General features: G+C 36.0%; 53 protein-coding genes and 2 pseudogenes. 13 read left to right on the forward strand and 42 right to left on the reverse strand.

Annotated features, from left to right (window positions below):
• Window positions 1-172: 172 nt before the first annotated feature.
• The 6 genes from V1L65_RS23875 to V1L65_RS23900 form a co-directional block, all read right to left on the reverse strand.
• Window positions 173-583 (reverse strand): hypothetical protein, encoded by a 411-nt coding sequence (locus V1L65_RS23875; RefSeq protein ID WP_331701774.1) that lies wholly within the window; start codon window positions 581-583, stop codon window positions 173-175.
• Window positions 584-625: 42 nt separating this feature from the next.
• Window positions 626-892, reverse strand: coding sequence for an NAD(P)H-binding protein (locus V1L65_RS23880; protein ID WP_331701775.1), 267 nt, complete (start codon window positions 890-892; stop codon window positions 626-628).
• 82 nt (window positions 893-974) lie between these two features.
• Complete coding sequence (locus tag V1L65_RS23885; protein ID WP_331701776.1) at window positions 975-1,220, reverse strand: hypothetical protein; 246 nt, start codon at window positions 1,218-1,220, stop codon at window positions 975-977.
• A gap of 42 nt (window positions 1,221-1,262) precedes the next feature.
• Complete coding sequence (locus V1L65_RS23890; RefSeq protein ID WP_331701777.1) at window positions 1,263-1,466, reverse strand: nitronate monooxygenase; 204 nt, start codon at window positions 1,464-1,466, stop codon at window positions 1,263-1,265.
• Window positions 1,467-1,554: 88 nt separating this feature from the next.
• Complete coding sequence (locus V1L65_RS23895; RefSeq protein WP_331701779.1) at window positions 1,555-3,414, reverse strand: ATP-dependent helicase; 1,860 nt, start codon at window positions 3,412-3,414, stop codon at window positions 1,555-1,557.
• 41 nt (window positions 3,415-3,455) lie between these two features.
• On the reverse strand, window positions 3,456-5,531 hold the full coding sequence (locus tag V1L65_RS23900) for an AAA family ATPase (protein ID WP_331701780.1): 2,076 nt from the start codon (window positions 5,529-5,531) through the stop codon (window positions 3,456-3,458).
• Between the two features lie 653 nt (window positions 5,532-6,184).
• Between V1L65_RS23900 and V1L65_RS23905 the strand changes: the two are divergent.
• Window positions 6,185-7,406 (forward strand): annotated as a pseudogene (locus tag V1L65_RS23905) (IS110 family transposase).
• Window positions 7,407-7,572: 166 nt separating this feature from the next.
• On the opposite strand, the gene V1L65_RS23910 reads toward V1L65_RS23905, so the two are convergent.
• From V1L65_RS23910 to V1L65_RS23930, 5 genes are all read right to left on the reverse strand, one after another.
• Entirely contained in the window at window positions 7,573-9,057 is a 1,485-nt protein-coding gene (locus V1L65_RS23910) for an amidase family protein (protein WP_331701781.1), read from the reverse strand.
• A gap of 479 nt (window positions 9,058-9,536) precedes the next feature.
• Window positions 9,537-9,878 carry a hypothetical protein gene (locus V1L65_RS23915; RefSeq protein WP_331701782.1) on the reverse strand — a complete coding sequence of 114 codons (342 nt, stop codon included), beginning with the start codon at window positions 9,876-9,878 and terminating at the stop codon, window positions 9,537-9,539.
• A 478-nt stretch (window positions 9,879-10,356) separates the two neighbouring features.
• A complete protein-coding gene (locus V1L65_RS23920; RefSeq protein WP_331701784.1) occupies window positions 10,357-11,643 on the reverse strand; it encodes an IS110 family transposase in 1,287 nt (428 codons plus the stop codon).
• A gap of 401 nt (window positions 11,644-12,044) precedes the next feature.
• On the reverse strand, window positions 12,045-12,746 hold the full coding sequence (locus tag V1L65_RS23925) for a hypothetical protein (RefSeq protein WP_331701785.1): 702 nt from the start codon (window positions 12,744-12,746) through the stop codon (window positions 12,045-12,047).
• Window positions 12,747-12,824: 78 nt separating this feature from the next.
• Window positions 12,825-13,199, reverse strand: coding sequence for a hypothetical protein (locus tag V1L65_RS23930; RefSeq protein WP_331701786.1), 375 nt, complete (start codon window positions 13,197-13,199; stop codon window positions 12,825-12,827).
• A gap of 70 nt (window positions 13,200-13,269) precedes the next feature.
• Between V1L65_RS23930 and V1L65_RS23935 the strand changes: the two genes are divergently transcribed.
• Window positions 13,270-13,392, forward strand: coding sequence for a hypothetical protein (locus V1L65_RS23935; protein ID WP_331701787.1), 123 nt, complete (start codon window positions 13,270-13,272; stop codon window positions 13,390-13,392).
• Between the two features lie 200 nt (window positions 13,393-13,592).
• Here the strand turns inward: V1L65_RS23935 and V1L65_RS23940 are convergent, their stop codons facing one another.
• A complete protein-coding gene (locus tag V1L65_RS23940; RefSeq protein WP_331701788.1) occupies window positions 13,593-14,081 on the reverse strand; it encodes a hypothetical protein in 489 nt (162 codons plus the stop codon).
• A 563-nt stretch (window positions 14,082-14,644) separates the two neighbouring features.
• Here V1L65_RS23940 and V1L65_RS23945 point away from each other — a divergent pair.
• Together V1L65_RS23945 and V1L65_RS23950 are read left to right on the forward strand one after the other, a co-directional pair.
• Window positions 14,645-16,255 (forward strand): hypothetical protein, encoded by a 1,611-nt coding sequence (locus V1L65_RS23945; RefSeq protein ID WP_331701789.1) that lies wholly within the window; start codon window positions 14,645-14,647, stop codon window positions 16,253-16,255.
• 560 nt (window positions 16,256-16,815) lie between these two features.
• Complete coding sequence (locus tag V1L65_RS23950; RefSeq protein ID WP_331701791.1) at window positions 16,816-17,463, forward strand: hypothetical protein; 648 nt, start codon at window positions 16,816-16,818, stop codon at window positions 17,461-17,463.
• Between the two features lie 687 nt (window positions 17,464-18,150).
• On the opposite strand, the gene V1L65_RS23955 is transcribed toward V1L65_RS23950, so the two are convergent.
• From V1L65_RS23955 to V1L65_RS23970, 4 genes are all read right to left on the reverse strand, one after another.
• Window positions 18,151-19,569: a HEPN domain-containing protein gene (locus V1L65_RS23955; RefSeq protein WP_331701793.1), complete on the reverse strand. Its 1,419-nt coding sequence runs from the start codon at window positions 19,567-19,569 to the stop codon at window positions 18,151-18,153.
• A gap of 651 nt (window positions 19,570-20,220) precedes the next feature.
• The gene (locus V1L65_RS23960; RefSeq protein ID WP_331701794.1) at window positions 20,221-21,579 is read right to left on the reverse strand and encodes a hypothetical protein; all 1,359 of its coding nucleotides are present in this window, start codon (window positions 21,577-21,579) and stop codon (window positions 20,221-20,223) included.
• Between the two features lie 45 nt (window positions 21,580-21,624).
• The gene (locus V1L65_RS23965; protein ID WP_331701795.1) at window positions 21,625-21,831 is read right to left on the reverse strand and encodes a hypothetical protein; all 207 of its coding nucleotides are present in this window, start codon (window positions 21,829-21,831) and stop codon (window positions 21,625-21,627) included.
• 420 nt (window positions 21,832-22,251) lie between these two features.
• Window positions 22,252-23,496 (reverse strand): hypothetical protein, encoded by a 1,245-nt coding sequence (locus V1L65_RS23970; RefSeq protein ID WP_331701796.1) that lies wholly within the window; start codon window positions 23,494-23,496, stop codon window positions 22,252-22,254.
• 266 nt (window positions 23,497-23,762) lie between these two features.
• Here V1L65_RS23970 and V1L65_RS23975 point away from each other — a divergent pair, with 266 nt between their 5' ends.
• The gene (locus tag V1L65_RS23975; protein ID WP_331701797.1) at window positions 23,763-24,584 is read left to right on the forward strand and encodes a hypothetical protein; all 822 of its coding nucleotides are present in this window, start codon (window positions 23,763-23,765) and stop codon (window positions 24,582-24,584) included.
• Between the two features lie 32 nt (window positions 24,585-24,616).
• Here the strand turns inward: V1L65_RS23975 and V1L65_RS23980 are convergent, their stop codons facing one another.
• The 9 genes and pseudogenes from V1L65_RS23980 to V1L65_RS24020 all read right to left on the reverse strand — a co-directional run bounded on the left by V1L65_RS23980 (window position 24,617) and on the right by V1L65_RS24020 (window position 33,112).
• Window positions 24,617-24,874 (reverse strand): hypothetical protein, encoded by a 258-nt coding sequence (locus V1L65_RS23980; RefSeq protein WP_331701799.1) that lies wholly within the window; start codon window positions 24,872-24,874, stop codon window positions 24,617-24,619.
• A 487-nt stretch (window positions 24,875-25,361) separates the two neighbouring features.
• Window positions 25,362-26,090, reverse strand: a complete 729-nt coding sequence (locus V1L65_RS23985; RefSeq protein ID WP_331701800.1) for an NPCBM/NEW2 domain-containing protein — start codon at window positions 26,088-26,090, stop codon at window positions 25,362-25,364.
• 193 nt (window positions 26,091-26,283) lie between these two features.
• Window positions 26,284-26,787: a single-stranded DNA-binding protein gene (ssb, locus tag V1L65_RS23990; RefSeq protein WP_331701801.1), complete on the reverse strand. Its 504-nt coding sequence runs from the start codon at window positions 26,785-26,787 to the stop codon at window positions 26,284-26,286.
• A gap of 14 nt (window positions 26,788-26,801) precedes the next feature.
• On the reverse strand, window positions 26,802-27,776 hold the full coding sequence (locus V1L65_RS23995; protein WP_331701802.1) for a Rad52/Rad22 family DNA repair protein: 975 nt from the start codon (window positions 27,774-27,776) through the stop codon (window positions 26,802-26,804).
• 1,019 nt (window positions 27,777-28,795) lie between these two features.
• Window positions 28,796-28,834, reverse strand: a pseudogene (locus V1L65_RS24000) (hypothetical protein).
• Window positions 28,835-29,730: 896 nt separating this feature from the next.
• Window positions 29,731-30,726, reverse strand: coding sequence for a DnaA N-terminal domain-containing protein (locus V1L65_RS24005; protein WP_331701803.1), 996 nt, complete (start codon window positions 30,724-30,726; stop codon window positions 29,731-29,733).
• Between the two features lie 181 nt (window positions 30,727-30,907).
• A complete protein-coding gene (locus V1L65_RS24010) occupies window positions 30,908-31,258 on the reverse strand; it encodes a helix-turn-helix transcriptional regulator (RefSeq protein ID WP_331701804.1) in 351 nt (116 codons plus the stop codon).
• A gap of 681 nt (window positions 31,259-31,939) precedes the next feature.
• Complete coding sequence (locus V1L65_RS24015) at window positions 31,940-32,662, reverse strand: hypothetical protein (protein ID WP_331701805.1); 723 nt, start codon at window positions 32,660-32,662, stop codon at window positions 31,940-31,942.
• 87 nt (window positions 32,663-32,749) lie between these two features.
• A complete protein-coding gene (locus tag V1L65_RS24020) occupies window positions 32,750-33,112 on the reverse strand; it encodes a hypothetical protein (RefSeq protein ID WP_331701806.1) in 363 nt (120 codons plus the stop codon).
• Between the two features lie 288 nt (window positions 33,113-33,400).
• On the opposite strand from V1L65_RS24020, the gene V1L65_RS24025 reads away from it, so the two are divergent.
• Genes V1L65_RS24025 through V1L65_RS24040 form a run of 4 tightly spaced genes read left to right on the forward strand, consistent with a single transcriptional unit; the run spans window position 33,401 to window position 35,530 of the window.
• Window positions 33,401-34,009 (forward strand): hypothetical protein, encoded by a 609-nt coding sequence (locus V1L65_RS24025; protein WP_331701807.1) that lies wholly within the window; start codon window positions 33,401-33,403, stop codon window positions 34,007-34,009.
• A 47-nt stretch (window positions 34,010-34,056) separates the two neighbouring features.
• Window positions 34,057-34,404, forward strand: coding sequence for a hypothetical protein (locus V1L65_RS24030; RefSeq protein ID WP_331701808.1), 348 nt, complete (start codon window positions 34,057-34,059; stop codon window positions 34,402-34,404).
• Window positions 34,405-34,420: 16 nt separating this feature from the next.
• Entirely contained in the window at window positions 34,421-34,819 is a 399-nt protein-coding gene (locus V1L65_RS24035; protein ID WP_331701809.1) for a PadR family transcriptional regulator, read from the forward strand.
• A gap of 39 nt (window positions 34,820-34,858) precedes the next feature.
• On the forward strand, window positions 34,859-35,530 hold the full coding sequence (locus V1L65_RS24040; RefSeq protein WP_331701810.1) for a Rad52/Rad22 family DNA repair protein: 672 nt from the start codon (window positions 34,859-34,861) through the stop codon (window positions 35,528-35,530).
• Here the strand turns inward: V1L65_RS24040 and V1L65_RS24045 are convergent.
• The 5 genes from V1L65_RS24045 to V1L65_RS24065 all read right to left on the reverse strand — a co-directional run bounded on the left by V1L65_RS24045 (window position 35,527) and on the right by V1L65_RS24065 (window position 38,155).
• Complete coding sequence (locus V1L65_RS24045) at window positions 35,527-35,670, reverse strand: hypothetical protein (RefSeq protein ID WP_331701812.1); 144 nt, start codon at window positions 35,668-35,670, stop codon at window positions 35,527-35,529. The two genes, V1L65_RS24040 and V1L65_RS24045, sit on opposite strands and share 4 nt — an antisense overlap.
• 57 nt (window positions 35,671-35,727) lie before the next feature.
• Window positions 35,728-36,639: a hypothetical protein gene (locus tag V1L65_RS24050; protein WP_331701813.1), complete on the reverse strand. Its 912-nt coding sequence runs from the start codon at window positions 36,637-36,639 to the stop codon at window positions 35,728-35,730.
• Between the two features lie 241 nt (window positions 36,640-36,880).
• Window positions 36,881-37,645, reverse strand: a complete 765-nt coding sequence (locus tag V1L65_RS24055) for an HD-GYP domain-containing protein (RefSeq protein ID WP_331701814.1) — start codon at window positions 37,643-37,645, stop codon at window positions 36,881-36,883.
• 35 nt (window positions 37,646-37,680) lie between these two features.
• On the reverse strand, window positions 37,681-37,911 hold the full coding sequence (locus V1L65_RS24060; RefSeq protein WP_331701815.1) for a hypothetical protein: 231 nt from the start codon (window positions 37,909-37,911) through the stop codon (window positions 37,681-37,683).
• A gap of 22 nt (window positions 37,912-37,933) precedes the next feature.
• Window positions 37,934-38,155: a hypothetical protein gene (locus V1L65_RS24065; protein WP_331701816.1), complete on the reverse strand. Its 222-nt coding sequence runs from the start codon at window positions 38,153-38,155 to the stop codon at window positions 37,934-37,936.
• 148 nt (window positions 38,156-38,303) lie between these two features.
• Here V1L65_RS24065 and V1L65_RS24070 point away from each other — a divergent pair, with 148 nt between their 5' ends.
• Window positions 38,304-38,876, forward strand: a complete 573-nt coding sequence (locus V1L65_RS24070; RefSeq protein WP_331701817.1) for a hypothetical protein — start codon at window positions 38,304-38,306, stop codon at window positions 38,874-38,876.
• Window positions 38,877-39,004: 128 nt separating this feature from the next.
• Here the strand turns inward: V1L65_RS24070 and V1L65_RS24075 are convergent, their stop codons facing one another.
• From V1L65_RS24075 to V1L65_RS24090, 4 genes are all read right to left on the reverse strand, one after another.
• Window positions 39,005-39,970 carry a hypothetical protein gene (locus V1L65_RS24075; protein WP_331701818.1) on the reverse strand — a complete coding sequence of 322 codons (966 nt, stop codon included), beginning with the start codon at window positions 39,968-39,970 and terminating at the stop codon, window positions 39,005-39,007.
• 17 nt (window positions 39,971-39,987) lie between these two features.
• Window positions 39,988-40,221, reverse strand: coding sequence for a hypothetical protein (locus V1L65_RS24080; RefSeq protein WP_331701819.1), 234 nt, complete (start codon window positions 40,219-40,221; stop codon window positions 39,988-39,990).
• Window positions 40,222-40,274: 53 nt separating this feature from the next.
• Window positions 40,275-40,790, reverse strand: a complete 516-nt coding sequence (locus tag V1L65_RS24085; RefSeq protein WP_331701820.1) for a hypothetical protein — start codon at window positions 40,788-40,790, stop codon at window positions 40,275-40,277.
• Between the two features lie 132 nt (window positions 40,791-40,922).
• Complete coding sequence (locus V1L65_RS24090) at window positions 40,923-41,219, reverse strand: type II toxin-antitoxin system RelE family toxin (protein ID WP_331701821.1); 297 nt, start codon at window positions 41,217-41,219, stop codon at window positions 40,923-40,925.
• Between the two features lie 200 nt (window positions 41,220-41,419).
• On the opposite strand from V1L65_RS24090, the gene V1L65_RS24095 reads away from it, so the two are divergent.
• Complete coding sequence (locus tag V1L65_RS24095; RefSeq protein ID WP_331701822.1) at window positions 41,420-42,487, forward strand: tyrosine-type recombinase/integrase; 1,068 nt, start codon at window positions 41,420-41,422, stop codon at window positions 42,485-42,487.
• A gap of 83 nt (window positions 42,488-42,570) precedes the next feature.
• On the forward strand, window positions 42,571-42,789 hold the full coding sequence (locus V1L65_RS24100; protein ID WP_331701823.1) for a hypothetical protein: 219 nt from the start codon (window positions 42,571-42,573) through the stop codon (window positions 42,787-42,789).
• On the opposite strand, the gene V1L65_RS24105 is transcribed toward V1L65_RS24100, so the two are convergent.
• The 4 genes from V1L65_RS24105 to V1L65_RS24120 form a co-directional block, all read right to left on the reverse strand.
• Window positions 42,786-43,628 (reverse strand): hypothetical protein, encoded by an 843-nt coding sequence (locus V1L65_RS24105; RefSeq protein ID WP_331701825.1) that lies wholly within the window; start codon window positions 43,626-43,628, stop codon window positions 42,786-42,788. The genes V1L65_RS24100 and V1L65_RS24105 overlap by 4 nt on opposite strands.
• A 197-nt stretch (window positions 43,629-43,825) precedes the next feature.
• Window positions 43,826-44,329, reverse strand: a complete 504-nt coding sequence (locus tag V1L65_RS24110; protein ID WP_331701826.1) for a hypothetical protein — start codon at window positions 44,327-44,329, stop codon at window positions 43,826-43,828.
• 4 nt (window positions 44,330-44,333) lie between these two features.
• The gene (locus tag V1L65_RS24115) at window positions 44,334-44,885 is read right to left on the reverse strand and encodes a hypothetical protein (RefSeq protein WP_331701827.1); all 552 of its coding nucleotides are present in this window, start codon (window positions 44,883-44,885) and stop codon (window positions 44,334-44,336) included.
• Window positions 44,882-45,271, reverse strand: a complete 390-nt coding sequence (locus V1L65_RS24120; RefSeq protein WP_331701829.1) for a hypothetical protein — start codon at window positions 45,269-45,271, stop codon at window positions 44,882-44,884. The genes V1L65_RS24115 and V1L65_RS24120 overlap by 4 nt, the downstream gene beginning before the upstream one ends.
• A gap of 193 nt (window positions 45,272-45,464) precedes the next feature.
• Here V1L65_RS24120 and V1L65_RS24125 point away from each other — a divergent pair, with 193 nt between their 5' ends.
• On the forward strand, window positions 45,465-45,653 hold the full coding sequence (locus V1L65_RS24125) for a helix-turn-helix domain-containing protein (protein ID WP_331701830.1): 189 nt from the start codon (window positions 45,465-45,467) through the stop codon (window positions 45,651-45,653).
• Window positions 45,654-45,887: 234 nt separating this feature from the next.
• Here the strand turns inward: V1L65_RS24125 and V1L65_RS24130 are convergent, their stop codons facing one another.
• The 4 genes from V1L65_RS24130 to V1L65_RS24145 all read right to left on the reverse strand — a co-directional run bounded on the left by V1L65_RS24130 (window position 45,888) and on the right by V1L65_RS24145 (window position 49,439).
• Window positions 45,888-46,487, reverse strand: a complete 600-nt coding sequence (locus tag V1L65_RS24130; RefSeq protein WP_331701831.1) for a response regulator transcription factor — start codon at window positions 46,485-46,487, stop codon at window positions 45,888-45,890.
• Window positions 46,488-46,515: 28 nt separating this feature from the next.
• The gene (locus tag V1L65_RS24135; protein ID WP_331701832.1) at window positions 46,516-47,535 is read right to left on the reverse strand and encodes a HAMP domain-containing sensor histidine kinase; all 1,020 of its coding nucleotides are present in this window, start codon (window positions 47,533-47,535) and stop codon (window positions 46,516-46,518) included.
• 355 nt (window positions 47,536-47,890) lie between these two features.
• A complete protein-coding gene (locus V1L65_RS24140; RefSeq protein ID WP_331701833.1) occupies window positions 47,891-48,730 on the reverse strand; it encodes a hypothetical protein in 840 nt (279 codons plus the stop codon).
• 154 nt (window positions 48,731-48,884) lie between these two features.
• A complete protein-coding gene (locus V1L65_RS24145) occupies window positions 48,885-49,439 on the reverse strand; it encodes a hypothetical protein (protein ID WP_331701834.1) in 555 nt (184 codons plus the stop codon).
• Between the last annotated feature and the right edge of the window lie 302 nt (window positions 49,440-49,741).

A 49,741-nucleotide genomic window follows, 5' to 3' on the forward strand; every position in this document is an offset into this window, starting at 1 on the left:
GCGGGACGCTCTTTTTTTGATAGTATACAATTTCACAAAACCAGGATTTTGTACATATGTCTGTAAATCGAATAAAGTCCTTGCTACCATTGATTTTTTTGTATGGTATTGGCTTGTGTCACAATCAATGATTTTGATTTTGGTCGTTACTTTTTCACTTCCCACTTTTCATTCAAAAAACTGTTGAACAGCTGAACTGAATGAAATGTACAGCAGAGCTTGCTTCCGATTCTCCGTTATTTCCTGCTATGGCATAATCCAGGTAGCTAGTAGCAAACATCAATCCCATTTTTGATATTCCAGTTTGCGCTATATTACGATCAAAATCACTCTTCGTAACCTCTTGAATATCGATGGCCTGATCCATAGCTGCTTCTGAGTATTCCCGTTTCAGAGCCCAGGAAACCTGTTCATCTCTGGAGTAATACCAGAATTTTTTCATCTTTACGGATGATGCTATAAACGGTGCTACAATCTGTAAATACCAGTTATTTCGCAGGAATGTATAAGGAAAACCAGAATTCTTTATCAGTTCTTCCGTCTGACGATGGTTGATCTCTAGTCCGAACTTGGGATACTCCAAACCGTAGAGGCTCGTATATGCGATATACTTGACTCCGTTAATTCATGCTGCCTCCACGACATTCTTCTGCACTCCCGGCACAGAAATTGAAACGAATAAGAGACGGTCGATTCCTTTTAGCGCATCTACCATAGAATCCAGATTCGTATAATCTCCAATGCGGATATTGATTCCTTTATCCTTTAAAGCTTCGCCTTTTTCCTCGCTGCGAATGAGAGCGTACATATTCGCTTCCGGTGCGAATTCTCTCAAATAATCCAAAGCGTAGCTTCCATAGCCACCGTTAGCGCCTGTCACCATAATATTCATAATCGTTTTCCTCGCTTACTCCCCTAGTTATTTCACTTCTTCGTTTCTCGTGGTTCAAAAACGGGTCTCGAATAATCAACTATCATTTTGTAGCCATTACATCTTCCATCAGTTCATCTACAATTTCTTTGCAAGTTTTAATCTCTTTAATAGGGTCGATTTCACTAGAAACAGTAACGATCCCCTCTTCAAGCTTTCCTTTCAACAATCCCAGTTTGTAGGTTTCTCCACTAATTGTCGCAGTGCTACCTTCCTCGACTTCTAACTTCTTTGCCTCCAACGCTAACGTATTAGGTGTGGTGCGCAGTAACGTACCATAAGTTGTCATAAGAAGAATTAGCTCTTCACTTCCATCTTTGATTATATCCTGCTAAGTCACTTCACTCGCTGGGGACTCTTTAGATGCGATAAATCTCGTACCCAGGTAGACTCCTTCTGCAACTGAAGCAAATGCAGCATTAACAGTACGTTTATCTACAATACGCCCTGTTGCCATAACAGGTATACTTACTGCATCAGATAAACTCAAGAAGGAAGAGCTAATCGAAGTGTTCTGTGGAGAGTTATTAACCAAAGATATTTCAGATGTTAGAAAAATAATGGATATAACATTATTAAAAGAGGCAAGTGAACATCCTCTCAGGATTCACCTGCCTCTTTTATTATTTGCTGATAGTAGACGAAGAATCTTTATTAAAATAGTTCTTGCTAGCATCTTCAAAATTCTTAAAAGTTATATGTTGCCCTACTCCTGATTCACACCATAAATCAAAAAAGGGTTTTACTTTTGAAACTGTATTTCCTTCGTCATTCCTTTTTACACACCTTGTTATGTACAGGTGTTCGATTGCTCTTGAAACAGCCACAAAGAAAGTGCAAAGTTCTTCATCCATGTTGCTTCCGAAAAATGCAGAATCCTCTAGTCCAATAAGAAATACTGCTTTGTATTCCAACCCTTTACTTTTATGTATAGACATAATCGGAATAGAGTGAGATCCTTTGAAGCTTTGTATAGACAATAGCCAATCATTGCAAATACAATATTCCTGCCACAACAAGTTTACAAATTCATTTTTTAAATTCTCTAAGTATCTTTGATCATAATTATTGTAAACTGCAATCAGCTTAGCAGGATCCAAGAAATCTACTACTAAGTTTACGGCTTGATCTAATTCTTCTTTCGAGGTTACACATTCTATATTTTTCTTAAGTAGTGATATAAAGTTTGTTAACTGGGTTTCTAAATCAATTAGCAACGAAGTTGAAGTTCTTGAATTAAAGCCAAACAAATGTTTTAAGATTCTAATCAAAAAAGTCCATTCATCAGGCGATTTGACAGGTGATACCAGATGAAAGAAAGCTTGAAATATTTGTATGAGATCTTCTTTTAATAATCTTTGGTATATTTCTTCTATCCTTGATTCAATATTATACCTGTTAAGTTCATCTGAAATTTTACTTGTATATTCTTTCGGTAATTTTCTTGTTAGAATACAGATCTCTGAAGCTTCTAACTTATGTTCATTAATAAGTTCGTTAATTTTTTTAGCTGCAACTATAGACTCTTCTACATCATTTCTAAAACTCCATAGCTCAGATACCCCTTCACTACCAGTCCACTTTTCATTATATTTAATATCAATATTTTGATTTGTCATTTTTTTAATCATCGGTTGTTGAAGCATTATAAGCCTCGGTGCCGAACGATGATTAAAAAGCATAGTTTCAGTATTACTATTGAAATCAGCAGTAAACTGATCAAATATATTTGATACAGCGCCGGCCCAAATCATAACACGTTGCTTACTATCTCCTACAGCGGTTAATACATTTTGAGGGCTAGAGAAAGTGCTTTTAATTAAGTCATAATGATGCTGTGGAGTATCTTGAAATTCATCTAAAAAAATATGTCCATATGTTAGTCGTAGAGAATTACGAACACTTGGGAAGGTTCTAACAATATACTCAGCAAGACGAGCAATCATAGGATAAGTGAGTTTAGGACCTAATTGTTCGTTACCTTGGACTAATAAAGGCCATACTTTCCTCGCTATGTCACCATATTCAGTCTCAGCAAATGGTAATTTATACTGCACTAGATATGTCTTTAAGTAGAAATTCCTCTTTTTTTGCATTACCTTTTGATATCCTGCCGCGGCATACGCAGCAGTTATATCACTATCAGTGGCGATTTGATAGTCATTTTTAGGTCTAAGGTCATCAGGCAAAAGATTACTGAATTGATCTAAGATGTTCTTAGCAAAGGCATCATATGTTTTAGAAACAAATCTTCTCGAGAAAGTATCGCCGCATCTATCAGTAACTCGTCTCGATAAGTTTTTTGCTGCATCTACTTTGTAACTCAAAGCTAGAATCTGTCTAGGGAAGACAAGTTTGTTAGTCTGGAGTAAATACGAGGCTTTCTGAGCTAACAATTCGGTTTTTCCAGCTCCGGGACCAGCAGAAACCATTGTATTTACTTCAGCTTTAATAATATTCAGTGTAGTGGGATCAAAAGACATTTGATCTGCAGGTCTCCACTCTCCACTCGATATGTATCGTATCATTTGTTATTATCCTTTATGTTTAATTTCTGCTTAATTATATTTCCAATATCTTTGAAAACTGTCGGCATATTGGCTATAAGCGTGTCATTCTCTGTTTCCGAAAGGATTCTCATATGTGTTGATGGCTTCCCTCGATATAAAAAGAAATATTTATACCAAACCATTAATCTTCTTTGCTGTTCTGAGTAGAGCTCACCTTTTTTGGAATCGTCTTTTAGAGTAGTCGCAACATCTGAATTAATACGTGCTAAAAATTCAGCACTTGCTTTTTCGGCATCGCTTAATTTCGAAATCTTCTTATTCTTTGTACCGATTTTTACTGCCGGACCTTCATTATCACTAATACCAGCTAAATAGTGATCTAAATAAGCTTCTAACATAAGAAAATCAATATCTAGCGGCGCACTAAAGAAAATATTATACGATTCCAGAAAATCTACCCAAGTTTGTAAATTTTCACTTTGGGGATCCCATGAATGCATACCTTCTAACTGTTTGTCACTAAGAGTCTCACCATCTGCAGTTTCAAGTAATACTGCTTTATCTATTCCGTTTTCAATTAACTGTACCAGGCAATACTTTACACGTCCCCAACCACCTCCATCTCGCTCAAGATCTAGGTCTAGGAGTGTAATGAATGGTATATCTAATTGATAAAGAAGTTTCCAAAAATGGTTTACATGTCTGCCTCCGAGTGGTACAACTGAAACTTCATGGAAATTAATTCTTAAATCAACTAAGTCCATAAAATGAGGAATAATAATCTCTTCACTATCACCTTCACCTAAGATAACCAGACTTGAGAAGTAAACTTCTGGGTAGGCTCTTATCGCTTCTTTTACATATTTATAAGCTTCTTCACTATCATTTGGGAGTAGTATAGAGCGAATTAGTGTTGATCTTTTAGTTTTGCATGTTCTGAAATGACGTATTTGAGAAGGGTCTATTCTCTTAATAATCGCTGGACTATGGGACGATAAGATTACCTGTGAGTTACTATTATTAGAAATTGTTTGGAGATTTTGAATGATTCTACCCAATAAATGTGGTGCAACATGATTTTCCGGTTCTTCTACGCATACAATGGTTAGACATGGAGGTATTATGCTAAACATTCTCTCATCTATCGATCTATCAGGATCTTCTAACATCTCTTTGAGTGTTATTTCTTCTGTTTTTAGTAATGAGGCGACCAATGATAAATAAAATAAAGATCGTAAACCATCGCCTAAAGAATCAACTGTATAACCATTTTCAATTTCTGTAGGAGAAAAGAAAGGATCTATCTTCCTTAATATACTTTCAATATCTTGAGTAATGAAATGTAAGTCAACGTCAGTGTATCTTGTATCAGCGTGATATTCATTCCATTGCTTACCAATAATCTCTTTAATCTGAGTAACACCTTGATGCTTATTTAATATTTCTTTAACCCCTTGCATTTTTTGACTAATTTCAAGTTTGAAAGAACTATCAAAGTTAATACGTTGAATAAGTCTCCAAAGCAAAGTTCCTGATACCATGCGAAGTTGAACAGAGGGATCTCTAAGTGCAGGGACATATATTATTTTTATTTGGGATATTTGTGTTTGAGAAATGGGTCTTTTTTCTTGGGGACTTAATGGAGTTGATTCAGGAGCAGTAACGAAATAAAGATTAGTTACTACTATCCCCTCCGGTTGATTACTCCTTTGCCAAGTCGCTTCTAATCGAATCCTGATATATGGGGGTCTACCTTCCCCTGGCTCAATAACGAAATTGTTAAAAAAGGGTGGGACAGTGTATTTTTCTATTCCATTTTCTTTTGTTACCTCGGGGAAATCAAATATTGATTCGATCCAAAGCTCACTTTGGATCAGACCGTCTGGGGTAGTACCCGCAGGTAGATGAAAGTCAGCTCGTGTTATTTCTCTATCCTTACTACTCTCTCCAAATAATTTAAGTAGAGCATTGAAAAATGTCGTTTTACCACTGCTATTACTTCCAATAATCGCGGATAAATCACTAAGTGTAATTACTTCTTCATCACTAAAAGATCGAAAATTCTGCAACTTTACTTTAGCGAGTCTCATATCTTAACTCCTTATATCGGATAGTAGTAAAATATTCCCACAAAATCTTTAAGAACTCTGTCTCTTAGTACATCTTTGACTATCTTTTTCACTATGAATGCAGACCCTACTGTGAAATACGGCCACTAACACACCCCTCTAATAGGAAATTATACCATAAATCTAATTGACTAAATAGCTTTAAAACGACGAAATAGGACAACGTTTCCGCTGCCCAAATAATGTATGTCACATTATCATGTTCATTTTCTGGAGATCCTCCTTGGACTAAGCCGAGAGGGTCAAACTTATTAACGATTATTCTTAGTTCCAGAAAGTCTTTTGTATACTCGTCAGATATTTTCTTTTTTAGGTCTTTATCTATGTCCCCTCAACCTCCAAATGATTGATCTATTGTACCCGTTAGCCACCCATGCCCCTCCTGAGGCACCACAAATTATGAAAATGGGTAGAACCCGTCAATACTGTTACTACGGCTGGGAGAGGAAGGTCGATCAACTATGGTGCGTTTAGAGCCCATCCGTTAGTCTGACTCCAACGACCACGGTGCACCACTGAATGTTGCTCCTTTAGGGAAGCACTCATAGTAGATTAATCCTACTCTGGTTATTGCACCAGCCCCAATTATGACAGCCGTAGAAAGGTTGAATGTCGTGGATGTAATTATTGAACGGGCGTGCGGTATGGATGTCCACAAGGACAATATTACTGCATGTGTCATGACACCTGGAGGAAAGGAGATTCAAACGTTTTCTACTAAAACTGTTTTCCCGCTCAAGTTAGTGGATTGGATTAAACAACATGGATGTACTCATGTGGCGATGGAGAGCACAAGTGTTTACTGGAAACCCATTGTTAATTTGCTTGAGGCTGAGGACATCGAATTTCTCGTTGTAAATGCCCAGCATATGAAAGCTGTTCCTGGACGCAAAACCGACGTTAAAGATTCAGAATGGATCTGCCAACTTCTTCGATACGGACTGATTAAGGCCAGTTTCATTCCAGATCGTGCTCAGCGTGAGTTAAGAGAGCTCGTTCGCTATCGTCGCAGTATTATCGAAGAACGTGCCAGGCAGCATAGTCGGATCCAAAAGGTTCTGGAAGGAGCCAATATCAAACTCGGCTCTGTTGTCACAGATATCATGGGTGTTTTAGCTAAAAACATGCTCATGCCATTGCTGAAGGTGCAGATGATCCACAAGAGTTAGCCAACATGGCCCAACGCACACTAAAGCGGAAAAAAGACGATCTTGAACTAGCCCTTCAAGGTTATGTAAGCACCCATCAACGACTCATGCTTATGACCATTCTAACCCACATCGATTTCCTTACGGAACAAATTAATATGCTGGATCAAGAAGTCGCACGGCGTGTAAGTTCTTATCAAGAAGATATCGAACGGCTTGATTCCATTCCTGGCATATCTACACGCACTGCCGAACAAATCCTAGCTGAAATCGGTACGGATATTAAAAACCAGTTTCCAAGTGCTGCCCATATGTGCTCTTGGGCGGGACTTGTTCCTGGACATAACGAAAGTGCAGGTAAAAGGAAATCGTCTAAGACCAAAACGGCAATAAATACTTAAGATCAGGATTAACAGAAGCGGCTCAATCAGTAAGAGGTTCTAAAAACTACCTTGGCGCACTGTATAGACGTATAGCTGCACGAAAAGGAAATAAACGAGCAGCAATTGTAGTCGCTCACGCCATGTTAAGAATCACCTATTACCTTCTTACTCGTAAAGAAATGTATGTAGACTTAGGCGAGGACTACTTTGATAAACAAAGACAACAATCAATTGTCCGGCATGCTCTCCGCAGACTTGAAGGACTAGGCTACTCCGTTACCATCACTGAACCTGGAGCCTCCTAATCTAAATAAAGCTACAATAAAAAGCAATTCTGGCGCTCTCTCCTTTAAAAAACGAACGAGCAGCGTCTTCTTTAGTGTTGCCTTCTTCCATACTTTGGTGCAATGAATTTTCATAGTAGTTTAATAAAATGCAAGTGTTTCTCAGTTCTTTGATTGAGTTCTCGACTTAAACCGGATCAGGCGGCGCAAACCGGTTATTGCTTGCTTGCTCGTAAGCGTAGGCAAGTCTGAATAGCGAAGGTTCACTGTATGCGGTTCCGACAAAGGTTATCCCCTGCGGCCCCTTGGTTGTATAGCCTCCATCTGCGATGATTCCTGTCTCTGCATATCCTCCCGGCACTGTAATGGCAGGATACCCCGCACGTGAAGACAAATCGAGCCCATCCTCGTTGCCAAGAAACAGAAGCGCGTCCAATCGATATTCGCAAATCGCGTAGTCGATCCCCTGGCCTCGGGCCACCTCTCGGTTCAGGCGTAAACTCTCGATGTACGCCGTTTCGGTTAACGTGCCACTCGTTTCGTTAGACCAGATTAGCGTATCTTGGCCGTATTTAAGCGCGGAGTCGCGATTCGTTTCGTTATAGGCTATGAGTTCATCTAACGTTCTAACCGAAGCGCCGGTCCCTGCTTTGGCGAGATAATCGTTCAGCCCTTTTTTGAACTCGAAGCGCATCACGTCCCAGTCCCACTTAGCACTCTCACAAGGCAACGATATCGGGTCGACGATAGTGGCCCCGCATTCCTTGCACAAGGCGATCGTCCGTTCGATAATCGCTAACCGGGCTTGGTCCAGTCCTCGATAATATTGACGCGGAATACCGATTCTCGCGGCACGCAAACCGTTAAGATCCAAAAACCGTGTATAGTCCTTGTGCGCTATTCGCTCTTTAGATAACATGGCTACATCTTCCGGGTCCGCCGCTGTCATGGCACCGAGTAAGATCGCAGCGTCCCTGACTGTCCGAGTCATTGGGCCGGCTGAATCTTGGCTTTGAGTAATCGGGATGATGCCCGAACGACTGACGAGCCCGATTGTGGGCTTCAGGCCGACGAGGTAGTTCTGCGAGGACGGGCTGATGATTGAACCGGAAGTTTCTGTTCCGATGGCAGCGGTACACAAATTCGCGGCAACCGCTACACCGGAGCCCGAGCTCGATCCACCTACGAACAATTCACCAGGACCATAAGGATTTAGTGTCAAGCCACCTCTGGAGCTATACCCTGCCCACATCGTAGGCGACATGAAATTCGCCCATTCCGTCATATTTGCCTTGCCCAAGAATACTGTTCCTGCAGCCCTTAATTGCACAGCTACAGACGAATCCTTCTGTGCAAAATGGTTCGCCAGCGCGACCGACCCAGCACTAGTGTGCATACGGTCACCTGTATCGATATTGTCCTTGAGTACGATAGGGATGCTGTGAAGCGGTCCGCGAGATCCGCCTTTCTGTCGTTCTTCGTCTAGCGACTCTGCGACAGAGATCACGTCCGGATTAACTTCCAGCACCGCTTTCAGAATTGGGTTAAATCGTTCAATCCGCTCCAAATACCAGCGAACGCAATCCACTGCCGTTAACGTACCTAATTCCATCGCCTCTTGTAACGAAGCAATGTCTGCCTCGAATAACCTTTCGTTTATCGTTCTATCCATCTTAGAGGCACTCCAATTCTACTTTGCTATATTTAGGAAATGTTTGATACCAACAGTATACAACCATCAGAAATCAATTTACTATGTATTATTTGTGTTTACACTAGCTGCTTAGAATCTGTTCACCTTACGCAAGTTGGCGTCTTCGCAGGATGACAAAGAAAACACGGAGTATCGGGATACGTTGCGCAAAAGGGCTTTGACCCGTTGAGACATGGGAGTGAAAATCGCTAAGGGCACCATGGAGAATACGTGTAGTAAATGGAATTAATTAGGTGAGGCTAATCCCCGCCTCTATTTATGCACGCCTTCTAACGCTTATCCTAGCAAACCTGGCTCTTATCATTCGTCAACCAAATATATTAGGGGATGAAATCCTGCGAATACACGAGCTTGCGTGAGAAAATCAAATCATATCCAGGGAGTTCAATTAGACAGAGGGGGAAAAATGTAGGTTTTTATTTTTATACTGATTGTACTTACATCCTAAGGTCATAGCCAATGATTTTATTTGCATCTGTGTCGATATAAATACCGATTGAACCTAATAAGGGATCAAAAGTAGTCTTAAATAAGACCCGAGCTATGCTTTTAGACTTTTCTTTGGCTGTTTTTACCCCAATGTCATCCCACTTAGCTAGGGTAACCTCGGCTTGTTTCCAGTCACCAATAACTGTTTTTCTCTCAGCTTCCTCCAATGAATTCCATGCGATCTCTCGCATCTTCATTTCATCTAATGACTTTGACTCTGTTGTTCCTTTACTGCAACCTATAAGCGTCATCATTAATAAGAAACACAGTAACATTAGTTTAATCTTCAAATATACACCTCCTGAGCTATCGCGTTTAATAGTTTGCTTGTATCTTCTACCATTTATTAGACGAAATAAAGATCTGTTTGTTCCACTATACTGCCCGTCCCTCGGTTTTAAGGGTTTATCTCACATATACTCACTCATTCGCAGGATTTCATCACCATGGATTAGATATGGAGGTGGAGAAAGCTGGGAGCGGATGCCGTTAGCCTAGTGACTGAGCATGCGGGAACAGAGGAATTGCTTCAGCTATTCCTTTCTACCTAACTCTACTGCACGCAAACTCCACAAGCGCCCTGGTGTTTACCATCCCATGGCTCGACGGGTCTATGCCCTTACATTCCATCGTCATACTTATCCAAGGTGTGGAGACCGATTGCGTTTAGCGGACGGGTCTAAGCCCTTTTTGGGCAGGAACTCGGTTCTCCGTGCTTTCTTTGTTAAAATCCTGCGAATGAGTCAATATACGTGGTGGGTCAATGCTCTACGCTGCTTGTAAAACGAGATGGCTTGCCTTTTCGGGAGTAAATGTTTCTGCTCGATGGACCATGCCGATTAAAACTCGTGCTACTTTGCCCACAAGTTTAAACACAGACTGTTGTTTTTTCATGTGCTTTACTTGAACATTGTGCTGATGTAATTCTTGAAAGACTGGATTTATTCCAATGAGCTGGATCGTCGCCAGATAAAGATATTTTCTTAACCTGGAGTCCCCTCGTTTGGAGACAACGATCTGGCCTTTCCTTTTCCCCGATGTGCTTTCGGCCAAATTTAGACCGGCTTTGCGTAGTAACTGACGTCCATGTGCGTACTGTCTGAGGTCACCTGCACCTGCTAAGATAGCCGCAACGAAGATAGGACCCATGCCTTTTATGGAACGCATCTGAACGGCCATGGGGATCTCCTCTAGCAATACGTGAAGCTGCTTTTCAATGTCCGCTAACATCTCCGTAATTCGTTCAAACTCCGCGATTAAACGTGCCAAATCTAGCTTTGCTTCAGCTAAAGCTGTAATGTCTCCCACACTTCGTTTAGCTTGGGCAATGAGCTCAGCTGCCTTTTGTATGCCTGTTGTACCGCCTGCCCTCTGCATGTGTTTTTTCCACATTGCTATGATTTCTGGTACGGTCTGATCTGTGAGATCCTGAGGTGTAGGGAACTCCTTCAATGTAGCCATTGAACGTTTGCATGTCCAATCCTTAAAAACCGAGCTATACTCCGGATAACGGATATCCAGCCACCGAATAATGCGATTTTGTAACCGTACACTATTGGCAACCCAAAATTCTCGATCGCTCATCAGCGTCCGCAGCCGCTCAAATACATGGGTCTGTTTCGTATGTTCATAGTAGTAGCCTCGACTTACTACATCTGCAATGACAAGCGCATCTTTAGGGTCACTTTTCGATTGACAGTTGTCACGGTTCTCTTTATTGCGTTTTGTCGTTGCTGGATTAACTAAAACGACTTGCAACTCTTTATTTGTAAGCCAATTAGCTAGGTTCCACCAATAATGGCCTGTCGGTTCCATGCCTATGATTGCATTGCTTAGATGGTGCTTTTGCTGGATACCTTCCATCCATCGCTGCAACTTTTCAAATCCCTCTATGGTGTTGCTAAATGATAGATGCCGATTCGTCAGTACGATCCCACGATAATTCGTAATCTGTGCCACATGAGTTTCCTTGGCCATGTCGATCCCTACAATTAAATGCGAGGTCGTAATTCGTTCGATACGTTGATTTTGTGCTTCCGATTGTTTAAACTTCATGATAAGAGTGCCTCCTTGATGGTGTTGGGTTATTTACCCTTGGACAAACCCATCATACCGAGGCGCTCCTTTTTTGACAAAGGCGATTTCTTAGCCTTAACAGGAATGTTTAGTTTAACAAAAATGGCATCTTTTCAACTTGCCTGCTGCCGATAAGATATTGGGAATATAACAAAGTTCTTGTCATCGTTTTTTGACAAAAACTTGATATCATAAAATAAAAAGCCGCATAATTAGCGGCTTCTAATTTTGTTGATTTATTCCATATGTATTATCCATTTCAGAAAGCCTGGACAAGTAAATAAAGTCCTCGACTGCCGCTTTGCTAATTCAACTAACGTTCCCCATTAGTGTGAACGAAGAGAGAAAGAATGAACATCCATCCGCATGGTCATCATTTTTTAATTAAATACTTCATCATTTATATGGTAATGATCCGCAAGTTTCATGATGTCTTGCCTGTCTATAGTTATTTCCACTGATTCACCGATTAATCTGGAATAATCTTTTTTCATTTGTTGGTGCATCTTTCGTGCTAAAGAATAAAACTCCATACTCCTCTTCCACATATCAATAAACAACTCGGCGTATTGATGTTCATACTGGGTTATGAAGATTGGGTTGTCTGGTATATGTGTATACTTATTTGGTTCTTCAGCAATCCTTTTCTTGGCCAACTCTCTAGTAGCAGAAAGAAATGACAAAGGTATATGCAAGTTCAAATTTCGCCAATTATTAAATTGATTAAGTGCTTTTCTGCTATCATCGGGCAATTTTGATAAATTTAAGTCTAACCCATTTGCTATTCTCTTATCGGCAATTTCGCGAAACTTATTATATGATAAGGATTGCTTTGATTTATCTCCGATAAGGTTTAATAATACCGTCTGTACGTGCCTTGTTTTATCAAAGAAATCTTCATAAGTTTGATTAGAAACCTTTTTTATTGGATCATTTTCTAAATCTTGTTCCATTATAAATTTCTTTAATTCCTCAATATATCTTTTATATCTAGTGAGATACCTTGCTGTTGTATCAATAATATCACGTAAGTAATAAATAAAATCATCTTTATTTACTAATGGAAAAACGTTCCTTGTCACTTAAGTTGACTCCCCTCAAGAACTTTTACACACTTACATATGGGCAGTTACTACTGTAACACTCGTGTCCACCCCGGCTTATTCAATGTAAAGACCATCAGAATACTCAGGCTTAAGCTTATCTAGTGTTTTATTTGTAGTGCATAATACGACCAGGTATGCATTATTGTCATCGGTTTCTTGCCATTGACTCATAAAGTCAACAAAAATCTTACCGTCTTCATCCCTCATTGTAATTTCATTTATAACTTCCTGTTCATTATCTGGACCATCCCAACCACATTGAATCCCCGCGACTAGAGCAGATCCATTAACAACTACACGAGGATAAATAGCACATTTGCTTTCAAGATTATAAGCATCAATCATTGCCAGTCCGTATACAATTCCATCACTATGATATAGCTTCCCGTAAGTAATGCCACCACGCATCATTACTTTAACACTCATCATGTCTAGTTGTAGATGAATAACCTCCATTAATAAGTTGGACAATGGCGAAGTATTTTCATGTGGATATGAAATGACAATTGAATCCGAAAAAACAGAAACCTCTATACCGGACTCCTTTAAAGACAGCACATCTCGTTATCTTCTTTTATTGCTGCAATTCGAGAAAGCGCTTGATGTATTCTCTTTGCAATAGCTGGATTATTAACTGTTTGACCAACAATAGAGCTGAACCCCAAAATGTCAATAAACGCTATAAATCGATCTTCATATATTGTTATTTTCTCAGTCATACTCTTAAGGCCTTACCTTCCCCTGCAAATTGCTTACAAATGCTCTTATCTAAAAGAGCAGATATTTGGTCCGCTTCACAACTTGCACATCGTGTTATATCTCTCAGCTCTTTCGCATTAATAAAGGCCCTAGAGACTTAGCAGTATCCGAAGTGTTCATAATCGCATCCAAAAGCAACTGTCTCTTCTCAGATAAATTTGAATCATCCTCGGATTGATCAATTAACATATCAACAATTACGTTAGCAGCCCATAAGCTGCCTTGCATAAGTTCTGACACAATAACCTGGAGTGTCTCAGTATTTGGAAGTGACAATTTTTTCGACTTATCGTGCTCCCGTTCCCCGAAAAGTGATATGTAATCATAAACAGGATGATCTTCGAACCTCACAATTTGTTCGATCTCTGATTCATGTATTGAATGAACTTCATCACCAAAAACATCGCTCTGCTTATAAAACTGCAGTTTCCCTAGATAGTCAGCTTCCTTATCTAGCTTATAATCCTTCAAGAATATCTTGTAACCATTAGGTTTAACTTTCACATAATTCACTTTCAACCAATCGACTTCTTTCAAGCTTTCCGAAAACATACAATAACCTCCTATATAAATATAATTGCATTCTGTTTAATACGATCCACACCAGCGATAGTATTAGAGCACTAATAACCTTGCAATTACCCATTGAGAGATTTCCCCTCTCTTAATACCATTTTGAATCAATTATAGAATTATTACAACCCAATTTCGGGCATTTTTTCCCACTATATTCCTATGAGTTCGAACTTCCACAATCCCTTTATTAATATGTTTCTTATCCAAGTCAAATCAAAAGAAAGTACATATATCCTTTTCAAATGCTCTTGTGGGTCATTTGTACTGCTCTCTTATTGTTATTCTGCTCATGTTATTTTAGGCGGACTGTAAACTGTTTCAGCATTGTCAAGAAGCTAACTAAGCGAACTCTTGATGCACGAGTATTTCGTTGGAGTTTCCCGCCATGAAAACGAACGCCGATTTTCAAACTAAATCTGTTCTGACTCGGCTAATACCCCACACAGAAGGGGTTTCGAGAAAGAATATAAATCACCATGTTCTAGATTAATAGAATATGCTACATTATATCTATTACTATGGGAATAGGTGGGCGTCAATTGACATTTACTAAGTACATAGGAGTTTATGCAACTTATAGCGACTTATTTGGTGAAAAATTCGATTTACCTAAACTACAGAAATTAATCGAAGACCTTCCATTTGGTCCGATAATAAATGCTCTTTCACAAATTAGCTCTATTCAAGGTATTGACAATAAAACTATAAGAACCAATTTTATTGAATATTTGAGATCATACGAAATCCCATACGTAGATTTAATTGAGCAAAAACTTGCAGCACGAGTTCTTTACAGTAAGCAAGGTTTACTTACTGTATGGAAATGGGTTTTAGCATTCGGTGACCAAACGAAGATCGATTCCGAAATAAATATTGGGCATGCTGCTAGTTTGATTGTTTACCTTCACCTAATTAGTTCAGATTATTTGTATGATGAGAGAATAGATGTCGGTCAAATAAAGTATGACTTATTCACAAATGTATTTTTCAATTCAGAGCAGCCTGTAAATGTAGCTCTAGCAAGAGCTGTTATTTTATTTAATGATATTGCACAAGAAGAGGATGATTTTAATAGAAAAGAATTTATCGATGTTAATGAAACTTTTATAAATAAGTATGGATACTCTATTAAGGAGTATTTAGCTTCAGTTTTTATGATTTTTGCAGGATTTATCAAAAAAGATTCCGAGCTCGTTTCGAATTGGACTCTTCCAGTCAGTTACTTTGAAAGAACTAATATTCCTGAGCAATCCCAAAAGGTATTAAAAGAGATTTCTATATCATTAGAAGAAGCACGTAAATGGTCAAAATCTACTATACACGAACCTTGGAATTACACAATTTTTCGGCAGAAACCGATATTATCATTGAATAACGGAAGTTTTATGCCCATAAATTTTATGTTTCTTTGCGAAACCGTCTTTAGTGAACTTTACTTTAAAATTCGTCATGCCTATCCAAATGAAAATACACAAATACTAAGCTTTTTTGGAAGATGTTTTGAGCGTTATGTTGAGTCAATTGCTATTCAAGCAGTTAATATATCAAATCTGCCTTATGAATATATAAAAGAGTTTCAATTTGGTGGTAAAAGATCACCTGATGCAATGATTCGTCTAGGTAATAAACTCTTAATAATTGAAGCAAAAGTTCGAAGATTAAGTATGGATTCATTAATTAATCCATCGCAGCAGGTTATCGATAAGGATATAAACAGAATGGTCGTCACTCCGTTAAAACAACTTCATAACTGCCTATTGGAACTTAAGAAAATTGGGCATCCTGTACTTGACGATGTAGACGACATCTATTTAATGTCGGTAACATATGGGAGCTTTCCGTCTCTCCCACCATTTGAAGAAGAAATAGATAACAACTTACAGAGTCATTTTAAAATTCCAATTAAAGGACATTATCATCTTGACATTGAGGAATTTGAGTTGTTAGCTGAAGTTATGAGTAGGAAACATGCGAAACCTGTTTTCAAATATCTTGATAACAAAAAGAAATTGATGAGCAAAATGTCTTTTAAGAACTTCTTATTTTCAAGTAATTTAAGACCAAGAATATTTGGGCCGATTAAAGAAAAGTTAGACGAAACGTTAAATGAAATTCAGGATATTGCTTTTGGTCCTAGGAATACACGTTAAGAACACTTTGTATTGAAAAAATTCATTTCTTACTGACACCGACGATGAGTATTACCTTCTCTCCACATTAAAATGCCCTTTCTGGTAGCCCCTTGACTGTACCGCTGTTCATTAACAACGTGTGCCAAGCGCCTTCAAAAACTGATTTTATAAAATGAGAGGTTCATTTTCCTTTACCTTGATTAGATCCATTGTTCCAAAGTCTCACCTATGATTAAGCGGAGGAGGCTTTTCACAGACCCATTTGGACAACCTGATATGGCCGTTAAATTATATCAAAGAAAGAGTGCGGATAAAAATGGCCGAAGTAGAATTAATAAAATTCCTGATTCTAAAAATCCGTCTAACATAATTGACTTATAAATGCGAAAGAAGGTGTTATTTTGACTCTATCCATTGCATGGGTCCGAAATGTACATAATTGCGAAGAACTAGTTATCGCATCAGACAGTCGTTTAAATGGCGGTGTACGTTGGGATGAATGTCCTAAGATTATCACATTACCTAGATCGGATAGCGCAATTTGCTTTGCTGGAAATTCACATTATACATATCCAATTATGATGCAATTAATTAACGCCATTTCAGCATATGGTCGATCAAGAGACAGGGCAATGGATCTTCACGATTTAAAGGGGTTTGCATTAAATGTTTTCAACTCATTACAATCTAGTGTCGTATTTGATAATTTTATTACCCGAGATAGTGAATTAAATGAGACTGAATTTATATTGGGAGGATATTCTTGGATACGCAAAAGCTTCTCAATTTTTCTTATTCAATACTCTCGTCATTATAAGAAATTTGTTGTGCGACCAGCTTTTAATCTTGGGAGATTAGGCAAAATTATTTTTGCCGGCGATTGGAAACACAAAGGGAAACATCGCTTAGTAGAACGCCTTAGAAAAAAATATGGGGTTAATTTAGCAGGCGATAATGTTCAAGGGTTTGATATGGAGCCTCTTGAAGCGTTAAGTGATCTTTTACTAGAAGCAGGTCGAGATGATACTATTGGAGGGCCGCCACAACTAGTAAAGGTTTACCAACACATGAATTGCAAACCGATTGGTGTATTATGGCCTCCAGGAGTCGAAACACCTGAAAGAACTGTTCTGGGAAGAAAATTATTCGAGTTTGAAGACAGTGATCATTGGTTTATCGATATTAAAACTTTACGAACTCAAAGAATTGAAAAACCACAAATATAAACTATTTCCTAAATAATTAATACTTCGGTTTATACTAACATCCGTGCCATGTTGAAGTGTTGGAGGGCGGGGCCCTTGTGCGAACTGTGCTTCGCTCCGTTGTGTACAATCCAACCACAACTACTGGTCATTTTTCGCATGGCACGGACCATGCTTCTTAAAAATCTTTTTATTGTCGGTAGATCAGCACGATAATCTGCTCGTGCCGTAAACGCGCCTAGTTTCGAACTAATTCAACAGATCCATTGGAATGGATAATATTTTAATTGGCCCCCCAAATGTTACATCTCTCCGATTGCAGCAATGATCAAATCCGAACGAAAAATAACAAATATATCCGGTGAGTATCGCCCTCTCCCAGGGTGTTTCTCTTTGGGCAATATAGTGCGGTATTTCTGCTCAAAATCATTTTCCCGCCTAGCATTATTTGAAAGCTAATCCTATTTACTAGCCTTATATCTAACTTGCCGTTGTAATTGTAACAGACTCGTTAATGATCTTTACATATCCGTATACATTCGAACCTTCAAGCACACCTTCATGCTTACCCTGTATCTAATTCCACGACTACAACCAAGCCTATATAATCAATATTCATAAGATCATTCCCTTGTAAGGTTGTTTTAAGCACAGGTTAGTGTGCAAAAAAAGAGATGACGTCGTGATGACACCAACTCTTGCTTTATTTTACCTAAATCTTCCACTATAAAAATCTAAGGTATCAAGCCAACGCCCACGATGAAGCATAGCACCGATTAAATTTTCGTCGCTTATGCCAATTTTACGAGAAATCATCCAAAAACATATCAATTTCAAGCTAAAATTCATAGCAATCATTTCGTAATCATTCAGAAGATTATCAGGTTTAGCAAAAAAGTGAGTATAATAATCCCTGTTTATTCTTACAACATCGGCATACTTAGATGGCTTCATCCCATAACAGACTCTCTTTTCGATATCCTGCGGCAATGCCTTCAACACATCTTTAATCCTCCTTTGAAATCCATATTCATTCGCATGTTTAAGACTTTCATTTACTTTGTTCCATAAATCGTTATTCATGTCTTCCTTAAATGAATTCATGATCTTAGTGATTATCTTATTGTATTCAATTGGATCAATAAACGTAGTTTTAACTCCGCTCTCTTGAAGACGATGCAAGCTTTCTATTACCCTTGCATAACCCAAAAACCTTTCTTGAATCGTTTTTCTATCGCTAGGAATGTTGCCAATATAGGTATACAGTATATCTTCGTGATCCAAGGCATACCATTTATTTAATATTTCAGTAATATTGTCAGACATGTTATTAATAGAAATAATAAAATCATTCCATCTGCTTCTAGTTTCTTTTTTGTAGTCTGGAAAAGGAACATTGCAAATCGAAATGTATTTAGATCGTTCGTGATTAATTCCTTGTAAAAACAGGATGTAGGTTAAGGAATCAGTATATATCGTTAAAAATTGCTTGAATTTATTAACTACATTTAAGTACCATTCTAATGATTGTGGTTCATCAGGTTCAAACAAAAGATAATAGGTGTATCTAATTCCAGCAGTTTCGTATTCTTCACTTACATCGTTTATGCTATATGCAGACTTTATTTTTAGACCATACTGCTCAATTCTTACATTGAAATCATAAACCGAATGTTCCTCAAGAGCTAATTTTTCAAAGACTTTGACTGTGACAGGTGCACGATCCATCCAATACTTTAAATTTGAAAATTCCACAATGAACTCGGGGAATTTTATATCTTCAATAGATTCGTAATGTTCTCCAAATATAACGAATTCAAAGACCATTGTAACAATCTTTTTTGCCGAACCTGAGGAAAGATCGTGTCTTACTCCGGACCATGATCCATTACAAAATAATAATGTGATGACGCCATTATAACCGTCACCTAACACAATTGGAAATTTTACATCAGCATTTGATTTCATAAGAGTGCTGTCACTAAGCAAATCCCCAGTAATCTCTAGCCTAATTTGTTTTTCTTTTGAACATTTGAGGACGCCGTAAACTTTCTTGTCTTCTTCCCCAACTACCCACCATTCGCCTATGTACTCTATTGCATCGTAAATTTTGACTTCTTTAGCCATTCAATAATCAATCCTTTTTTTAAGAATTTTGACGAAGTTATTCTAGATTATCCAATTTCCATTAGCCACGTGGTAGGAGTAATTTCTTTCTTTAATAATAGGTATGTTCTTAGTTTATCATGGGGCTTCTTATTCTTTCAAAATTGATAAGAATATTGAAAAGCCTTATATATATTTATCTAATAATATTAGTATCTAATAATAAAAACCTATTAGACAACGAAGAATTACTTATGACCCTAGAAGATTAAAGGGTTTATGAAGTAGTTGTGGATAATAAATAAGACTCAGTCTGTTCATAATGTCAAAAATTTAGTCATAATATTTTTTGGGTTATTTAATCAGAAAAACAGTGAATGATGCCATTCTAGGCCAGCTGATTCTCTACATATCCCACGTTATCCTTCACAATCCACAACTTCAGTCTGAAAAATTAACTAGAGTAAGGGATATTCTACTAATCAAAGTGACTTAATTTCTGAAAAAATAACAAATTACAATAAATTATTGGCAGTTGCCTGCTTAGTAACTGCAGAGACAACTGCCTAACTAATAGTGTACAGGTCAAAATAAGCATTTTTGCGATTACATTCATCATTTATAGAAATAAACAGCACGATAAACAGCCCCCCAAAATTGCAGGAGAGCAGGTTAAGAAACAAGGATACTGTTATCTATTTCCGCTTTTAGCTCGAGAAGGAAATCTTCAAGGTAGAAGGTTTCCTCAGGTATCGGCGATCCTGGCCGTAGCTTGCGAGATGAGTAGCGAGGATCACTTTGAATAACATGCTGACCAAACCGCTTACGAAGTAGCGGGACAGCTGCAAGACATATCGTTTTGAATTCGCTTACGGAGAATTTGTTATGTACTGCTTTAAAGAATTGCAATGGGCGTGCATCTGTATAATCTTCGCCTTTAACAATAAGGTAACGCTGGGCACCAGTTTCCTTCAAAATTTCAGAGAAAGTTAAAAATGTACGATCTTTCAATTCTGACTCCAAGGCACTAATAAGGTTATACGGTTGTCCTAAATTGTTTTGTAGCATCTCCTTGATACGGATCACTGCAAAACGCAGAGTCTTAATACTTGCTTTATTAAGGAGTTGAACTAGACCTAAAAAAACTAAGCCTTGATCAAAATGCTCCACTTCTCCAATTTTATGCTGATGCAACAGCATACGGAGACGAGTGACGGTTTTAGAGTATGGTATCTTCGCTTGCGGTACCATTCGATAATGTGCTCCTACTTCATGAGTGATGATATATGTAGGGTTAAGAATGCATCGAAGCGACCACTGGCCCAAAGTATTTTTCTCAATTGCGCTTTCAAATAAGAGAGGTTTTCCCGCTACTGGTTCTATTTTGGATAATGAATCCATGAGTTCTCGAACCTGTACAGGACGAGTCTTATGAGTGAGCGTATAGATCCAAGAATTGCTGTCCATGTTGATTTTGAACTCCCCCCCTTTTCGTTCACCGTTACGAGACACGATATACAAATATAGCTTTTGCGCAGCTAGTGGGAGGTCTGTGAAAGCTTTTGTAAAAACAAGTGGGGAGAACAATACAAAACGTCCTGTATCTCTTTTAAATGGTTCTAGTTTCCAAGCACTTATTATTCCATCTTGAAAAATAGAAAGTATGCCTAATTCCTTAAACTTATGAATCTCCGCGTAAAATTGTTCCTTAGAGCAAGGATCTTCGTACTCTTCAGCCATCAGGCTGTACAATTTGTGAATAGGACAACCTTTCAAAGTCCCTTCACTATTAAAGCGCCGAGAAATCGCCATCATGAGCTGGATGCTCGTCTTTGTTATATGATATTTACGGAGCGGGTGACTATTCTTACGAAACATAATGACCTTATCACTGGCATAGGATTTCTCAAGCTCAAATAAATCCGAAAAGAAGGTATAGTCTACCGATACGGGGTACGTTAAACCCTGGTTGTTGTTCAAGTGCATGTAGCGATGAGACTTTATATCGAGTTTACGCTTTGCTTCTCCCACGTCTATGAGACCTCCCTTCTTTTCTATAAAAATAATGGAAACACTTTACGGACCCACTAAATTCGTTTTATAATGAATATCAAACCAAACGAAGGCAAAATTTAAGTAGACCTTCAAATACGCATTTTTTTGCGATGAAGGCTTTGCTAATTGCTCTACTATCTGTTGGCGCGGAAAGTAGTTATTGGTTTGTCCTATTAGGGAAATAATAATTTGATGACCGGTTGGCGCCGGAACATCTACTCCAATCATTGACCTCCGTTGGCCCGGAGGTCTTTTGCCTTTTTCCCTTATTTTCGACAGTACCACCAAAATAAGAAAGACGCAAATCGGATTTAATGTAGAAAAATCCGTAGTTTAATGTAAGAAAATTCGTAGTCTAATGTATAAACCGTAGTTTAATGTATAAAAGTTCGTAGTTTAATGTGGAAATCGTAGTCTAATGTAGAGATCGTAGTCTAATGTAGAAAATCTCGTAGTTTAATGTATAAAAGTTCGTAGTCTAATGTAGAAAATCTCGTAGTTTGATGTAGGGAATGTGAAAATTCTTAAAAAAAATTTTGCGACATTAAGGAAATCTAACCATTATCGTAAGTATAAATTCACTTTTAAAATGCAAAAATAAACAACCCCCAGTTCAAAAGAATTGGGGGTTGCTATTTTCGTACTCAATTATTCTTTGCCTGCTGCAACCTCGTCGAAGAACAACAGTGTTTGTTTAATATCTTCTTTCTTACTACTTAGTTCAGTCAATGGATCAACGCCACGGCTTTTTGCTGCGTATTGTAGCTGGATAACATTAGGTTTTACATAGTACATCCAGTTTCCTGTTCCTATTTTAACATCTTCGAATTCACTGATAATTCCAGACGAATGCAATTCTTGGAATGCTTTTTTTATGGACTGGTTAGCACGATGGTCATTGCTGCGATCCACATCAATATGAGATCTTAGGATTTTAAATTCGAAATCATAAACTTCTTTCTCCTCTTTACTGTATTCATTAAGAATAAACTTATAAAGACTTCGAGCAGTATCCATCGTAAGGTCGTTCATAAGATACATATTTATGCTTAGAAAATCACCGTTAATTAATGCAGTATGTATGTAATCTTGAAATAACACCTTGAAACTAGAGAACTTTTTTCCTTTGGCAGAAAAGGCTTGAAATATACGGTGATATTCAAAAGAAGTATTTTCATCAAATTCCTTTGTATTTGAATCTTCAAATACGATGGAAGTATTATAAATATCCATCAAGCTGTCACGAACACTTTGATAGTCTCCTCCGCCAGGTGAAGGTATCTTCATTTCCTCTATGAGCTCACGGATCTCAACGTGCATTTCCTTAGGAAAACCCTGATCAAGGCATAGTTTACAAAGAGACGAGAATACCTTATGGTCATAGTCTGTAAGTAACATACCATTCTCATTTTTGAAATAAAGCTGACGGTATCCACCCTCTCGCTTTTCAATAATAATTCCATTGCTTTGTAATTTTTGGAGTGTTGCCCTTCTAGGGTTATCAACGCTAAATACAGGGTAATCAATATGTTTATGTAAGACAGGATGTTCGCCTTTTTTAGCTCGTGCTTCTTTTCTAGATAAAATAGCGGCATCTATAATCTGCATTTTTAGCTCGAGTATTGTTAAATCATAAATTTCATCTTCATCTAGATCTGATCCGGATTCCATTGCCTTTAATCTTTTTTCTTTGAGAGTGTTGATATTTCGACCAATGGCAATATAAGCTTTGTCTAAATCACCAGAAGTAAAATTAACGATTTTACTATACCTATTGTTAAGCATACGTTTAATCATGTCATATACAGAGTTTGACAAAGATTTATTCAAATTAATTACTTTATATATTTCGTTGGCGATTTCTTCTAATAGATTAAGAAGCTTCTTGCTCATAAATCTTTCCTCCCTCCATTAGGGGTTCCTCCTTTCATTCTATATGTTTGATAACAACAAAACAACTGAAAAAGAAACTAAAAAACAGCTAAGACATGGCCTGACTGTGATTCTATAATGCTATATGGAATCATGATTTTGTTATGAGCCATTTAGTCATTCTCTCCCATGGATTGAAAGATATTATAAGTGTAGTAGTTTTAAGATATTTCTTTCCTTGAAACTTGTATTAGGATTGTTCGTATGTAAAATAAAGGGGGGTTATTATGCCATCAATAATAATTGATGCTCTTAATCTGATTCTAGAAAAACCGCTTGCATTTTTGTTTTCAATCTTACTGTTTATTCTTATATGGATATATAAAGAGTTGCGTAATAAGTACTTAGAAAATCAAAAACAGGATGAAAAAAGAACTGACGAAGCCATTTCTTTATTTTCCGAGCTTGAGCTTGAAATTCATAAATATCTTGAGAAGAAAACTGAGGACTTTTTTTATTTTTGGGAAAAAGTAAGTAAAGTCAATTCTCATTTACCTAACAAGATGTATTTACTGGCTAAGAATTGTAAAAGTGAAACGAATGAAAAAAAACGTTATGAACTTTTAAACCAATTGAGAAAAGATCTGGTTGATGAAATAGACTCACTTAAAAATACCCAAATGAACACTTTTTCAAAGCGAAACGAATCTTTAAAAGATAAAACTGCACGGTTTACACACAGTACTCTCAAACCATTTATAGTTCCAATTATTGATCTTTACTTGATCTTTGTAATACTCTTGATTTTATATTTGGGATTGAGATTATTTTTTTCATTGGATTCGATCGATAAACAATTATTCATGATCTCACTCATTACTACGTTTATAATTTACGTAGTGAGTGTATATTTGGTGATTGTAGATATTATCAAAAAGAAAAAGTTGCCTTCAAATGCATATGATCGTGCAGGGTTTACCTTATTTTTGATAATACCACCATTTCTAACTGTTTTATTTCCTGTTTGGTATGTCGAGTTTATAGTAATTACAATGATAATTGGTTATATGGTATACCTAGCTAACAAAGTTCAAAAGATGAATCGATAGCATGTCGAATTAATTATGCATAGAATACTCGTTTACATAGACTTTACTATAATCATGGTAAAGTTATTTGAAGGACATTCATCATCAAGAATAGGATCAACTTTATCTACACGGAAAAATAGTTGATTTCTTAAACGTGGATATTGTTTATTAATGTTATTCAAAGTGTCCTCATCTAAAAGTAGAAAATCTCCTACTTTTACATCCCAATCAATATAAATGCAATCTAACTGCATCCATTCAATTAAAGTTTTGTCTTCGCTCTCCACTAAATAAATATCGCACTTCAATATACTTCCCCTCCAAAAAAAAGCACCTCTAAGTAGGCGCATATGCGCTTCTTAGAGGTGCTTCCTCGTTATTGTATTAAACATTATATCAGTAGAATGGAAATACTGCAACTGTATTAAAAAACCCCTTGCTATTTAGCAAAGGGTTAATATGTTAGGCGTATGCTACATTCTTGTTAAATATCTCATCACCCGTTCTTTTCAGATTACGAATATAATCATTTGTCCAATTCTTTGGAAGACTATTTTTTCGCTCAACCGAAACAATCTTCCTGGTTAATTTACAAATACGAATGAGGAAAAATGGACCATCATCTGAAAATTTTCGTAAAACCAATTGATGAGATGACTTAGCAAAGTAGTCTACAACCATATTACCACCCTTTCAAGGCGGTCTAGGGATTACCTATATTATAAAAAACACTTTATTAAATGTTTAGTCCAAATGTGCGATAGCTACTTCAATATTTTACCCCCGGCTCAAACATTACTTTAATAAAAACGGGTTGACGATATCGACTACACTGTAACCTACGTTTGCATTATTTTTTCTATCTCCAGGGACACTGATACTTATTTTTAAGCTCAATACCCCAGTTACATCAACGTTGAATTCAGATGGTTTCGAACCTGCCAATAAAGTGTAAGTTGCAAGTTCATTTCCGTCACCCAAAAAAGTAACAACTGTTGTATTTTTATTGCCAGAATCGTCCAGACCTACAATCCCACTAAATTTTTTATACTTAGAGTCCAGTGCATATTCTATATCAGTTGTTACCCGATTAAAAAAGATGCCATTTGTATAGAGCTGTCCACCTAACTTCATTGTAGGATTTACTACGATTTTGTCACCAGGATAAGGATAGCTGATCCCCGTTGGATTAAGATCAGATAGGTATACGCCATCGCCCTTGGTACTACCAACGTATACGGAACTCGTCTTACCGTCCCAATTAACTTCTTTGCCTAGCATTTCCGCGACCATTCGCATCGGGAGGTAATTCGTTCCTTTATACATAAAAGAAGCTGGAACCTCTGTTCCGTTATTATTGTACTTTCCACTTGGCACAGTCTTATTAACTCCATTAATCCAGAAGTTTACTTTATCAAACGAAACTTGGATTGTAGAGGATGTGGCAGCGAATGAAACCCCAGAGAAAAATACTGCTCCTGCAATAAAACCGATAGTTGCTGACTTCAAGTTAAAACGTTTCATCTTATGTTCCTCCTGCAATAATAAATAGATAGCACTTAGTCAGATAATTCGACATTTGGTTCATTTTTCCTGCAAAAGAGACTACTTGACCACATTAGACTAATGGCACACATTTGGCATAATCAGAAAATAAAAAGAACCCTTACAGAGTAAGGGTTTAGGGACTTTAGCACTTATTAAACTGAGTCACTCTTCAAAATGGTAAATCATCTTCAGATATATCGATTGGGCGACCATAGTCTTTAAATGGATCACTATCATAATTATTTCTTGAATTATGATCTGAATAATTTCTGCCACTGTTTTCATTACCTTTGTTGTAACTATTGGAAGAGCTATTGTAATTATTATTTTCTTTTGTAGCTCCATTCTCACGATTAGATTCTAGAAATCTTACGTTATCAGCAATAACTTCTGTTACATAAACACGCTTACCTTCGTTATTTTCGTAATTTCGTACTTGTATACGGCCTTCAATAGCAGTTAATCGGCCCTTTCGCAAATAATTCGCACAAGTTTCAGCCAGCTGCCGCCAAGTAATTATAGGAATAAAATCTGCTTCTTTTTTTCCTTCTTGTCCTGTAGTAAAGGGACGATCTACAGCTAAAACAAAATTTGTTACCGCTATACCTGCAGGTGTGTATTGAAGATCCGGATCTCTAGTTAATCTTCCAATTAATATAACCCTATTCAACATATTTACGCCTCCGATTATGATACAGTTTTAAGCAAATGCTTAAGTATTAGTTTTCCATTGTTTCCTTCAATGGTTTTTATTTTAAACTTGTTCCCTACACGTGGATTTATCTTATCAATAAAATCCATAACGTTTTGATCAATCGCAAACAAATCAATTTCTTCTCCCCTATTTAAAAATGTTAATTTAAAATAAGGTTGTTGAGTTTCAGGATGGGCGCCCGCGATCATATCAACATATTCATATAATTGTTGGGCTAAAGGATCTGTATTCCGATTGTTTTTTTCTTTTGAAGAGGTACTTGTACTTTGTTGATTTGAATTTTCCGTACGTATAGCATTTTGTATTTGTGTCGATTTACCTACTGGAGATGATGATTTTTTTTGCCTCCACCATTCTAGAGCAATTTTCTTATCATTTTCAAAAATTCCAGTCATATTATGTTTTTCGTAATAGCCCCTATAATCTTCGGGTAGGATGGTTATTCCATGTTCAAAACGACTGTCATATTGATAATTAAGTTGAAAAAAATGAGCAAGCGCTAAATATAATTCACTATATTCTCCAATACCTTTGGTTCGACCTGATTTTACAGATTTTATTCGTCCTTTATAAACATCACTTGCTACACCAAATAGTGCTGCACATTTTTTCAGTGAATCGGAAACGGCAGCTTTTTTAGCATCAAGAAATGCTTGTGCTTTTGGACGTTCTGCAGTACTGGCCATAACAATTTTTTTATCACCAAATTGCGTTCGAGTAACCCATTCGCCTGAATGAGGATCTCGAATTTTTAAAAGTCCCCTTACTGAAACAGTAAATTCGTTATAATCCTCCTGGAACTCTAAAATATCATGAGACCAATTAAAGATCGTAAAAACTTCATTTAAGCGGTCTGCAACACTTTGTGGTCCTACTGCAACATAACCTTCATAATTAACTTTGTATTCATCATACTTAAAAGGTGCATTTAATTCTTGCATGGGCATCTTAGTTTCCTCCTTTTTAATTAGTAATCATCTTGATATATAAAAAAGCCGGCTATTGTAATCCTCATAGAGAATGTTACAATTTACGGCTTGTTGTAAGAGAAACATAAAAAGCCCTATGGACGCATATCTTCAAAATGAAGATGCTACCCATAGGGCTTAAAACTCGTAAAAAGGCCATTGGCAAAAATAATTTCTTAGTAGCTTTACTATATCATAAGTAAGTTTTGAAAGGAACTGTATGGTTTGAATTATTTTGTGATGATGATATTCTTTAATAATTTAATTGTAGTATTAAAGATTGTATTTATTCGGCATAAGTTTTTTATGGAGGGGGGCATATATTTCTTACGGTTAAAGGTTAACCATAAAAAATATATGGCCTACCCATAAAAAAAATATGGGTAGGCAGATTTGTGAGTAAGTACCCGTAAAAATTTTATGGGTACATATTATTGTTGATAAAATACCCATAAAAATTTTATGGCTACCGAGTCATAGAAAATTTATGCCTCACCCATAAATATTTTATGGGTATAGATGCTCTGTTAATAATATTCGAATTGATATGTTAAATTTGATGAATTTGTAAAAAAGAAAGCGGCAGTCACAGGACGCCGAAACATCCGTATCTGCCGCTGCTCAATTCAATTAAGGTAAAGTCTATGATAATATATTATTTCAATTTATTGGCTTCAAAAATTCTTTGTCTACGTATTTATAAGAATCGTAAAGACCTTGCGATCCGTATGGAAATATTATTTCGTTCTTATCTAGATAAATATTTGACTGGCCATAGGTAGCGAGCTCCATTCGAAAAGGGTTAATCTTTTTCACGTTTTCTACATGAGTATAAGAGAACACCCATACATTTAAATTAATTAAACCATCCCCTGCTGCGATAATAAGCTCTGCTATCCCATCATTATCAAAATCATATTGGGCACCCTGAAGAACGTAATTTTCTTCTAATTCTCCGGAATTTTCAAATACAGATGATCCGTCATAAATGGACATATCTAGTTGCCAGGCAAATGAATCCTCCGGAAAATAGACATGGATTTTAGTACCATTTGGATGATCTAGCCCAAATATCAATTCTGCTTTGTCTTTACCGAATTCTAGTGGCAGTGTGACATCAGGCCCATACGGTTTCCATTCAAGATGGACAAGGGATTCAGAAGGGTTCTTACGAATTAATGCATAGTCCACATCTCTTACTGCAAGCGTAGGAGATACAGAGGGTTTAGGAGATGGCGTACTGCTCTCTTGTGCCGGCTGAGATGCAGTAGTGGTTATAGGATCAGGACTTCCCGCTCCTTTGGTTCCAGAAGAGCAGGCGCTGACTAATCCGGATAGGATGATAATTAAAAAAACAGATCTAAAGGAAATCATTCATATCACCTTTCAATTTAAATTCATATTTTGTGCATTATAGTTCAAAATCATTTAGCAGAATGGGATAGCGTACCGACAACCCCTTCTTTTCTGATTGGTGGACCCTGCTGTTTAGTCTAACTTCTTCTCATTCTTTTTGTTAAAATTCTTATAATCGATACAATGAAAACCGCGCTAAAAGCATACGCCCACTTTATGTACAGTGAAGTAATTTCGTCAGGAGTCGTAGGTTTATCGAAAAATATAAAGTAACTCACATATAAAACAAACACAATTGTACATATCGTAATAATATCAACGATAACTTTTATAATTTTTTTTGCCACACACAATCGCCTCAGTTTCCACTAATAATTTAATAGCTATCACTATTTTCTGTACAATGTTGCTGCAGCCTTCGATCCTCCCTAGACCATGTTATGATAATAAACAACCGCCCTCCCGGGACAGTCCCATATTTCTCGTTTAGTGAGTTTTGCTATATCATGACGCGCTTTGTCAGCATTAATTTTCTGCAAAAAAGAAGCTGCGAATATTATAAACGCAGCTTCTTGAATTATAAACGATCTTGCACAACTAAGATCTTAATTTCTGTAGGTTTGTTTCCTTGTAGCTCTTCATAAGCTTTTTCAATTAATTCTATGTATCGATTCTCAATCCATTCTGCTACAAATTTTGTTGGCGTATAGATTAGAAGTGTATCAGCTTCAACAATACAAAAGTTGTTTTTAAACCAAGTTTGTAGTGATGGTGAAGATATTTTATCTTTCAAGGAACCGAGCATCAATTCCCAAGTCTCTTTATCAGCTGCCGTTACCTTATTCCTCAATTGTTCCTCTCGAATTTTATGGTATTCCTCAATTTCTTCTAAAGTCATTTTTCTAGTTGCTTGAGCTTTACCATCTTCAAGAATTTGTTTAAACTCTTCACTATAGTCATAACTAGATGCAATCTCTACACTTGCATTATATTTGCCCATTATTTGATTTAGGAATCGCTCATGTTGCTTTTGAAGCTTTGGCGATAATTTAACAAGATGCTCTTCGCTTAAATAAGGTATAGATGTTCTTAGCTTATAAAGTATAGAGTCATCAGTATGATGATTCTCCGGATTAGAGCGCCAAAAGCGATATATAAAATAATGTTCTTCTAACACATCTAAATACTTTTTAATAGTGGGTACTGTTTTCCCGGATTTTTCTGCAATTGTTTCTAACTGTGGGAAAGAGTAATCCTTTTTATTGCCATCTGCATCAAAACCATAACAGTGCCTCATTAACAGTATAAATGTATAAACAGCGTCTCCTCCCATAATAGGAGACCAAAAATCTAAAAGATAATTCTCTACGACAGTATAATTTTGGATTTTATTATGAAGCGGTAGGCCGTATCGATCTAATGAAAATGATTTTACGTATTCCTCATCGTAAAATACTTTTTGAACTTCGGCTTCCAGGTACTTTTGCTCTTTTCCACCACGCATACGAGTACGTGGAATCGAATTACCTGTACGTACATACCTATAGTATAAAGGCTTATTATTTTCTTCCAATGGTTACCCTCCCTGATGTTGTAATTGCATCCAGGAAGAGAATTCGTTATAATAAAAATAAGTATATGAGGATTCCTTAATGCGAATTCTCTTCCTCGGGAACCTTTCTTAAGTCCGCCAAGACAAATGAAGAAAGGTTCTTTTATTTTGCAGACCACTTTTTTATAGCTTTGTAAAAGAATCAATAATTTACTTTTACAGCTTCCTGCAGCAGCCCAATAGATCTGTTTAATTCTTCTTTCATATTTTCTCTATATATACGGGCCATTTCGCGACCAGCAGTGGAAAATCGATAATAAATGACTTCTTGAAACTCAGTAACCTTTTCTTTCTCCTGTATCAAATAGCCATCGTGTACTAATTCATGTAGCGTTCGATACACATGTTCATGTTTAATACGATAATGATGTTTCTCATATAATCCCTGGAGCTCTTTAAGGATCTGCAAACCATAAAGACGGTCTTTTTCGATAATAGTTAGAAGATTAAGCTTTAGGAATGCAGTTTGCGGTGGAAGGTAATTTCTAATCATTACTCAAGCACCTCCTTTAGTTAATATAAAAATGAACTATGTACAAAAAGTCCAACGTTTACTGTATTCGACATGAAATCTTGTTTTCCTTCCATAACATGGACAAAAATTCGACGAAATTCCAGAAACAATCTGAATAGAGATATGTTCGCTTTTCAACATGCTATCAGCTATCCGTCCCGCTCCGGCGCAATCTAATTCTGCAACTTCGCATATTCAATGTTACTTTTACTCGGTAGTTCGATTACGGTACTTAATTCCAGGCTGCAATGCTGCAGCTGCTTAACATTTCTAGTATCAATTATAATGATTGTTTTTTCTTCTACACTTCCTTATAGAAATCCCGTTTCCGCCATGTTTTCGCGCAACGCGCGCGCAGCCCCCCTCCCATCCATATTTAGTTACTTGATATGGATAGAGTTGAAGATAATATGTTAAGGTTCTGAGTACGTAGAAAACATAGGATAAGTACGTATCAAGTTGAAGAATTGTAAAGAGTAACAAAACTGGAATCTAGGTGCGAGAAAAATGGCAGGAACGGATAACTGATATAGAGATAGATATAGGAGTAGCAGAATATAGGTTCAGGCGGTTGAAAAGCGAACATATCTCATTTCAACTTATAGGGGTAAATAAACGGTACCAGTGTAGCTATTGGTACCGATCAGATTGTCATATTTTTTAATTTCTATGTGATATAAGAGTTAGGTTTACTAAGTATGGGAGTTTATTTGTTTCTGGCTCCTCGGGATAGTATACTCTAGCTCTCTGATATATATCAGCATTATTTTCCGGATTTACTAAAGAGACTTGGAATTCAAATAAGTGTTTTTTATTATTTGAGTCACTAATATATATAGTTACAATATCATTTATGTATACCTTTCTCGCATCTTTCGAATCTGATTCCATACCTATAAATATTGGTTCTTTTTTAGTGAATCTTATGTTTTTTATATCAATATTTTCGCTAATGTTCTTGTAGTATAGTGGAAAAATGGAACGAAGTTCTTCTAGCTTTTGTTCACTTAATTCAATATCATTATTTGAGTTTCTTGGTAATAAATATTTAAAAGAACTGTTTTTGTAATCTTTCGCTTCAAGTGTTGTGAAAAAGTTCACCATAATATTTTTCAAATCATCATTATTAGGTACCAAATTAATTGGAGCATATCTAGCGCTAAAATCCACCATTTGCCCACCAGCAGGTCTATCAATATCTGTTGAAACTCTTGCTACATATTTACCAATATGATTGGTATTCCAAATCGATTTTGATAATGGTGTTCCAAAAATATCTATTGCTCCAGGTTCAAAATCAGCTGTCTCTCCTTTACTACCGCTATTGCTACAACCAAATAACAGAAACGTCATACAAATTAATAATAAAACTTTCTTATTCAAAACATTCCAGCTCCTCTGAGTTATCTTTTTCAATGTATTCTTACCTCTATTAGTTCATAATACAGGATAGGACTACTGATTTTTATGTTATATGCGTTTTCCGGTAAACGGATATACTAGCACTTCTTTATATCTGCAAAGCTTTTTGCTTGGTTCCTCTTTGAAAAACCAAAATTTGTTTTCTGAATCCCATTTAGCTCCGGCAGATTTTAGTTCTGCTTTAATCTTGTAAGTGTCTCTAGTTGTAACTATAAAAAAAGTTGGTGGATCTATTTGACTAATTTCGCCGTTTTCAACAAGCTGATCAAACTCTTCTCTTTTGAATTCATTAGGTAAATCAAGATCTAGGCCTGGTATATAATGTCCCATGACCTGTCTAACACGTACCTCATTCTCATCTTCATGCACGATTACATACATATACGAACTGTCTTTAATACTGTAGTACACGCGTTCCCCCCCTTAGATAATTTTCCACAGAATAGTATTTGATTAAACAAAATTACAGCCATCACCGACTGCTGCTGAGCGAATTTCAATGCTTAGCGCTAGGAGATTATACTGAGGCCACTCATTCAAGCTTATCAAGCAATTCATTGTACAACATAATTTTTATTTAATCTGTTATATATCGGTAAGACAGTATAGAAAAGTAATGCTTTGTTGAAAAAAGAACATATTGTATGCGAACGTAGTGGGTAGTATAATATATACATTCATAGTTTCTTAGGAGGAGTTATGATGCACAGGTCTACATTCTTAAAACGAAGAGAAAGTCAAATTGCCGAGTATGTTAATGGGCATTTAACTGTTACATCTTTTCAATCAAATTATAGTGCTAAGCGATATTTAAAAAAGAAATCTGATTATACACGCAATGAATATGGCTGGAGTCTCTTAGCTCAGTCCGGCGAAGGATATGATCATGTTAACTTCATTTTATCCGATCATGATCTCCTAACCCTCCAACTACGCCCCATCTACATAGTTAAAATATCTAACTCCAAAGAATATGTATCCTTTACTCTAGAGGAATTGAACCAAGTTCAAACCGCTTTTAAACTAAATAAACTGAAGGGGCTTCAGGAAGTTGTGCTAAGAGGTAAAAATGACGAACATAGCTTTTATGACGCTCTTTCCCTACTCAAACAAGCTAGTAGCCTCATAACTGTTTTGGATAATTCCACAATGTCAAAAATAAAACCTTATGTGATATTAAATCAAATGATTCTTGAACTCTGTTCAAATACTCTTGAGACAAACTATATTAAAGCGAATGCTGTCGTTGCTAGTTTTTTGAATCGAGCTCGTCAATTCTTAATGCAGCTGCAGATCTTTTTTCATTAAGTCAATATCCGGATAAGCAACTTAAGAACCTGGATGCTTCAGCATATATGTTTTCAATAAACTTTGATGAATTTACGTGCTTTAAAAAGAGAACTGGAACTTGCTCACTTCTTTTAACTGAAGTGGAATTTAAAGAATATGATCTAATTGATAACAGCTCCAACGATCGCAATACGGTACATTACTGCCCTAATATACTTAAAATAATGCTAAAGAAAGGAACTGCGCCAATAGATGCTCATCTAAATTTAGCGTGTGGGCATATAGGAATGATTGATGGACAGCATCGATCATGTATTTCTAAGATTAAACAAATGCAGCTGCCGGCAAAAATGCGCGATTACAATACTTATTGTTCTGTTTGTGATAATGATGCTAGATTCTATTTAATTTAATATAGAGGTGAAAAAGATGGCCAGAAATCAATCCCCAATCGAAAAGGAAGATTCTTTAGGCAACATCGTAAAGGTTCAACAAGTTATAGATTTTTTTGTTCTCTCTGAGTTGCAAAAATACGGTCGACGTTATCAGGGACAACTAGAAGAATCCATAATAAAAAATCTTAGCAATGTAGGTGTGGCCAAGGGCTATTTAACCAAACGCCTTCAGAAACTATCTTCTGAAGGATTTGTTATTCGTGAGTGGGAAGATGATGATCGTTATAACCGGTTTTATGAAATATCAGAAACTGGTATCATTTATTTTAAGAACATGATGCGTGATTTACCGGAGCGGGTTCGCCTGGCTCAGAAGGTGTATTTGCAGTTTGAAAAATATATAAGTCAGTATGATAAGTTGAATATAAAATAATCTACATTTGATGATTTAGGCGGATCGGAGGTCTACAAAATGGATATCGATCGTTATCATGAAGTTACTAACCGTTTAAAAGAAAAATTCCCGCCAGGAACCGTTAGAAAAAGAGACGATCAATCTCGTGCATACATTCCCAATCAAGTCTATACAGATAGACTGGAGCGAGTATTGCAAGGGGAATGGAGTAAAGAGATTAAAGAGCTCGAAATAAATGTACCTAATCAATATGTAAAAGCGATTGTGAGGGTCTATATTGGTCCTTACTACCGTGATGGGTCAGCTGTAGCAAGTATTACTAAACAAGGTATTGAAAACGCTGAGGCACGCGCTAAAAGCGCCGCTTTTGTAGATGCACTCGACACATGGGAATTAGGATGGACTGATCTAGCACCATATAATGAAGATTGGGGCAAGAATCCAGCTCTTGCCTACCTGTTAGATTATGAACCTAATGTTGAAGTACCTTCTTTTTCTTCTATGAGTACAACAACAGATCATCGTTGCATATTTTGCCAGAGGTTTTTAACTGAGGATGATATAAACATATTAAAACAAATTCCGAACTTCAACATCCAAAAAATGAAGTACTGTGCAGACGATCTTCCAGATGCATTTGTTCGAAAATTGGAACCAGTCGCAAACGCTCTACCTGAAAATTATAAAAAACGACTTCTTGAAGCACTAGATAAAAAGAGAAAAGTTTAAGCGAATTCAAAGCTGCAGCCATGGACAAGAAAATAAAGGCCATGGCTGCCGTTCTGTGTTCGTGCTCCCCTCTCCGTTTCCCTTAGAGCACTCAATGCCGGTGACGTATTTACTTGACCTCCACCTATCCGTCCAATCATTCCTCATAAGCCTCCCTGATCCGCATTTCATAATGCTCTTAGTACTGAAGGTATCTCCTAGAATAAATTGTTAATTTTATTCTCGATAACTGAGCTATCAAAATTAGTAGTAGCTAAATAATGTTCCGTTATAAGAGTATTCCCAAGAAAAAAATACTGATCTTTGTTTAAAGGTGTTTTTGACTCGAATTGTCTAAGTAAATCCCGGATTTTTGTAATAAAATCTATGTATTTTTGATTATCTGTTTCGATTAATTTTGCTTGTTCGGTTGATACATTTACAAAAGCAGCCCTGGTTGCTATTTCGTAAAACATTTCGTTTATTAGGTCAAAGCTCCAATTTTTATCGAGTCCTAAATTTCCAACTGGTGATTTAATAATGGAATCAATACTTCGTTGTCGTCCTATTAATTCAAAAGAGTCATATTTTTGAGCTACGACTTTACAAGCCAAATACTCTTCGAAACCGAAAAAACCAATCTTGGCGATTATGTCTGTTTTAATTAATTCAAATTCTTGGATGCCATAACTTGTTACGATATTCGACATACTTTGTGCGTGCACCAGTTCATGGGCAAGTGTCTCTATAAAATAATTTCTAGTAAAATCATTATAATTCCCTATTATTCGGCTCCCCTTCATAGATTGACTGATTGAAATATTTATTTCCAGTTTATTATTAACTATACTTGGAGCACAACGACCATCTTCACCAAATACTCCAACAGTTATTCTCTTAATATGTTTTCGTACATCTTCATCAACTGTTTGGTATAAGTCCTCCGCTGCCCTGGTAAATAGTTCGTTTTCAGGATGTGCTGTTTGATATACAACGATATCGGCAAACTGAAGTCTTTTATTTTCGCTACTTAATAATGGTTCTTCTTTAACAGCAGCAATAACATCATTAGTCACTATTGAGTTTTCTTGATTTTTTCTCTTGAATATTTTTCCCCATATAGATGTCAATTATATTAAACCCCTTTGCTATGAATTTGCCCATCTTTTTCCATGGCTACATACAACGATCATAAACGATTCATGACACGTTAGGGCATCTGTTATGCGACATCGAAGCGCTTTTTTGCAGTTTCAGTAACGATACCTCTAACGTTCTAGGAGAAGCTCTACGCGCTTTCAATCGATCAGAATGTTAATGTTTATGTAGCTTCCATTCTGTCCTGCAGATAGACATTTTATGTTCTATATTCTATGAAGTTACTTTTATATTCTCTAATATAAATACTTTATTTAATAGTTGTACAATTTCTTGATCATAACTTCCTGTTTCTTGCATTAATGATTTAACAATACTACTTTTCTCTATAGTATAGGGGCGATACAATCTAGGCAAACTCATAGCTCCAAATACATCTGATACAGCTGCTATCCTACCAATTAGCGGTATTTCTGAGTCTTGAACATTAGACGGATAACCAGAACCATTCAATCTCTCATGATGAAACATACAAAATTGAATAACGTCATCTCCAAATTTTAGCGCTTTGAGAAATTTTACCCCTTCATTTACATGCAACTCTAAAACTGAACGTATTTCTTCTTTTGATAGTGTTTCATTGGACTTTAATACAGAATCCTGCATATTAATCTTACCGACATCATGTAATAAACCACCTAAAAAGTATCTATCGGCAATCTTTAAATTTTTTGTTAGCTCTTTAGAAATTAAATGAGCTGCATACGCGACTACAAGAGAATGATTAACGGTTTCAATATCCCGTAATTTCATACATTCTATTATCACATTTGCTTGAATCCATTCTTTATCAGAGTGATATTGTACATTTAGTTTATTAAATAATTGTTTCGCATCAGATAACATACTCATCATTCCCCCCCTTATAATGAAAAAGACACATAATAATCTCCCAATATTATTGGGAGTTACCATGCGTCTTCCGCTATAGATATTTATATTTGCTTGTATAATACTTTCAGTTTTGCTACTTGTCATTCATCCACAGCTTCTAAATAATGTATGCATCAGCGTTACTTAATCCAATTTTCCTTAACTATCTTATTCATTCGAACAATCTCTTTAATGTGCCTTTTTGTTTCTCTCCAGTTTTCATCTTGTGACAAGGCCCACTCAATTCTCGTAATTGCATATTCATCGGCTTTACTACGAATTTGATGTTCATTTAAACCTTCTTCTACCCACATACTAAATTCATCAAGATAACAGCTTGATACATGATCCCTGGTGGACTGATCGGTCATTAAATAAACACTCCCTATTCAATTAGTATCTTGGCTCAAGCAATGTTGTTTCGTCAGTGTATTCAATAATGTAAAATTCACAACCGTTTACTTCGCAAATGACGATTCCACGAGTATCATCTTCGAGGTCATTTATTTCCGAGCCGGTGCTTGTCGTCTCGCTGCAACAGGGACACTTTACGTCTTTAATACCTTTAGCCAGTTCTTTTATTTTCAACTCTAGAGCTTTCTTAATATCGCTCATGACAAAACACCTTCCCCTATTCCTTTTGGTCCATAGTTTCGTCGTACTGTTCAGCAACAATTAAAGTTACTTAAATTTCATTGACAACTTAAATACATATAAATATTATTATAATTAAAGTTACTTAAAATACTGAGGAGATGAGAGCGTGAATCCAATCGACAAAAGGAATGTAGGTGCTCGTGAACCATTAAAGAGGGGGCGCCCAAGTGTTGGAATTACTAAGAAGGTCTCTTTGACACTAACAAAAGAAGAATGGGCTCGCATCGAAGATTCCAAGTTAACCGTTGCCGCCTTTCTCAAAGAGTTACTGTCAACATCCCCTATTGAATCAGAGTCAGAAAACAAAATCACATCCACAGAAACATTTAGCGCAGAGACGTACCAATTCACCAAAAGTAGCGTTGATTCACGCGTCGACATGACTGTTAAATTCAATCTGCCGAAGGATCATCCATATACCACTGAAATGATCGATAATGTAAGAACAACGATTGATAGGTCACTGTTTAATAATTCTAATGTAGTATCAGTTGAAACTAAACCCCAATATATCTGCCCGTTCACAGGAAAACGATTCGGAAGTATCGACAAGCTAGTCGAAGCTGCTGTCCTTAAACTACTTGAATGGGAACTTGCACGTAGCATTCGCATTCGTGAAAAACAAATGGAACATGTAAGAGAGCGGCAAGCCGCACCAAAATATCTTGATCAAATTTAAGTTACTTAATTGACATAGGAGCGAAAACTCCTATGTTTTTAGTTATACATTCTGATGCGCATAATCTGTCTACACCAATATCGTTCAATCCAATTTTTTTGTAGTAGTCCTGCCGGTTAACGGGGTCTTTAATTGACAGTTTTGAATTGGCTATTCGATAATTCTTCTTTATTTTCATTTAGTATTTTGGATAATGCTTCATCAAAACTAATTTTATGTAAGTTAGAAATATCTTTTATCATGCGAAAGTCACTGTCATTGAAAGTCACATATCGAGAATGAATATTTGGAAGGAACTGAATAGTGTCTTTTACCAACTCAATCCTTCCAGAGATTAAGTTTCTTTCTAGTATTTCAAAAGCTTCGTTTTGCATATTGGTAACACCACTTCTGCAGCGTACAAAGTAATCTCCATTTTCCGTTTCAAAAATTTGAACGTTAACCGGTCCTAATCCTTCTATTATGTCATGCAAGATTCTATACACTGGATGATTAGAATGGCGTGGAATAGGAAATTTAAAATCAATAAATCCTTTTTTTACTTGGTATGCTTTATTAGGCCACGGCTGCATATCTAACTCTGCACTTACCTGGATGTAGCCCTCATCGCATAAAATACGGATGGGATTAGTATCAACAATCAAACCGTTGATGCTCTCATTTTCAAAATGTGTAAACAGTCTAGCTCCTCTATTATAAGCCGAAATTCTTGTCCCAAATTTATTAGATTTCTTATTATTTATCGAAGTTAATGAACTTTTTAGCTTTAGGCAATCCTCTTTTGTGTAAAATCTTTGTTCACGGTTCCCTACAAGTCGTAACTCACTATTTATTTGCCTGTTCAAAGCCAGATCGTTTAAATACTGAGGTGTGATACCAATTATTTTAGCGGCTTCACTAGATGACAAACCCATGAATAACTTTTCTAAACGTTCAACTTCCATTTGGCTAAATACATAACCGCCATCTCTTCTGTGAGTATCAGTATTACTTGGAAAAGCTCTACCTATAGCTACCCAATGCTGTAACGTCCTTATGCTTCTGTTTAATTTCTGAGATAATTCCTGTATTGTAGTAAACTGTTCTTGAGCCATCACTTATACTCCATCCTTTAGAATCGCTCATTTAAATAACCATTTGCAATAATATGTTCATTAAAATCAAGCTCATTATAAGCATGTTTTATTCTATCGATCTCTTTAACTTGTAATGCCTTAAACTTCTCTAAATTCTCTTTCATTATATTATATATTTTTGGCATTTCTTTATCTAACTCATGTTCTTTCAAAAAAGCAATATCCTTTTCAATATCATCAATCATATCCTGCATAGGTTTAATTTCCAATACAATCCCCTTTATTTCGATTTTTCTAGTACGTATTCCTACGCATTTTGAGTTTAAAAAATTTTTAATATTGAATGGGCATCGTGATGTGCAACTTCAATTGAAAAACCTTTCGCCTTCACAGTCTCTATAAAACTATGTATTATCTTTGATTCCATTATTACCTCTTGTATCAATTTATTCCTGGATGCAATTACGCCAAAATTTATGTTCTGCAGATATTTCTCTAGATTCTTTGGAGCATTTTTCTTGAAATTGTTACGTCTAAGAAATTGGTTTATATTAATATCGAATAGAGATTTAGAGTAATAGTCATTAATCAATTTTGTCATTGTAATACATACATCATGATATCCTGTGACATCCCATTCATTCAAAGCAATAACTAATGTAAAGGGAGTACTATCGCCGGCCATTGATTTCTTTATTGACACATCTAAGATCTCATTAAGTATCGTTGAAAATTCAGATTCTAACACATTACATATGATATTCTTGATTTCTTGTCTCTCTAGAATTAATTCTTTATTTAATTCTTCTTTACTTCTTAAAACCCATTCGACCGACAAACATGACCATTCCTTTCTATTAGAATTACATTGTTTGGAATCCGATGCATACAAAAAACACTGCAGCTATCCAGCCAATAATTTGAATAGTCCAAAATATATTCTTTCTAGTCAAACATAACTCCCCCTTTCTTAAGCTGAAAACCAATCCATTGGATCTGCGTTATATAAGTTCGAATCCCTATTTTCAATTTTCCCGATAATAATTACTTTTTTATCTTCATCAATTTTGTAAAATACCCTTAATCTTTTATGCTTGACTCTCTTTACATCGCTATTACGATTAAGGTGACCATAATGATATATCATTGGACGAGGATCTTTACTAAGCAAAGTAAAAATCTCTTGAATCATCTCTTGGTTTTTATTGTCAACTTTCTTAATTTCTTTCTGTACACGTTTTGATACCAATTTTATTTTGTATTCCACAAAACCGCCTCCTCTTCTTTTCCTAATATTAACATGCCATTTCACAAACTGCATTCTCATAATATTATATCTAATTATTTTATATTATTAGTCTTCATTTAAAGCAGACTAATTGTTAGTTTTTCTATATTTATCGAAGTTAAATAATATAGTGTGATATAATGAGTTTATAATATTGCACTTCAAAGGAGGATGTTCAATTGTCATTTTCTATAGATTCAATATCTACTATGGATATAACTGTAACGAATGATATTTTAGATACCTCCCTTTTTTCCTACATTGCATCAGAAGGATTTTCAAATACCGATTGGAATAAGATTCCGGATACACTTCTGGTTTACTTATTCCTCCATGACGAACCTACTATTGGAAAAAGAAGAAAACTCAGCACAAAAAAAGAGTATTTACGTGATCTACAAAATTTCTTTCAATTTTATAAATATTCAATAAGAGAAGTTAAAACTGCAGATTTACTGGCTTACCAACTTTATCTTGAAGAACGAAACATAGCACCGACAAGTTTAAGAAGAGCAAGTAGCGTGATAAAGCAGTTCTTTTCTTATTTGTATAAACAAGGTGTAATAGAGAACCAGGTCACCCTTAAAATGAAGCGAGTAGCACAACCTCTAGATCAATTAGTTAATCGAGATATATACAATGATGAAGTACAGCAGCTGCTTGATTATTTTCAAAACAACGATTGGTTTGCCTATACACTCTTAGTATTACTATCAAGTACTGGATTAAGAATTGACGAGTTAGCTAGTGCAAAATGGGCCAACTTATTTTCTTTTAAACATAAAGGGAAAGAGTTCTACTTTTTAAAGGTAATAGGTAAAGGGGATAAACCACGAGATGCCCTAATATATCATGATGTTCTCGATGTTTTAATCGAACTCCGGAAGAGAAGATCCCAAACAATTCAAATTGACCCTTTAGATACAAGTGCCTTTTTTTGCAAAAGCAATGGAAAACACTATAGTTCTTCCTATCTAAGTTCTGAATTTACAAAACTGATCTACAATACTAATTTCCCCTTTGTAATATCTCGTAAAGATAAAATTACTCCGCATACATTACGACATTATCGCGTCGCCGTTCTAAGCGATGAAGGAATTGACATTAGATCGATTCAAGATGCTATGGGTCATGCATCAATTCAAACTACAGAAAAATATCTTTTACGGAAGCGAAAACTTGAAACTCATGCAGGAATAGCATTTGGTAATAACTACTTTAATAAATCGAAGGATCAGTTAATATGATCCTTCTTTTTTTTAATAGGGTAATGTAAAATGTATACTGACGTACCCATTTCCGATTTCTAGAAAATCCCAGGGAGGAAATTATGACAAAGAATATTATTGATCTGAATGAGCACGGGAATGTGCACATGGCAATTCGTCGTTACTCTGATAATGGTGCGTTTTATCTATTTCGAATTTGCAAATTATCTGGCGATATACTTGGTATTGAAAAGCTAAATGCATTACCGGACAATTGGCCCGAGGAATACATTACAGAACTGTTTAAAAACGGTAAGGTTTTGAAGTCGTCTATTTTTTAATTCCTTCGTTTTATCTTTTCAATGTACTTATTAGACTTAATTAACATCTCCGTTTTTTTCATTTCATTATGTTCATTTTTCTTTAACATCCCATAAGCTATCACCTCATAATTTATAAGATCCTCATCCTTGTAGGTAAAATGTTTGAAGTATTTTTCAAATACTACAAGAGTAAATGTTTTTTCATTCACAGGTTCAAAATCTATATATATGACCTTCTCAAGTCGTTTAATTTTGCTAATAGTGCCGAATACAAAATATCCAATATTAAAAGTTTGATCTGACCAGAGCATATTATGCGCGATATCTTGACTTACTATTATTGATGACAAAGGTACTTTTCTTCCTCCGCCAACGTTTATTATTATTGAAGCTAACATATCGGGATCATATGATGTCATCAATTTTGTAATCGTTTTCACTGAGGAAATGTTTGAGGGCTGCGGATTTGTTTCTTTCGTTTTTACTTCTTGTTCCGATTCTTCATCTTTTGGATTCTTTTCTATTGTGCGTGCCGAATAATCAGGATCTAATCTATTCATATTTAAACGAATGATTGTTTCTTTTATCCCCTTACTAAGAAAGTCTTCTTGATATTCCGATACTTTTTTTATAGCCTGTAACACAGATAAAGGTTCGTAAAATCCACATTGGGTTGAATGCTTTGAGTCTATTTTTCCAGTCGTTTTAAAGTGTGCACTTCTTGTTTCTGTCTTTGGCACATAAATAAGTGGTACGTTACAGTTTTTATCCATACAGAGTAATCGATGTCCGTGCAGCTCACTAGAATATTCTTCTGCCCTAACTACATCACCATTTGCAAGAATAGCGGTGTTCATGATATTTCCTCCTCCAATTTAAAATAAAGCAGTTGCGATGGCGGCAGCTTATATCAAAACAATAAGTCCAGGATTCAGCTATTGATTTCCAGAAATTAAAGTTTTAAAGAAGGATTATATATATGCCCATAAGAACATGTGTCGAAAAACAAAAAGACACAAAGACCTGTTGTCTTTGCGTCCTACGCTATTGACTATTACAAATATCCATAAATTTTATTATGATCTTGCCAGTTTTCTGGTTCAGCGATTGGTATCCATAATTCACCGCTACTTTTTATTACAGCATATTGCCCGTAACCATCCTTATTGACATACCAGACTATTCTATTTCTAAGTTCTGTTGAGTCAATCCTTACCGGTTCCATTGGAGGGGCTACAGTATATCGTACAAACGGACTCCAACCAAAAAGTATTTCCTTATGTCGTGCTATAGGTTGTGGCGAATGATTTATAACCCATACCCCAAAATTATCACTTTCATTTACATACCACACCATATCACCACGAATGGGTACCTCTGATGGGGCTTTAAAGGGATAACCTTCGTACAATGTCTCGCTCTTTTTTTCTCTTCGCCAAATCTCGGCTTGCTCGATGTAAGTTACATAATGCTGGTACTCCTCTGCGGAAAATAGGTCCTTGATAGATCTTGGAGTTTTTGGTATCTTTTCTGGAAACTTATATATCTTTGCTGCCATAATCCTATCCCCCTTCTAAATAATTCAGTACAAAGCCTGGTAAAAAATAAAAAACGATAGCCAACAAAACGGCCCCATATACAAAAAAGTGGTATTTACGCTTCAAACGAAGGTTATTTCGAATCCTGGCAGTATAGGCAAAAATACTACCAATTGCAATAATATAAGCACACATCAACAATTGCCACGATTTTAAATAATACAATACACTCTCAAGAGTTGATCTAGATGATTCATCGTTCGGTAAATCAGGGATATTAGTATTATTATACTCAGATAAAACGAAATAAGGCAAAAAAGCAAGTACTACTCCTATAAAGGCAAAACCGTACGAAAAGAACTTAAAAGTTCTAACAAATTTAGGATTTTTCTTAGCTTCAGCTAAAAGGGAGCCTAACATCGCTGCCATTACAAGAATAACACAGATAAGTACTCCCCATTTTTGAAGATATGAAATGAAATAGACCATAAAATCTTCTACTTGGTCATTAGATGGAAAGAACTGTGACCCACCGTCATTTAGCTTTGGCAGCTCCTGATTTAAAGTAGCCATCATTCACTACAGTCCTCATAAATTAAGCTGCCAGAAGCAGAGATATTCGTGATAATACCATCATTGAACATAAATTCTACTTTGCCGGAAAATACTTTCCGATTAGGATTAATGTATTGAAAGAGTGTATATTCAATAACTTCCATTGCCATTTCACGATTATCAGAGTCGAAATCTCGTGAAAACAAATTGTTTGTTACAATTTGATTATCTATGTACGATATTTTAAAATCTCTTTCCCAAGTTACACGCGGGTCCCCTTGTGGCCTAAAATGTATGGAAAGAATACCGATCGTACCACTTCTTGTTAAAAATGGACACTCTGTTGCTAGACCTTGATTTACAGTAACCATTGCTCTCCTAACTAATTCTTTAGCCTTTTGACTCATATATGTCCCTCCTATAATAATAAATATAAATCTTTTATTCTCTTTCTATTTAGGTAATTTGCACTAAACGATAAATCACCCATCTTACTGATAATTACCATAGTAATTTGTTACCTTACATCTTTCCACGTGTTAACCTGATATATAATAGAAATATGCATCGATTATAGATATAAGGGATGGTATTTGCCATATGGCATCAGTTATGACATCAGTAGGCAAAAAGTTAAAAAAGTTTAGAATCGCTGCTGATCTTAGTATGGAAGAACTATCTTCCCTTTCCGGGGTAGGACAATCAACTATTAGTTCCATTGAAAGAGACGCACAGTCACCTCGTATTGAAACACTGGCTTTACTCTGTGTACCATTAAAAAAAAATTAGATTACTTGACTTACTTGATGATACAGAGATTAATACGTTACTACCAGACATATTAAAGCTACTTATGTTAAGCAGACAGCTTAAGAAAAATGAACTTAAGTCGATCATTCATTTATTAGAAACATGTTTAGAGAGATAATAATATTTGGTTCCTAATCAATATACAAAAATATAAAATTAGTCTTTAAGAACCATTTTACCCCAACTTTAGTCATGAGTGGAGGGTTAAGTTTCTTAACCTCCCCTCTCCCTCATTTTTTTTCGGATACTCTTAAACTGCGATTTGATTGTTTCAAGTGATTTGTGCAATCTTGTGGCCATTTCACCTTTTGTCATTCCATCCTCTTCTAATTCATATAGCAATCGCTCTGCTGATGTTAAAACTTGTAGCTTTACTTCTCTTCTTTCCCTTTTAAATCCTTTCCTAAGCACGGCTGCTACATCAGCGTGAATCGATGATTTATCACAATAGGCATCCCTAATTGCACTAATTATTTCATGACTACTTGATTTAGCTAAAAAATTCACGGCACCATAATCAAAAGCATCCCATATTACCTCATCTTCCATCACTGATGACAGCATTATGGTTCTTGTAATATTACTTGCTTCTTTAGCCACTTCAATACCATCAAGATTATTCTCCGTTAGATTTATATCTAATACCATTACATCAGGCGTGTACTTCAAAGCAGTCTTGATTGCCTCTTCTTTTGTTATGGCCACATCAACTAAATACATATCCTCTTGCTGCTTAATGGAATCAGATAATTGTTCAATCCAAAACGGATCATCTTCTACTAATAAAACATTAATTTTAGTAGATTCATGCATTGGCACAGACCTCTTTCTAAGAGTAATTTTATTTTGACTTGGTCCGTATTAATTTCTTTTTAAATATTAGACTGACCACGGTTCCTCTTCCTTCAATGCTTTTAATCTTCATCTTAATTCCATGTAAATCAAATATATTTTGACAATAACTTAGTCCAAGACCAAAATTTGCTCCCCCTTTCTTTGACGTAAAAAAAGGCTCCCTTATATTACTTAGCATCTTATGGGGAATTCCTTTCCCATTATCAGCAATAGAAAGTACTGCCCTACCATTGACCTCCTTTAAACTTATTCTTATTTTAGGCTGTCGTTTTATATCTTTAAAAGATTCTTGTGAATTAATGATAATATTCTTTAGTGCCTCCTTTAGGTGTAAACGATCAAGTTGCATTACGAAATCTGTTTCTACAAACAATGAAATTTTTACTGGATTGGCTTTTGCTTGATTTATGGTTATAGACTCGTCATAAATTGATCTGACTACCGTAGAAAGCTTCGTTAATTCCCTACTCAATCTAATATCATGAGTCAATCGTTTAATTCTTTTATTGATTTGTGTCAAATGGATAGATGACTCACGTATTGAGACTATCCATTTTTTAAGTAATTGGTTTTTTGTTTGCTCTAATTCCTCCTCAATTTTCGATATTAAAAACTGGATTTTTGCCATTTCATTTTTTATTGTGTGATTAATTATGGATACTCCTGTGGTCATTGTTTTTCTAGTACCGATCAAGGAATTGATTTCAGGATGAAGCCGAATCCCCAAAGAACCGTCAAATAGCGCTATTGCGGTTATGATGATCATTACAATTGAAACTAACTCTCCCCCAACTGACTCCATTCTTGTCAAATTAGATATTACTAGAAAACCAATCATCACAGGAGTAAAATAACGGATTGTTTTTATTCGAAAGCTAAGTACTACTCTTCTTCTCTCACGCTTTATTCCTATTAAGTGAATCACAATTACTATTGCTAAAATAAAATATGTAATTAATGAACTTGTATATACATAAAAAAAACTTGCTCCTAGTATCAGAAGCAAAGTGATCCCGGCTACAACAGAAATAAATTGGTTCTTTTTTGCAGAAAAGAGATCACTATGTAATAAAGAAAAGACTACTGATGAATATAATAGGCAAATTAACCCCAAATTTCTTAGATCAAAATGCTGCTCCCATGGAAGTAGCCTGGAACTAATGATAATTCCACTGATTATAAAAATTATTAACCACAATTTCGAGGATCGTTTAGGGTAATAAAACACAATAATAATAGTAGTCAATATTGAAACTAGAAATGGGAATAACACGTGAATCACCTCATTTAAACTGTATACCAATTCCAAGTATATCATGAGTAAAAGACGGCAGATTCTATTCTGCCTGCCGCCTTTAAAGTCATACAGCCTCTGGTAGTTGTTCCTCTTCTTCAGCGAGCCAAACTCTTACACAATTCCATCCGTTTTCGTTAAATATCAGTTGACAAAGAACCTTATCATTAACGTTCATATTTTTCAATCGTTCATTACTAATGATTTTAGATTCGGTAGAATCTTCAATCCTTACTAAGACATCATCGTATTTTAGGGTTATAGTACCGTGCATAAAATATACTCCGTGAGAATGATTGCCCCCTATTAGCGAGGTAGTTCCATTATAATTTTCATTTGCAGAATCAATTACATCATTCCCAAGATACATTTCACATTGTTCCAAGAGTGCGTCGTCATTGAAAATAGTGACATCCTTTACATTGGTTCCGCCTGAAATCTGTTTTAAAAATTGAATCGCATCTTGATCAAGTTGAACTTCTAATATATCCTTTTGTTGAGGATTGTCAGTAAATTCAATCTCATCAGTAGCTTTGATTTTTACATTAGCGAAATCCTCATTGTCTTGAAGTAAATCCATTTCGTATTGTTCGAGAATATTTGTAGCTTCCATTTCATTAAACTCAGTAGATAGACTCCCCCACTTTTTTCTCCAGTTCGGATCTATCATCGAAGTCAACATTTGATCTTCGCCGGAATTATTATTAATGTTATTCCTCTCAATCTTTTCCGTAGATGTACTTTCAGATATGGCTGGGTTACTACTTAACACTTCTGAGCTTTCGCTAACACGTAAATTAATCTCCCTGGCTTTCGCTCTTAAATATGCTGCACGAGATGACTCATGATGAGCGTAGACTGCTAATGAAAGTCCTATAACAAAAGCAAGTAAAAACCATACATTCATAACTTCAACCCCTAATATTAGTAATATATATGTTAAAGCTATTAAGCTTGTAAAAACCAAAAAAACCCTATTAGGTAGAATCATTCAATTTAGAATGAATCGCCCAATAGGGTTTAAATCTCGCAAAAAGGCTCATAAGAGCAAATAAAAATGGTTACTTCCGTAGTTTATCAAACAATTCTCGATACCGCAATGTAAAATTATCAACGCCTTGAACAATACTTTTTTGCATTTCCAAGAACATATCTGACATTTCATTTTTTATAGTTTCTACATCTTCCCCATTGTTTAACCTAAGTATAAGAGAAGTTTTCATAGCTTGTAGTGAATATAATAATCTGGCTGCTTCCTTCCTGGTTATATCAGGCAATAACTGCTCCTTTATTGTATTATTATTTTCTTGCCGGTCATGAACTGGAATCGGATAATTACAGAGTCTGTGATATCTGCTGTCACTGGTATATACGAAGTTACCTCCCATCATCCACCAAGTATTTGAATCTTGACTAGATGGAACCGCATACAGTCTTCCAGCCCTCTCTTTAAGTATTAAGTAGGGTTCATTTTCTTCTGCCTGGGCAACAGCTGGTACGCCATCCCCTACCAAAAGAATCCGATCTTTTATTGATGTAATTCCACCATTCGTGCTATCTCCTGTACTATTGCGTAAAACAGTCACATACAAACCTTGTGGTAATTTTTCATTCATTGAACTCATCTCCCTAATTTTAATAGAAACACAAAAAGCCCTATTAGGTAGAATCATTCAATAAAGAATGAATCACCCAATAGGGCTTAATACTCACAATAAGGCTCAAATAAGCAAAAAAATTGACTACTTATTTAGTTTATCAGGTAATTTATAATACTTCAATATCTAAGTTAACTAGCATTCGAATACAATTAGAGAGAGCTTCAGCTTGCTGTATTTCTCATATTGATTAAAAGAAGAATCATTGAAAGGCAAATAAGAGCTATAAAGGTTCAATTTACTGAATTAATATTAATCGA

The sequence above is a fragment of the Paenibacillus sp. IITD108 genome (assembly GCF_036541265.1).
Classification (GTDB): Bacteria; Bacillota; Bacilli; order Paenibacillales; family Paenibacillaceae; genus Pristimantibacillus.

Coding starts and splice junctions, on each gene's coding strand:
- V1L65_RS23950 (WP_331701791.1), top strand. CDS start 16,816: ATGATGCAATTAATTAACGCCATTTCAGCATATGGTCGATCAAGAGAC.
- V1L65_RS24060 (WP_331701815.1), bottom strand. CDS start 37,911: ATGACCGATCAGTCCACCAGGGATCATGTATCAAGCTGTTATCTTGAT.
- ssb (WP_331701801.1), bottom strand. CDS start 26,787: ATGTTGAATAGGGTTATATTAATTGGAAGATTAACTAGAGATCCGGAT.
- V1L65_RS24110 (WP_331701826.1), bottom strand. CDS start 44,329: ATGGCAGCAAAGATATATAAGTTTCCAGAAAAGATACCAAAAACTCCA.
- V1L65_RS24115 (WP_331701827.1), bottom strand. CDS start 44,885: ATGATGGCTACTTTAAATCAGGAGCTGCCAAAGCTAAATGACGGTGGG.
- V1L65_RS24120 (WP_331701829.1), bottom strand. CDS start 45,271: ATGAGTCAAAAGGCTAAAGAATTAGTTAGGAGAGCAATGGTTACTGTA.
- V1L65_RS23940 (WP_331701788.1), bottom strand. CDS start 14,081: ATGTTTTCGGAAAGCTTGAAAGAAGTCGATTGGTTGAAAGTGAATTAT.
- V1L65_RS23970 (WP_331701796.1), bottom strand. CDS start 23,496: ATGAGCAAGAAGCTTCTTAATCTATTAGAAGAAATCGCCAACGAAATA.
- V1L65_RS23975 (WP_331701797.1), top strand. CDS start 23,763: ATGCCATCAATAATAATTGATGCTCTTAATCTGATTCTAGAAAAACCG.
- V1L65_RS23985 (WP_331701800.1), bottom strand. CDS start 26,090: ATGAAACGTTTTAACTTGAAGTCAGCAACTATCGGTTTTATTGCAGGA.
- V1L65_RS24045 (WP_331701812.1), bottom strand. CDS start 35,670: ATGATTGGACGGATAGGTGGAGGTCAAGTAAATACGTCACCGGCATTG.
- V1L65_RS24040 (WP_331701810.1), top strand. CDS start 34,859: ATGGATATCGATCGTTATCATGAAGTTACTAACCGTTTAAAAGAAAAA.
- V1L65_RS23920 (WP_331701784.1), bottom strand. CDS start 11,643: ATGAAGTTTAAACAATCGGAAGCACAAAATCAACGTATCGAACGAATT.
- V1L65_RS23995 (WP_331701802.1), bottom strand. CDS start 27,776: ATGCCCATGCAAGAATTAAATGCACCTTTTAAGTATGATGAATACAAA.
- V1L65_RS24125 (WP_331701830.1), top strand. CDS start 45,465: ATGGCATCAGTTATGACATCAGTAGGCAAAAAGTTAAAAAAGTTTAGA.
- V1L65_RS23900 (WP_331701780.1), bottom strand. CDS start 5,531: ATGAGACTCGCTAAAGTAAAGTTGCAGAATTTTCGATCTTTTAGTGAT.
- V1L65_RS23965 (WP_331701795.1), bottom strand. CDS start 21,831: ATGATTGGAGTAGATGTTCCGGCGCCAACCGGTCATCAAATTATTATT.
- V1L65_RS23955 (WP_331701793.1), bottom strand. CDS start 19,569: ATGGCTAAAGAAGTCAAAATTTACGATGCAATAGAGTACATAGGCGAA.
- V1L65_RS24145 (WP_331701834.1), bottom strand. CDS start 49,439: ATGAATGAAAAATTACCACAAGGTTTGTATGTGACTGTTTTACGCAAT.
- V1L65_RS24140 (WP_331701833.1), bottom strand. CDS start 48,730: ATGAATGTATGGTTTTTACTTGCTTTTGTTATAGGACTTTCATTAGCA.
- V1L65_RS23885 (WP_331701776.1), bottom strand. CDS start 1,220: ATGACAACTTATGGTACGTTACTGCGCACCACACCTAATACGTTAGCG.
- V1L65_RS24035 (WP_331701809.1), top strand. CDS start 34,421: ATGGCCAGAAATCAATCCCCAATCGAAAAGGAAGATTCTTTAGGCAAC.
- V1L65_RS24075 (WP_331701818.1), bottom strand. CDS start 39,970: ATGGCTCAAGAACAGTTTACTACAATACAGGAATTATCTCAGAAATTA.
- V1L65_RS24105 (WP_331701825.1), bottom strand. CDS start 43,628: ATGAACACCGCTATTCTTGCAAATGGTGATGTAGTTAGGGCAGAAGAA.
- V1L65_RS23935 (WP_331701787.1), top strand. CDS start 13,270: ATGACAATTGAATCCGAAAAAACAGAAACCTCTATACCGGACTCCTTT.
- V1L65_RS23910 (WP_331701781.1), bottom strand. CDS start 9,057: ATGGATAGAACGATAAACGAAAGGTTATTCGAGGCAGACATTGCTTCG.
- V1L65_RS24100 (WP_331701823.1), top strand. CDS start 42,571: ATGACAAAGAATATTATTGATCTGAATGAGCACGGGAATGTGCACATG.
- V1L65_RS24030 (WP_331701808.1), top strand. CDS start 34,057: ATGTTTTCAATAAACTTTGATGAATTTACGTGCTTTAAAAAGAGAACT.
- V1L65_RS24025 (WP_331701807.1), top strand. CDS start 33,401: ATGATGCACAGGTCTACATTCTTAAAACGAAGAGAAAGTCAAATTGCC.
- V1L65_RS24055 (WP_331701814.1), bottom strand. CDS start 37,645: ATGACAAGTAGCAAAACTGAAAGTATTATACAAGCAAATATAAATATC.
- V1L65_RS24130 (WP_331701831.1), bottom strand. CDS start 46,487: ATGCATGAATCTACTAAAATTAATGTTTTATTAGTAGAAGATGATCCG.
- V1L65_RS24065 (WP_331701816.1), bottom strand. CDS start 38,155: ATGAGCGATATTAAGAAAGCTCTAGAGTTGAAAATAAAAGAACTGGCT.
- V1L65_RS23930 (WP_331701786.1), bottom strand. CDS start 13,199: ATGATGAGTGTTAAAGTAATGATGCGTGGTGGCATTACTTACGGGAAG.
- V1L65_RS23880 (WP_331701775.1), bottom strand. CDS start 892: ATGAATATTATGGTGACAGGCGCTAACGGTGGCTATGGAAGCTACGCT.
- V1L65_RS23895 (WP_331701779.1), bottom strand. CDS start 3,414: ATGTCTTTTGATCCCACTACACTGAATATTATTAAAGCTGAAGTAAAT.
- V1L65_RS24010 (WP_331701804.1), bottom strand. CDS start 31,258: ATGATTAGAAATTACCTTCCACCGCAAACTGCATTCCTAAAGCTTAAT.